Annotated in this window: 55 protein-coding genes and 1 riboswitch (1 of these 56 cut by a window edge); of the genes, 30 read left to right on the top strand and 25 right to left on the bottom strand. The window is 73.5% G+C overall.

Annotated elements, in window-relative coordinates:
• Positions 1-319, bottom strand: the 5' portion of a protein-coding gene (locus tag ACF1ED_RS32390) for a zinc-binding dehydrogenase (RefSeq protein ID WP_391766592.1). 680 nt of this gene lie to the left of the window's left edge; 319 of the gene's 999 nt are visible here — the first part of the coding sequence; it begins with the start codon at positions 317-319; the stop codon falls past the left edge of the window.
• A 116-nt stretch (positions 320-435) separates the two neighbouring features.
• On the opposite strand from ACF1ED_RS32390, the gene ACF1ED_RS32385 reads away from it, so the two are divergent.
• Entirely contained in the window at positions 436-1,092 is a 657-nt protein-coding gene (locus tag ACF1ED_RS32385) for a pentapeptide repeat-containing protein (protein WP_391766591.1), read from the top strand.
• 13 nt (positions 1,093-1,105) lie between these two features.
• Here the strand turns inward: ACF1ED_RS32385 and ACF1ED_RS32380 are convergent, their stop codons facing one another.
• From ACF1ED_RS32380 to ACF1ED_RS32365, 4 genes are read right to left on the bottom strand one after another with little or no spacing between them, the layout of a single operon-like run.
• On the bottom strand, positions 1,106-1,606 hold the full coding sequence (locus ACF1ED_RS32380) for a hypothetical protein (protein WP_391766589.1): 501 nt from the start codon (positions 1,604-1,606) through the stop codon (positions 1,106-1,108).
• A 31-nt stretch (positions 1,607-1,637) separates the two neighbouring features.
• Positions 1,638-2,852, bottom strand: coding sequence for an FAD-dependent monooxygenase (locus tag ACF1ED_RS32375; RefSeq protein WP_391766766.1), 1,215 nt, complete (start codon positions 2,850-2,852; stop codon positions 1,638-1,640).
• A 58-nt stretch (positions 2,853-2,910) separates the two neighbouring features.
• Positions 2,911-3,531, bottom strand: coding sequence for a response regulator (locus ACF1ED_RS32370; protein ID WP_391766587.1), 621 nt, complete (start codon positions 3,529-3,531; stop codon positions 2,911-2,913).
• Positions 3,528-4,667, bottom strand: a complete 1,140-nt coding sequence (locus ACF1ED_RS32365; RefSeq protein ID WP_391766764.1) for a sensor histidine kinase — start codon at positions 4,665-4,667, stop codon at positions 3,528-3,530. Before ACF1ED_RS32365 ends, ACF1ED_RS32370 begins: the two co-directional genes overlap by 4 nt.
• A gap of 492 nt (positions 4,668-5,159) precedes the next feature.
• Here ACF1ED_RS32365 and ACF1ED_RS32360 point away from each other — a divergent pair, with 492 nt between their 5' ends.
• Together ACF1ED_RS32360 and ACF1ED_RS32355 are read left to right on the top strand one after the other, a co-directional pair.
• Positions 5,160-5,705 carry a heme-binding protein gene (locus ACF1ED_RS32360; protein WP_391766585.1) on the top strand — a complete coding sequence of 182 codons (546 nt, stop codon included), beginning with the start codon at positions 5,160-5,162 and terminating at the stop codon, positions 5,703-5,705.
• Between the two features lie 187 nt (positions 5,706-5,892).
• Positions 5,893-7,308 (top strand): M1 family metallopeptidase, encoded by a 1,416-nt coding sequence (locus ACF1ED_RS32355; RefSeq protein ID WP_391766583.1) that lies wholly within the window; start codon positions 5,893-5,895, stop codon positions 7,306-7,308.
• Between the two features lie 10 nt (positions 7,309-7,318).
• On the opposite strand, the gene ACF1ED_RS32350 is transcribed toward ACF1ED_RS32355, so the two are convergent.
• Positions 7,319-7,840: a GNAT family N-acetyltransferase gene (locus ACF1ED_RS32350; RefSeq protein WP_391766581.1), complete on the bottom strand. Its 522-nt coding sequence runs from the start codon at positions 7,838-7,840 to the stop codon at positions 7,319-7,321.
• 76 nt (positions 7,841-7,916) lie between these two features.
• Positions 7,917-8,492 carry a TerD family protein gene (locus ACF1ED_RS32345; protein ID WP_043226150.1) on the bottom strand — a complete coding sequence of 192 codons (576 nt, stop codon included), beginning with the start codon at positions 8,490-8,492 and terminating at the stop codon, positions 7,917-7,919.
• A 124-nt stretch (positions 8,493-8,616) separates the two neighbouring features.
• On the opposite strand from ACF1ED_RS32345, the gene arfB reads away from it, so the two are divergent.
• Entirely contained in the window at positions 8,617-9,045 is a 429-nt protein-coding gene (arfB, locus tag ACF1ED_RS32340; RefSeq protein WP_391766579.1) for an alternative ribosome rescue aminoacyl-tRNA hydrolase ArfB, read from the top strand.
• Positions 9,046-9,058: 13 nt separating this feature from the next.
• Here the strand turns inward: arfB and ACF1ED_RS32335 are convergent, their stop codons facing one another.
• A complete protein-coding gene (locus tag ACF1ED_RS32335; RefSeq protein ID WP_391766577.1) occupies positions 9,059-9,622 on the bottom strand; it encodes a flavin reductase family protein in 564 nt (187 codons plus the stop codon).
• Between the two features lie 362 nt (positions 9,623-9,984).
• Here ACF1ED_RS32335 and cdgB point away from each other — a divergent pair, with 362 nt between their 5' ends.
• Both cdgB and ACF1ED_RS32325 read left to right on the top strand, forming a co-directional pair.
• Positions 9,985-11,667, top strand: coding sequence for a diguanylate cyclase CdgB (gene cdgB, locus ACF1ED_RS32330; RefSeq protein WP_391766575.1), 1,683 nt, complete (start codon positions 9,985-9,987; stop codon positions 11,665-11,667).
• Between the two features lie 83 nt (positions 11,668-11,750).
• On the top strand, positions 11,751-12,719 hold the full coding sequence (locus ACF1ED_RS32325) for a CBM35 domain-containing protein (RefSeq protein ID WP_391766573.1): 969 nt from the start codon (positions 11,751-11,753) through the stop codon (positions 12,717-12,719).
• 18 nt (positions 12,720-12,737) lie between these two features.
• On the opposite strand, the gene ACF1ED_RS32320 is transcribed toward ACF1ED_RS32325, so the two are convergent.
• The 3 genes from ACF1ED_RS32320 to ACF1ED_RS32310 form a co-directional block, all read right to left on the bottom strand.
• The gene (locus ACF1ED_RS32320) at positions 12,738-13,661 is read right to left on the bottom strand and encodes a 1-phosphofructokinase family hexose kinase (protein WP_391766571.1); all 924 of its coding nucleotides are present in this window, start codon (positions 13,659-13,661) and stop codon (positions 12,738-12,740) included.
• 107 nt (positions 13,662-13,768) lie between these two features.
• Complete coding sequence (nagA, locus tag ACF1ED_RS32315; RefSeq protein WP_391766569.1) at positions 13,769-14,938, bottom strand: N-acetylglucosamine-6-phosphate deacetylase; 1,170 nt, start codon at positions 14,936-14,938, stop codon at positions 13,769-13,771.
• Complete coding sequence (locus ACF1ED_RS32310) at positions 14,938-15,888, bottom strand: ROK family protein (RefSeq protein WP_391766567.1); 951 nt, start codon at positions 15,886-15,888, stop codon at positions 14,938-14,940. Before ACF1ED_RS32310 ends, nagA begins: the two co-directional genes overlap by 1 nt.
• Positions 15,889-16,117: 229 nt before the next feature.
• Here ACF1ED_RS32310 and ACF1ED_RS32305 point away from each other — a divergent pair, with 229 nt between their 5' ends.
• From ACF1ED_RS32305 to otsB, 3 genes are all read left to right on the top strand, one after another.
• On the top strand, positions 16,118-17,401 hold the full coding sequence (locus tag ACF1ED_RS32305; protein ID WP_391766565.1) for an extracellular solute-binding protein: 1,284 nt from the start codon (positions 16,118-16,120) through the stop codon (positions 17,399-17,401).
• A 24-nt stretch (positions 17,402-17,425) separates the two neighbouring features.
• Complete coding sequence (locus ACF1ED_RS32300) at positions 17,426-17,755, top strand: DUF3263 domain-containing protein (RefSeq protein WP_391766563.1); 330 nt, start codon at positions 17,426-17,428, stop codon at positions 17,753-17,755.
• Positions 17,756-17,858: 103 nt separating this feature from the next.
• The gene (otsB, locus tag ACF1ED_RS32295) at positions 17,859-18,701 is read left to right on the top strand and encodes a trehalose-phosphatase (protein WP_391766561.1); all 843 of its coding nucleotides are present in this window, start codon (positions 17,859-17,861) and stop codon (positions 18,699-18,701) included.
• Between the two features lie 64 nt (positions 18,702-18,765).
• Here otsB and ACF1ED_RS32290 read toward each other — a convergent pair whose 3' ends face one another.
• The gene (locus ACF1ED_RS32290; protein WP_391766559.1) at positions 18,766-21,075 is read right to left on the bottom strand and encodes an immune inhibitor A domain-containing protein; all 2,310 of its coding nucleotides are present in this window, start codon (positions 21,073-21,075) and stop codon (positions 18,766-18,768) included.
• 705 nt (positions 21,076-21,780) lie between these two features.
• On the opposite strand from ACF1ED_RS32290, the gene ACF1ED_RS32285 reads away from it, so the two are divergent.
• Complete coding sequence (locus ACF1ED_RS32285; RefSeq protein WP_391766557.1) at positions 21,781-22,275, top strand: MarR family transcriptional regulator; 495 nt, start codon at positions 21,781-21,783, stop codon at positions 22,273-22,275.
• Positions 22,276-22,302: 27 nt separating this feature from the next.
• Here the strand turns inward: ACF1ED_RS32285 and ACF1ED_RS32280 are convergent, their stop codons facing one another.
• On the bottom strand, positions 22,303-23,187 hold the full coding sequence (locus ACF1ED_RS32280; RefSeq protein ID WP_391766555.1) for an NAD(P)-dependent oxidoreductase: 885 nt from the start codon (positions 23,185-23,187) through the stop codon (positions 22,303-22,305).
• A 94-nt stretch (positions 23,188-23,281) separates the two neighbouring features.
• Between ACF1ED_RS32280 and ACF1ED_RS32275 the strand changes: the two genes are divergently transcribed.
• On the top strand, positions 23,282-23,635 hold the full coding sequence (locus ACF1ED_RS32275; RefSeq protein WP_391766553.1) for a winged helix-turn-helix transcriptional regulator: 354 nt from the start codon (positions 23,282-23,284) through the stop codon (positions 23,633-23,635).
• Here the strand turns inward: ACF1ED_RS32275 and ACF1ED_RS32270 are convergent.
• The 3 genes from ACF1ED_RS32270 to ACF1ED_RS32260 form a co-directional block, all read right to left on the bottom strand.
• Complete coding sequence (locus tag ACF1ED_RS32270; protein WP_391766551.1) at positions 23,632-25,077, bottom strand: trehalose-6-phosphate synthase; 1,446 nt, start codon at positions 25,075-25,077, stop codon at positions 23,632-23,634. The genes ACF1ED_RS32275 and ACF1ED_RS32270 overlap by 4 nt on opposite strands.
• Positions 25,078-25,172: 95 nt before the next feature.
• Positions 25,173-27,029, bottom strand: coding sequence for a hypothetical protein (locus ACF1ED_RS32265; RefSeq protein WP_391766549.1), 1,857 nt, complete (start codon positions 27,027-27,029; stop codon positions 25,173-25,175).
• Between the two features lie 87 nt (positions 27,030-27,116).
• Positions 27,117-28,058 (bottom strand): glucosyl-3-phosphoglycerate synthase, encoded by a 942-nt coding sequence (locus ACF1ED_RS32260; protein ID WP_391766762.1) that lies wholly within the window; start codon positions 28,056-28,058, stop codon positions 27,117-27,119.
• 121 nt (positions 28,059-28,179) lie between these two features.
• A riboswitch (SAM riboswitch) is annotated at positions 28,180-28,323 on the top strand.
• Between the two features lie 17 nt (positions 28,324-28,340).
• Between ACF1ED_RS32260 and thrC the strand changes: the two genes are divergently transcribed.
• The 4 genes from thrC to groL all read left to right on the top strand — a co-directional run bounded on the left by thrC (position 28,341) and on the right by groL (position 32,687).
• Entirely contained in the window at positions 28,341-29,651 is a 1,311-nt protein-coding gene (gene thrC / locus ACF1ED_RS32255) for a threonine synthase (RefSeq protein WP_391766547.1), read from the top strand.
• 18 nt (positions 29,652-29,669) lie between these two features.
• Complete coding sequence (locus tag ACF1ED_RS32250; protein WP_362523058.1) at positions 29,670-29,948, top strand: MoaD/ThiS family protein; 279 nt, start codon at positions 29,670-29,672, stop codon at positions 29,946-29,948.
• A gap of 414 nt (positions 29,949-30,362) precedes the next feature.
• On the top strand, positions 30,363-30,566 hold the full coding sequence (locus ACF1ED_RS32245) for a cold-shock protein (RefSeq protein WP_362182128.1): 204 nt from the start codon (positions 30,363-30,365) through the stop codon (positions 30,564-30,566).
• 498 nt (positions 30,567-31,064) lie between these two features.
• Positions 31,065-32,687 carry a chaperonin GroEL gene (gene groL / locus ACF1ED_RS32240; protein ID WP_043226129.1) on the top strand — a complete coding sequence of 541 codons (1,623 nt, stop codon included), beginning with the start codon at positions 31,065-31,067 and terminating at the stop codon, positions 32,685-32,687.
• 105 nt (positions 32,688-32,792) lie between these two features.
• Here groL and ACF1ED_RS32235 read toward each other — a convergent pair whose 3' ends face one another.
• Positions 32,793-33,125, bottom strand: coding sequence for a deoxyxylulose-5-phosphate synthase (locus ACF1ED_RS32235; protein ID WP_391766544.1), 333 nt, complete (start codon positions 33,123-33,125; stop codon positions 32,793-32,795).
• Positions 33,126-33,726: 601 nt separating this feature from the next.
• Complete coding sequence (locus ACF1ED_RS32230) at positions 33,727-34,473, bottom strand: class I SAM-dependent methyltransferase (protein ID WP_391766542.1); 747 nt, start codon at positions 34,471-34,473, stop codon at positions 33,727-33,729.
• A 329-nt stretch (positions 34,474-34,802) separates the two neighbouring features.
• On the opposite strand from ACF1ED_RS32230, the gene ACF1ED_RS32225 reads away from it, so the two are divergent.
• Positions 34,803-35,792: an NAD-dependent epimerase/dehydratase family protein gene (locus ACF1ED_RS32225; protein WP_391766540.1), complete on the top strand. Its 990-nt coding sequence runs from the start codon at positions 34,803-34,805 to the stop codon at positions 35,790-35,792.
• Positions 35,793-35,795: 3 nt separating this feature from the next.
• On the opposite strand, the gene ACF1ED_RS32220 is transcribed toward ACF1ED_RS32225, so the two are convergent.
• From ACF1ED_RS32220 to ACF1ED_RS32200, 5 genes are all read right to left on the bottom strand, one after another.
• A complete protein-coding gene (locus ACF1ED_RS32220; RefSeq protein ID WP_391766538.1) occupies positions 35,796-36,521 on the bottom strand; it encodes a transporter substrate-binding domain-containing protein in 726 nt (241 codons plus the stop codon).
• Positions 36,522-36,542: 21 nt separating this feature from the next.
• Positions 36,543-36,935 carry a hypothetical protein gene (locus ACF1ED_RS32215; RefSeq protein ID WP_391766536.1) on the bottom strand — a complete coding sequence of 131 codons (393 nt, stop codon included), beginning with the start codon at positions 36,933-36,935 and terminating at the stop codon, positions 36,543-36,545.
• A 295-nt stretch (positions 36,936-37,230) separates the two neighbouring features.
• A complete protein-coding gene (locus ACF1ED_RS32210; protein WP_391766535.1) occupies positions 37,231-38,835 on the bottom strand; it encodes a PTS transporter subunit EIIC in 1,605 nt (534 codons plus the stop codon).
• A gap of 46 nt (positions 38,836-38,881) precedes the next feature.
• Positions 38,882-39,808 (bottom strand): N-acetylmuramic acid 6-phosphate etherase, encoded by a 927-nt coding sequence (gene murQ / locus ACF1ED_RS32205; protein WP_391766533.1) that lies wholly within the window; start codon positions 39,806-39,808, stop codon positions 38,882-38,884.
• A gap of 74 nt (positions 39,809-39,882) precedes the next feature.
• The gene (locus ACF1ED_RS32200; protein ID WP_391766531.1) at positions 39,883-40,812 is read right to left on the bottom strand and encodes a MurR/RpiR family transcriptional regulator; all 930 of its coding nucleotides are present in this window, start codon (positions 40,810-40,812) and stop codon (positions 39,883-39,885) included.
• Between the two features lie 132 nt (positions 40,813-40,944).
• On the opposite strand from ACF1ED_RS32200, the gene ACF1ED_RS32195 reads away from it, so the two are divergent.
• Positions 40,945-41,301, top strand: a complete 357-nt coding sequence (locus ACF1ED_RS32195; RefSeq protein WP_391766529.1) for a hypothetical protein — start codon at positions 40,945-40,947, stop codon at positions 41,299-41,301.
• Positions 41,302-41,452: 151 nt separating this feature from the next.
• A complete protein-coding gene (locus ACF1ED_RS32190; RefSeq protein WP_391766527.1) occupies positions 41,453-41,725 on the top strand; it encodes a DUF4031 domain-containing protein in 273 nt (90 codons plus the stop codon).
• A gap of 148 nt (positions 41,726-41,873) precedes the next feature.
• Here the strand turns inward: ACF1ED_RS32190 and ACF1ED_RS32185 are convergent, their stop codons facing one another.
• Both ACF1ED_RS32185 and ACF1ED_RS32180 read right to left on the bottom strand, forming a co-directional pair.
• Positions 41,874-43,088 carry a Cmx/CmrA family chloramphenicol efflux MFS transporter gene (locus ACF1ED_RS32185; RefSeq protein ID WP_391766760.1) on the bottom strand — a complete coding sequence of 405 codons (1,215 nt, stop codon included), beginning with the start codon at positions 43,086-43,088 and terminating at the stop codon, positions 41,874-41,876.
• A 323-nt stretch (positions 43,089-43,411) separates the two neighbouring features.
• On the bottom strand, positions 43,412-44,092 hold the full coding sequence (locus ACF1ED_RS32180; protein WP_391766525.1) for a hypothetical protein: 681 nt from the start codon (positions 44,090-44,092) through the stop codon (positions 43,412-43,414).
• A 164-nt stretch (positions 44,093-44,256) separates the two neighbouring features.
• On the opposite strand from ACF1ED_RS32180, the gene ACF1ED_RS32175 reads away from it, so the two are divergent.
• From ACF1ED_RS32175 to ACF1ED_RS32120, 12 genes are all read left to right on the top strand, one after another.
• Complete coding sequence (locus ACF1ED_RS32175) at positions 44,257-45,693, top strand: MFS transporter (RefSeq protein WP_391766523.1); 1,437 nt, start codon at positions 44,257-44,259, stop codon at positions 45,691-45,693.
• 220 nt (positions 45,694-45,913) lie between these two features.
• Positions 45,914-47,083, top strand: coding sequence for a trans-sulfuration enzyme family protein (locus ACF1ED_RS32170; RefSeq protein ID WP_391766521.1), 1,170 nt, complete (start codon positions 45,914-45,916; stop codon positions 47,081-47,083).
• 100 nt (positions 47,084-47,183) lie between these two features.
• Positions 47,184-47,726 carry a MaoC family dehydratase gene (locus tag ACF1ED_RS32165; RefSeq protein ID WP_391766519.1) on the top strand — a complete coding sequence of 181 codons (543 nt, stop codon included), beginning with the start codon at positions 47,184-47,186 and terminating at the stop codon, positions 47,724-47,726.
• Positions 47,727-47,803: 77 nt separating this feature from the next.
• Complete coding sequence (locus ACF1ED_RS32160) at positions 47,804-48,646, top strand: class I SAM-dependent methyltransferase (RefSeq protein WP_391766517.1); 843 nt, start codon at positions 47,804-47,806, stop codon at positions 48,644-48,646.
• Positions 48,643-49,686, top strand: coding sequence for a class I SAM-dependent methyltransferase (locus ACF1ED_RS32155; protein WP_391766515.1), 1,044 nt, complete (start codon positions 48,643-48,645; stop codon positions 49,684-49,686). The genes ACF1ED_RS32160 and ACF1ED_RS32155 overlap by 4 nt, the downstream gene beginning before the upstream one ends.
• Positions 49,687-49,709: 23 nt before the next feature.
• A complete protein-coding gene (locus ACF1ED_RS32150) occupies positions 49,710-50,603 on the top strand; it encodes a diiron oxygenase (RefSeq protein WP_391766513.1) in 894 nt (297 codons plus the stop codon).
• Positions 50,604-50,655: 52 nt separating this feature from the next.
• Entirely contained in the window at positions 50,656-51,510 is an 855-nt protein-coding gene (locus ACF1ED_RS32145) for a hypothetical protein (RefSeq protein WP_391766511.1), read from the top strand.
• Between the two features lies 1 nt (position 51,511).
• Complete coding sequence (acpS, locus tag ACF1ED_RS32140) at positions 51,512-51,955, top strand: holo-ACP synthase (protein WP_051842807.1); 444 nt, start codon at positions 51,512-51,514, stop codon at positions 51,953-51,955.
• An 11-nt stretch (positions 51,956-51,966) separates the two neighbouring features.
• The gene (locus ACF1ED_RS32135) at positions 51,967-52,224 is read left to right on the top strand and encodes a phosphopantetheine-binding protein (RefSeq protein ID WP_391766509.1); all 258 of its coding nucleotides are present in this window, start codon (positions 51,967-51,969) and stop codon (positions 52,222-52,224) included.
• A complete protein-coding gene (gene metK / locus ACF1ED_RS32130; RefSeq protein WP_391766507.1) occupies positions 52,221-53,429 on the top strand; it encodes a methionine adenosyltransferase in 1,209 nt (402 codons plus the stop codon). Before ACF1ED_RS32135 ends, metK begins: the two co-directional genes overlap by 4 nt.
• Positions 53,430-53,434: 5 nt before the next feature.
• Positions 53,435-54,418, top strand: coding sequence for a carbohydrate kinase family protein (locus tag ACF1ED_RS32125; protein WP_391766505.1), 984 nt, complete (start codon positions 53,435-53,437; stop codon positions 54,416-54,418).
• Between the two features lie 101 nt (positions 54,419-54,519).
• Positions 54,520-55,537: homocysteine S-methyltransferase family protein (locus ACF1ED_RS32120; RefSeq protein ID WP_391766758.1), on the top strand; the 1,018-nt coding region annotated here is incomplete at its 3' end.

Here is a 55,537-nt window from a genome sequence, read left to right as displayed (position 1 = left end):
CGTCGGTGACGGCGAGGGAGGCGTAGCCGCCGGGGTTCATGCCGAGGTGGGCGACGACCCGCCGGCCGAGCCAGGAGGGGTCGGTGCCCTCGCCGAGGGCGTCGACGGTGCCGGCGACCTCGCGGCCGGGGATCGTGGGGAGCGCGGCGGGGGCGGGGAAGGGGCCGGGCAGGCCCTCCCGGAGGGCGGTGTCGAGGAGGTGGACGCCGGCCGCGGCGACCGCGATCCGGACCTGGCCGGGGCCGGGCACGGGGTCGGGAACCTCCTCGTGGGTGAGGTTCTCGGCGGGCCCGAAGGCGTGGAGGCGGACGGCGTGCATGGCGGTTCCCCTGTCGTCGTGTGGTCGGCCGGGCGCGGGCGCTGGTCCCAGGCTCGTACCTCGACCTTGCTTGAGGTCAAGGGCGGGGTGTCAGTGGCGTGGGTCACGATGGGGGCATGAAGCGAAAGACCAAGGCGCCCCGCCGGGTGGAACTGCGGCTGCCGCCCCTGGAGCCGTACGAGGGCGGGCTCGCGCCCGACGGGGACTACGACGGCCTGGAGCTGGCCGGACTCGACCTGACGGGCGCCTCGGGGGAGGGCGCCCGCTTCCTGGACTGCGCCGTGCGGGAGTGCGCGCTGGACGAGGCGCGGCTGACCGGCGCCCGGTTCCTGGACTCGCGGCTGGAGGCGGTGCGCGGCGTGGGCACCGACCTGTCCCAGGCTCGGCTGCGGGACGCGGAGGTCGTGGAGGCGCGCCTCGGGGGGACGCGGCTGCACGGCTCGGTGTGGGAGCGGGTGCTGGTCCGGGGCGGCAAGTGGGACTACCCGAACCTGCGGTCGGCGACCCTGCGGGACGTGACCTTCGAGGGGTGCGTCCTGGTGGAGCCGGACTTCGGCGGGGCGAGGCTGGAGCGGGTCGCGTTCGTGGACTGCCAGCTGATCGGGGTGGACTTCTCCGGGGCGAAGCTGGCCGACGCGGACCTGCGGGGGGTGCGCCGGCTGGAGATCGCGCGCGGTGTGGAGTCCCTGGCGGGCGCGGTGATCTCCTCGGCGCAGCTGCTCGACCTGGCGCCGGTCCTCGCGGCGCGGCTCGGGGTGCGGGTGGAGGACTGAGCGCCCCCCGGGACTACTTGACGCGGGGGAAGCGGGCCTGGAGGTCCCAGACGGCCGGGTTGTCGGCCAGGCCCTCGTGCATGTCGGTGAGGTCGGCGATCAGGTCGTGGAGGAAGTCGCGGGCCTCGCGGCGCAGTTCGGCGTGCGAGAAGGTGAGCGGGGCCTCGTCGCCGGGCATCCAGTCGGACTCGACGTCGACCCAGCCGAAGCGGCGCTCGAAGAGCATCCGGTCCGAGGACTCGGTGAAGTCCAGCTCGGCGTACTGGGGGCGGGAGGCGCGGCTGCCCCGGGGGTCCCGGTCGAGCTGCTCGACGATGTCGCAGAGCGCCCAGGCGAAGTCGAGGACGGGCACCCACCCCCAGGCCGTGGACACCTCGCGGTCCTGCTCGGTGTCCGCGAGGTAGACGTCGCCGCAGAAGAGGTCGTGGCGCAGCGAGTGGACGTCCGCCCGCCGGTAGTCGGTCTGCGGGGGGTCGGGGAAGCGCCGGGAGAGGGAGTAGCCGATGTCGAGCACCCACCGATGGTGTCACGCCCCCGGCCCGGCGTCAGACGCGGTGGGTGGCCCGGGCCAGCCTCGGGCCGAGCCAGCGCTTGAGGCGGCGCAGCGGCTCCAGGCTGCCGGCTGCGCGGTCGAGGCGGTAGTAGAGCTGCGGGGGCACGTACGGCAGCAGCGGGGAGTGGCGCTGGCCGAGGAGCGCGAACATCCGGTCCGGCTCCAGGCCCATGTAGCGGGGCAGGTTCTCGTACCACTGGGCGCTCAGGCGGGCCGCGCTCTGCGCGGAGACGAGCGCGGCGCGGCGGCGCCGGCCGTAGGCGGCGAGGGCGGCGTCGAGGGCGGCGGGGTCGCCGGGGCCGTCGCGCAGGGCCTCGGCCAGCGCGAGGGCGTCCTCCAGGGCCAGGGTGGTGCCCGCGCCGATCGAGTAGTGCGTGGTGTGGGCGGCGTCGCCGAGGAGGACGGTCCGGCCGCGGTGCCAGACCTTGGTGGTGAGGGTGCGGAAGCGCAGCCACTGGGCGGGCTCGGCGCCCCGGTCGCGGCCGATCAGCCCGTGGCCGTCGAGGAGGTCGTGGAAGAGCTTCTCCAGGAGCGCCAGGCAGTCGCCCTCGGGCATGGTGTCCAGGCCGAGGCCGGTCCAGGTGCCGGGCGCGCACTCGACCACGCAGGTGGAGCGCTCGCCGCTGAAACCGTAGGCGTAGCACCAGATCCAGCCGTGGTCGGTCTCCTTGAAGGCGAAGCTGAAGGAGTCGAAGACCTTGGTGGTGCCCAGCCAGATGTAGGGGTTGCGGCCGGTGGCGAAGGCGGTGCCGTAGTGCTCGGCGTGCGCCTCGCGCAGGACGCTGTGGACGCCGTCGGCGGCCACGACCAGGTCCGCGTCGGCCAGTTCGGGGGCGTCCGGGCCGTCGATCGGGTGCTCGTACGCGACCTCGACGCCGAGTTCGGCGGCCCGGTCGGCGAGCAGGCCGAGCATCCGGCGGCGGCCGATGCCGAAGCCGGCGTCGCCGCGGTGCACGGTCCGCTCGTCGCGGACGATCGCCAGGCCGTCGGTCCAGGTCACCGAGGCGTCGGCGACGGCGGCGGCGGACCCGGGGTCGCCGGCCCGCAGCTTGTCGAGGAGCCCGGCCCAGTAGGTGACGCCCCAGCCGTAGGTGGAGCCGGCCGCGTTCCGCTCGTACACGGCGATCTCGTGGGAGGGGTCCTGCCGCTTGAGCAGGATCGAGAGGTAGAGGCCGGCGGGCCCGCCACCGACGACGGCGATCTTCACGTGCGCTCCCACGGAGACATGACGCTGTGCGCTGGAACAGTGGCGCACAGTAGCAGCCTCAGGGGAGCAGACGCCGCTCCTTCGCGACCGCCACGGCGCCGGCCCGCGTGTCGACGCCGAGCTTGGCGTAGATCCGGCCGAGGTGGGTCTTGACGGTGGCCTCGCTGATGAAGAGCGCCCGGGCGATCTCCTTGTTGCCCAGGCCGTGCGCCAGCTGGCCGAGGATGTCCCGCTCCCGGTCGGTGAGGGACGGGCCCGCGGCGCCGCGCATCCGGTCCATGACCCGGCTGGCGACCGGCGGGGAGAGCGCCGTGCGGCCCTGGGCGGCCGAGTGGATCGCGGCGAACAGCTCCTCCGGCCGCTCGGCCTTCAGGAGGTAGCCGGTCGCGCCCGCCTCGATGGCGCGGGTGATGTCGGCGTCGGTGTCGTAGGTGGTGAGGACGAGGACGTGGACGCCGGTCGGCGCGATCCGGCGGGTCGCCTCCACGCCGTCGATGCCGGCGCCGAGCTGGAGGTCCATCAGGACCACGTCCGGCTTCAGCTTCGCGGCCATCGCGACGGCCTCCTCGCCGCTGCCGGCCTCCCCGACGACCTCGATGTCGGGGGTGCTGCCCAGCAGGGCGAGCAGTCCGGCGCGGACCACGGCGTGGTCGTCGCAGAGCAGGATGCGTACGGTCACGGGCCGGCCTCCGTCGGGGGTGCGAGCGGTGTGAGCGGGATGGCGGCGGAGAGCACGGTGCCCTCGCCGGGGGACGACTCCACGGTAAGCGTGCCGCCCAGCTGCCGGGCCCGCACCCGCATCGCGGGCAGGCCGTGGCCCCGTACGCCCTCGTCGGCGCGGGACGCGGACGGGTCGAAACCGCTGCCGTCGTCGGCGACGTCCAGGACCACCTGGTCGTCGAGGTAGGTGAGGGTGATCGCGGCGGAGGTGGCGGCGGCGTGCTCCCGGATGTTGGCGAGCGCGCCCTGCGCGATCCGCAGCAGCGCCGACTGCGCCCGGTCCGGCAGCGGCACCGGCGTGCCGTCCACCCGGAAGGCCGCCGACTCGCGCCCGGCGAGCCCGCGCAGCGCCTGCTCCAGGCCGCCGCCCCCGGCGAGGTCCGCGGGGGCCAGGTCGTGCACGAAGCGGCGGGCCTCGGCGAGGTTCCGCTCGGCGATCGACTCGGCGGTCCGCACGTGCCGGCGGGCCGCCCCCGGGTCGCTCTCCCAGGTCAGGTCGGCGGCCTGGAGCAGCATCTGCTGGCTGGACAGGCCCTGCGCGAGGGTGTCGTGGATCTCCATGGAGAGCCGCTGCCGCTCGGCGAGGGTGCCCTCGCGCCGCTCGATCGCGGCCAGTTCGCGGCGGGTGCGGATCAGGTCGTCGATGAGGGCGCGCTGCCGGGCGGCCTGCCGGTCGGCGTGGACGAAGACGCCGGTGGCGATGGCGGCGACGGCCGGCGGGGCCACGATCAGGTTGGGGTCCCAGCCGCCGTGCGAGAGCTGCACCTGCGCGAAGACGACGAATGCGGTGAGGAGGGCGACGAGGACGATCGCGGCCTTCGGCGGCAGGGTCCGCAGCCCGGTGTAGAAGAGCGGGACCGCGCACCAGGCGAAGCTGGGGGCGAGGACGACGAGCAGCACCCAGACGGCGACGACCGTGCACAGCCAGGCGATCCGGCGCGGGGTGGCGCGGGTGCCGAGGACCGGCCCGAGCAGGTAGAGGGCGGCGAGCGCACCGGAGAGCGCGATGATCCAGGGGCTGCGGTCCTCCCACTCGTGGCGCAGCAGGAACCGCGCCAGGGAGGCGCCGAGCAGCAGGAAGAACGCCACGTGCATGACGCGCGCGAGCCAGCCGGCGTCCGGGTCGTGCCCCGGCGGGGCGCCGGGGAGCCGCCCCCGCGGCGCGGAAGCGCGCGGGTCGTGCGGGGCCTGGGGGTCGTGTGGGGCCTGGGGGTCGTGCGGGGCGTGCGGGGCCTGGGGGATGTGCCGCGCGTGCCGGCCGGTCCGGTCCACCGTCTCGCCTCCTTCGCGGGCTGTGCGCCCGGTGCCGCGCGGCCGCTCGCCCGCGCCGACCTGGGTGTGCGCACCCGGGCCGCGCGGCCGCTCGCCCACGCTGACCTGGGTGTACGTATCCATGCTGACCCGCGGGGGCCACGCGGGCATCAGCCGATCGGCTGACCCCGGCATCGTCCGGTGCGCGCCCCGAGGGCAGCCGGAACGCCGACCGTACGGGGCAGGGGGCGGACCCAGGATGGAGGCGGAGCGAAGGAACGGCCCTCCTCCACCCGGACCGGTCAGGTCCGCCCACGACCTCCTCGGGAGCCCACCATGAAGAAGAAGCAGCTCGTCCTCGGCACCACCGTCGCCGCCGTCCTCGCCGCCGGCACCTTCGGCGCCGTCTCGGCGAACGCCTCCGCCCCGGCCGCCGCTCCCGCCGCCGTCGCCAAGGCCGACGCGGGCGACGACAACCTGCGCCAGACCACCCACCTCACCATCGAGGCCGCCACCGACGCCGCCGAGGCCGTCCTCGACGCCGCCGAGAAGGAGAACCAGCGCGTCTCCGTCGCGGTCGTCGACCGCAACGGCAACACGATCGTCACCCTCCGCGGCGACGGCGCGGGCCCGCAGTCCTACGAGTCCGCCGTGAAGAAGGCGTACACCGCCGTCTCCTGGAACGCCCCGACCTCCGAGCTGGTCAAGCGCCTGGAGCAGGCCCCGAACCTGAAGGACATCCCGGGCACCCTCTTCCTCGGCGGCGGCGCCCCGGTCACCGCCGCCGGCGGCCCGATCGCCGGCATCGGCGTCGCGGGCGCCCCCTCCGGCGACCTCGACGAGAAGTTCGCCCGCGCCGGCGTCGCCGAGCTGGCGAAGTAAGCACCCCCGCGGCACCCGCTCCGCGGCGACGCCCCCGCTCCGGAGTGACGCCCGCTCCGCGGCGACGCCCCCGCCGCGCGGAGCCGGTCACCCGCGGCGGACACCCCGAGAGCCGGTGAGGGCGCCCGACTCCCCCCGACGGGCGCCCTCGCCGTCACCTTCTGTCCGACTTGTCTAGGATCCTCACGTGACCCCCAGCAGCCGGACCGGACGGTCCCCGAGAGCCGCCGCCTCCCTGGCGGCGGCCCTCGCCGTGCTCGGCCTCCTCGCCGGGTGCACCCCCGCGACCGGCGGGGTGAGGGGCACCCCCGGAGCGTCCGGGCTGCGCGACCCGTACTTCCCCAAGCTCGGCAACGGCGGCTACGACGTCGGCCGCTACGCCCTCGACCTCGCCTACGACCCCGGCACCGGCCGCCTCGACGGCACCGCGCGGATCACCGCCCGCGCCACCCAGGACCTCTCCGCCCTCAATCTCGACCTCTCCGGCCTCACCGTCGGGAAGGCGGCCGTCGACGGCGAGCCCGCGGCCGTCAGCCGCGCCGGGAACGAGCTGACGATCCGCCCGCACGACGAGCTGCCGCGGGGCCGCGAGTTCACCGTCACGGTCGGCTACACCGGGGTGCCCGAGCCGCTCACCGACCCCGACGGGTCGACCGAGGGCTGGCTGAGGAGCGCCGACGGGGCCGTCGCGGTCGGCGAACCGGCCGGCTCCATGACCTGGTTCCCCGGCAACCACCACCCCTCCGACAAGGCGGAGTACGAGATCGCGCTGACCGTCCCGAGCGGACTGACGGCCCTCTCCAACGGCGTCCGCGTCTCCTCCGGCGCCGTGTCCGACGGCCGCACCCGCACGGTCTGGCGCCAGTCCGAGCCGATGGCGAGCTACCTCGCCACCGTGATGATCGGCCGGTACGCGACCACCACCGGCACCGCGCTCGGCACGGTCCCGGTCCTCACCGCCGTCGAGCCCTCGCTGGTCTCCGCCACGGCCGCGCTCCGCGCCGAACTCCCCGGCATCCTCGCCCGCCAGCAGGAACGCTTCGGCCCCTACCCCTTCGGCGCCGCCGGGGCCGTCGTCACCACCGACGGGCTCCTCGGCTACGCCCTGGAGACCCAGACCCGGCCCGTCTTCCCGGCAGCCTCCTTCGACCGCCCGACGCTCGTCCACGAACTGGCCCACCAGTGGTTCGGGAACTCCGTCACCCCCGAGACCTGGCGGGACATCTGGCTCAACGAGGGCTTCGCCACCTACGCCGAATGGCTGTACGCGGAGGAGCACGGCTCCGTCCCGGCCCGCGAGAGCTTCCGGGCGGCCTTCGCCGAGGACGCCAACTGGGCCTTCCCGCCCGCCGATCCGCCCACCGCGGAGAACCTCTTCGACCCGCCCGTCTACCAGCGCGGCGCCATGGTCCTCCACAAGCTCCGCGAGACCGTCGGCGACGGGGTCTTCGACGGGCTGCTGCGCGGCTGGGCCGCCGAGCACGAGCACGCCAACGCCTCCACGGAGGACTTCACGGCCTACGCGGAGAGCGTCGCGGGCCGTGACCTGGACGCGGTGTGGAAGGTCTGGCTGTACGGCGACGGCCGGCCCGCGAAGCCCTGACCGGCGAGGTCTAGAGGGCCTTCCTGAGGACCACGCACGGGCGGCCGTGCGCCAGGTCGGGGCGGCGGGCGGTCTCCTCGTACCCGAGGGCGGTCCAGAAGGCGAGGGCCGCCGGGTTGTTCTCCAGGACGGCGAGCTTGAGGCCGGTACGGCCCGAGGCGCGGAAGCCGTCCTCGACGCGGCCGGCGAGGCGGCGGCCGAAGCCCGCGCGGTGCTCGTCGGCGTGGACCATCAGCAGGCCCAGCCACGGGTCGGGGTCGGCCGGGTCGGGGTGGCGGCCCAGGGTGACGGCGACGGCCACCAGCCGGCCCTCGGAGCGGGCCAGCAGCACCTCGGCGGACGGTTCGGCGAGATCGGCGGCGAGGGCGGCGGCCACCTGCTCGGGCCGCACGTCGTCCGGGTCCGGGAAGTCGCCGCTGAGCTGGTGGAACGCGCGGTTCGACGCGTACAGCGCGGTGAGCTCGGTGAGCAGCGGCCCGGGCAGCGCGGCGCCGTCCTCCTGGGCCCTGGGTGCGAGGGTCTCGACGATCACGCGGCCAGGGTAGCGACACGGCGGAGCCCCGGCGGGCGGACGCCCGGCCGGGGCTCGACTGCCGGTGCGGGGACCGTCAGAGGTTCACGCCGAAGTCGCGGGCGATGCCCTCCAGGCCGGAGGCGTAGCCCTGGCCGACCGCGCGGAACTTCCACTCGGCGCCGTTGCGGTACAGCTCGCCGAAGACCATGGCGGTCTCGACGGCGGCGTCCTCGGAGAGGTCGTAGCGGGCGATCTCGGCGCCGCCGGCCTGGTTCACGATGCGGATGTACGCGTTGCGGACCTGGCCGAAGTTCTGCGAGCGGGAGACCGCGTCGTAGATGGAGACCGGGAAGACGATCTTGTCGACGGTGGCCGGGAGGCCCGCGAGGTTGACGTTGATCTGCTCGTCGTCGCCGCCGCCCTCACCGGTGCGGTTGTCACCCGTGTGGACGATGGTCTGGTCCGGGGTCGACTTGTTGTTGAAGAAGACGAAGTGGGCGTCCGAGGCGACCTTGCCGGCGGCGTCGACGCCGATCGCGGAGGCGTCCAGGTCGAAGTCGGTGCCGGTCGTCGTGCGGACGTCCCAGCCGAGGCCCACGGTGACGGCGGTCAGGCCCGGCGCCTCCTTGGTCAGGGAGACGTTGCCGCCCTTGGAGAGGCTCACTGCCATGGGAAGTCCCTTTCATCGTGGTTCACACGCTGTCTTCGCCCGGAGAAACGCGGAACGGCGCCCCACGGTTCCCGAACGCGAAAACAGGATGACGGTCCGTGCCCGTCCCGGGGAACATGGAGGCATGTCAGGTCCGTATCAGATCCGCGGCTCCGTCTCGCTCCCCGAGGCCGAGCTCCAGTGGCGATTCTCGCGCTCCTCGGGTCCCGGCGGCCAGCATGTGAACACCTCCGACTCCCGTGTCGAGCTGCTCTTCGACCTCGCGGCGACCGGGGCCCTGCCCGAGGTGTGGAAGTCCCGCGCCCTGGAACGGCTCGCCTCCCGGCTGGTGGACGGCGTGCTGACCGTACGGGCCTCGGAGCACCGCTCCCAGTGGCGCAACCGCGAGACGGCCGCCGTCCGCCTCGCCGCGCTCCTCGCCGAGGCGACGGCCCCGCCGCCGAAGCCCCGCAAGGCCACCCGCATCCCGCGCGGCATCAACGAACGCCGCCTCCGCGAGAAGAAGCAGCGGGCCGAGACCAAGCGCGGCCGCCAGGGCCGCGACTGGGGCTGAGCCGCCCCGCCGGTCAGCCCAGGCGGCGGTACTTGCCGCGGAAGTACGTGAGGGGGTCCCCGTCCGGGGCGGGGAGGCCGACCTTCAGGACGCGGCCGACGACCAGGGTGTGGTCGCCCGCGACCACCCGGCTCTCCGTGCGGCACTCCAGGGTGGCGAGCGCCCCGTCGAGCAGCGGGGCCCCGCTCTCCTCGCCGCGGGTGGACGGCAGGTCGGCGAAGAGGAGGCGGTCGGAGACGCGGCCCTTCATGGCGAAGCGGCCGGCGACGTGCCGCTGGTTCTCGGCCAGCACCGACACCGCCCAGACCGGCACCTCCTCCAGGAGGTCGTCCATGCGCGAGCCGTTGCGCAGGCTCACCAGCACCAGCGGCGGGTCCAGCGAGACGGAGAGGAAAGCGGTGGCCGTCATGCCGACGTCCTCGCCGCGCGGGCCGTCGTCGGGGTCGTGCGCGGTCACCAGGACCACACCGGCCGCGAGGCGGGACATGGCCGCCCGGAACTCGTCGTCGCTCACCCCCTCAGCATGAGGGATGGCGAGGTCCGTGACGGGCGGCGAGGTCGGGGTCTTCTGGAGCACACCGGCACGCTAGCCCCGGCCTCCGGCGGGCCGCATCGGACCGGGGGACCAGACCGGCGCCCGGCGCGGGTCCTAGGACCGCCGCCCCGGAGGCGCGCGCCGGCCGGACCGCCGCCCCCGATCCGTACCTCTGCCGCCCCCCCCGCGTACCCCCGGCCGGTAGGGGGCACGGCCGTCCCCTCCGGTCACCGTCGACCCACCGGATCCCGCCATGAAATGCTGTGACTTGAGTCACAGAGAGCACTATTTGCTGACCCTGTGTACCGGGTGCGCAGCTCGCTGTGATTCAGTGGCGGGGACAGTGCGGTACGAAGCCGATGAGAATCCTGGAGTTGCTGTCGAGGTCTCGGGGAGAGCGAGCGATGGAGACCGAGTCGGAGCCTTACGTCCGTCTCTCGACCCTGCGGCAGCTGCATCAGGTCGTGGCGGACCTCAACACCGCCCGCAGCCTCGCGGACACCCTGCAGACCGTCGCCGACGGCGTCGTCGCCGGCCTCAACTACCAGCTGGCCTGCGTGAACCTGGTCCGGCCCGACGGTGACCTGGTCGTCGCCGCCTTCGCCGGAGACCCCGCCGCCGAAGCCCTCATCACCGGCCGCGTCGGCTCCCGCGACGCCTGGGAGCGCCGCCTCACCATGGCCCTCCACTGGGGCGACCTGCGGTTCATACCGCACACCGAGGGCTGGGTCCTGATGGACGACGACGTCCCCCAGTGGCACACCGACGGCCCCGCCCCCCGCTTCGAGGACGAGTGGCACCCCCACGACCGCCTCTACGCCCCCATGTACGCCTCCGGCACCGGCCGGGAGCTCCTCGGCGTCATATCCGTCGACCGCCCGCGCAACGGCCGGCACCCGGGACCCTGGGGGCAGGAAGCCCTCCAGATGTACGCCTCCCAGTCCGCCATCGCGATCAGCAACGCCCGGCTCCGCTCCAACATGCAGCGCGCCCTCATCCGCCTGGAGCGCGAGCAGCAGGCCCTCCGCGCCAGCGAGGAATCCTTCCGCCAGGCCTTCGAGTACGCCCCCTCCGGCATGGCCATCGCCGAACTCGGCGGCGACCAGCACGGCCGGCTCCTGCGCACCAACGACGCCCTCTGCCGGCTCCTCGGCCGCCCCGCCTCCGTGATGCGCCGCTACTCCTTCGCCGACCTCGTCCACCCCGAGGACATCGGCACCCTGCTCCGCACCTCCGCCGAGGGCGGCCGGGCCGAGCTGCGGCTCGGCCGGCGCGACGGCACCTACGTCTGGGTCTCGCTGCGGAACTCGGTGGTCGCCGACACCGCCGACGGCCCCCGCTTCCTCCTCACCCACGTCGAGGACATCGAGGAGCGCAAGCGGCACGAGCTCCAGCTCGCCCACCGCGCCTCCCACGACGCCCTCACCGGCCTGCCCAACAGCGCCGAGCTGCGCTCCCGGCTCTCCGCCCGGCTCTGCGAGCGCCCCGCGCACACCGGCGCCTACCAGGGCCCCGGCCCCGACGCCGGCTTCGCCTACGACCCCGACCCGCTGCCCGCGGCCCACGACGGGGGCTACGAGTACGGCCACGAGCACGAGCACGGCTTCGGCTTCGAACCGGCCGGCGGCGGGACGTACGACCACCACGTGCACACGGTCGCGCCGACCGGCGGCGACACCGACGACGGCACCAAGGGGCTCGCCGTCCTCTTCTGCGACCTCGACGGCTTCAAGTCGATCAACGACCGCTTCGGGCACCACACCGGCGACGCCGTCCTCATCGAGGTCGCCCGCCGGCTCACCACCGGCGTCCGCGACGGCGACACGGTCGCCCGTCTGGGCGGTGACGAGTTCGTCGTCCTCGCCGACGGCCTGGGCGCCGCCGACGCCGCCGACCTCGCGGTCCGGCTGCGGAACGCGATCATCCCGCCCATCCGGGTGGACGGCCGGGCGGTCCGCGTCGGGGCCAGTTTCGGCATCGGCTGGGCCGAATGCGGGATGACCGTCGAAGAGGTCCTGAACTCCGCCGACCAGCGGATGTACGTGGAGAAACGGTCCCGTGCCAAGGTGCAGCGCCGGGCCGGATGATCGTTCCCGGCACGGCGGCTTCATTCGTTCGGGGTAGGCTCGCCGGGTCGGCGACGGCTGGCGAGCATGGAGAGGTGACCCGGATGGCTGCCGGTAACGACGGCGCGAACAAGCCCGAGGACGACGATCCGTTCGGCTATCTGTACGCGGACGGACAGGCGGCGGCTGGCCGCGCATCCCAGGGCGGGGGCTACGGCTACCCGGGCCCCGGGCCCGCGCAGCCGGGTGTGCCGCGCACCTCGTACAACCAGGTCAGGACGGTCGGCGAGCGCCAGTACGGCCAGCCGCCGGCCCAGCCCTACGTGCCGCCGCAGCAGCAGGCGCCGTACGGCCAGCCCCACCCGCAGTACGCGGCGCCGGAGACGTACGGCGGCCAGCAGCCGACCCGGGCGACCCCCGCGCCGCGGCAGCGCGGCGGCGGGCGCGGGCCCAACGCCAAGGGCCTGCTGATCGGCGCGGTCGCGGTCGTCGCGGTCGTCGTCGCGGGCATCGCGGCGGCGATCATCGGCAACCAGAACGGCGAGAAGGAGCAGACGGCGGGCGGCACCCCGACCGTCTCGGCCCCGGCCACGCCCAGCCAGGAGCCGTCCTCCTCCACCGAGCCGACCACCGAGCCCACCAAGGCGGAGCTGCCCAAGCAGGACGCGGCGACGCTCACGCTCGGCGGCAGCGCCACCCTCGCCAAGGACGTCAAGGGCGCCGAGGGCGCGGACGGCGCCTACGTGGCGGGCTTCAACGCCCAGGGCTCCTCGGTCACCTGGAAGGCGACCATGCCCGCGGGCGGTACGTACGCCCTCCAGGTCCGGTACGCGATCCCGGCGGTCGACGCCTTCGCCACGCTGACCATCAACGGCAAGCCGAACACGCTGCCGATCGGGCTGAAGAACTTCATCAAGTCCTCGGACCCGAACCTGGAGAAGAACTGGCAGACCACCTGGGCCCAGGTGGAGCTCCAGAAGGGCGAGAACGAGATCAAGATCTCGTGCGAGGCCGGAAACCAGTGCGACGTGCTGCTGGACTGGCTGGAGGTCACCCCGCCGAAGGGCGGGTAGCGCGGATCCGTCCGCCCGTCAGGCCGTCTCCTCCGTGACCGTCACCTTCGGGAGGAGGTCCGAGAGGACCCCGGGGTCGTACTCGCCGGCCACCGGGGAGGCGACCGTGGCGGCCGAGAGCGCCACGGCGTGGGCCAGGCGGTCCGGCCAGGGAGTGGACCCGACCAGGCCCGCCAGGAGCGCGGCGACCACGGAGTCGCCGGCTCCGGTCGGGTTGCCGTGGACCGGGGCCGGGGGCGCCGCCCGCCAGAGGCCGTCCGGGGTGGCGGCCAGCAGGCCGTCCGGGCCCAGGGACGTGACGACCGTGTGGGCGCCCCTGCGGCGGGCGTCCTGGGTGGCGCGGCGCGGGTCGCGGGAGCCGGTGAGGCCGGCCAGCTCGTCGGCGTTGGGCTTCACCAGGTCGGGGCGGGCGGCGATGCCCCGGCGGAGCGGTTCGCCGCCGGTGTCGAGGAGGACCGGGACGCCCGCCGCCCGGGCCGTACGGATCAGGTCCGCGTAGGCGCCGACGTGGACGCCCGGCGGGAGGCTGCCGCAGAGGGCGACGGCCTCGGCGCCGGTCAGCAGCTCCGCGTACCGGGCGCGGAAGGCCGTCCACTCGTCCGGGGCGACGAGGGCCCCGGTCTCGTTGAGCTGGGTGGTGTCGCCCGCGCCGGTGTCGACGACGGCGAGCGTGCGGCGGGTGGCCGCCTCGGTGCGGACGAGCGCGTCGGTCAGCCGGGGGAGCGGGGCGAGGAGCTCGCGGAGCCGGTCCCCGGTGGGGCCGCCGGCGAAGCCGGTGACGACCGTCTCGTGGCCGAGGGCGGCGAGCACCCGGGCGACGTTGACGCCCTTGCCGCCGGGGCGCTCGGCGCTGCGCGCGACCCGGTGGCTGGTGTGCGGGATCAGCGCGGGGACCTCGTAGGTGAGGTCCAGCGCCGTGTTGAGGGTGACCGTGAGAATCACCTGTCCACCCCCCTGCCTCCGGTAAGACCTGTGGGACAGGCGCGATCATGCCAAAGGAACGGCGATCGGCCCAGACCCCGGGCGGTTCGCCGTCCCTTTCGCCCCGATCAGGCGTTCTGCGGCACCCGGACGGGGACGCCCTGCGGGGCGACGATCCACTCGCCCTTGCGCATGACGCCCTTGACGTCGAAGGCGGCGTCGAGGACGACCATGTCGGCGTCCTTGCCGGGCTCCAGGGAGCCGACCCGGTCGTAGACGCCGAGGAGGCGGGCCGGGTTGGCGGAGATCGCCTGGACGACGGACTCGACGGGGAGGCCGTCGACCGTGGCGGCGCGCTTGAAGGCGCGGTCCAGGGTGAGGGTGGAGCCGGCGATGGAGCCGCCCTCGACGAGGCGGGCCACGCTGTCCTTCACCTCGACCTCCAGCGGGCCGAGCATGTAGCGGCCGTCGCCGAAGCCGGCGGCGTCCATGGCGTCGGTGATGAAGGCGACCCGCTCGGGGCCCGCGTGGTGGAAGGCCAGCTCCAGGGCGGCCGGGTGGAGGTGGGTGCCGTCGTTGATCAGCTCGACGGTGATCCGCTCGTCCTCCAGGAGGGCGGCGATCGGGCCCGGCGCGCGGTGGCCGAGGCCGGGCATCGCGTTGTAGAGGTGGGTGGCGACGGTGGCGCCCGCGTCGATGGCCTCGACGGTCTGCTCGTAGCTGGCGTCGGTGTGGCCGATGGCGGCGATGACGCCGTGTTCGGCGAGGAGGCGCACGGAGTCGATGCCGCCGGGCAGCTCGGTGGCGAGGGTGACCATCCGGGCCTGGCCGCGGGCGGCGTCGATCAGCTTGAGGACGTCGGCCGGGTGCGGGTCGCGCAGCAGGGTCTCGTCGTGGGCGCCCTTGCGGCAGGGGGAGATGAACGGGCCCTCGAAGTGGAGGCCGGCGATCTCGCCCTGCTCGGCGAGCTCGGAGAGCAGGCCGGCCCGAGCGGTGAGGAAGTCCATGTCGCCGGTGACGAAGGAGGCGACGACGGTGGTGGTGCCGTGCAGCCGGTGGGTGTGGACGCCCTTGAGGACGTCCTCGACGGTGCCGGAGGTGAAGGAGGCGCCGCCGCCGCCGTGGTTGTGCATGTCGACGAAGCCGGGCACCAGCCAGTGGCCGGTGAGGTCGAGCACCGGGGCGTCCTCGGGGGTGCTGCCCGCGATGCGGGCGCCGTCGACGATCACGCGTCCGTTCTCGACGATCCCGGTGGGCAGCACGACGCGTGCGCCGGCGAGAACCTTGTGATCGGACATCAGGCGGAAACCTCCGGGTCGGTGGGGCGCTGGTCGGCGAGCAGGTCCCAGGCGAGGAGGCCCGCGCCCAGGCATCCGGCGGTGTCCCCGAGGGCCGCCGGCACGATGACGGGCAGCTTCTGGAAGGTCACGCGTGCCTCCACCGCGGCCCGAAGGGGTGTGAACAAGGTTTCCCCCGCCTCGGCCAGTCCGCCACCGATGATGAGCGTGCGGGGGTCCAGCAGGGTGAGGGCGGTGACCAGTCCGTCGGCGAGCGCGTCCACCGCCTCCTGCCAGATCCGTACGGCGGTGGGGTCGCCGGACTCGACCGCCTTGGCGCAGTCGGCGGCGTCCGCTTCGGGGTCGCCGGAGGCCTCGGCCCAGGCGAGGGAGACGGCGGAGGCGGAGGCGTACCGCTCCAGGCAGCCGCGCTGGCCGCAGCCGCAGTCGGTGCCGCCGGGGCGGACGACGATGTGGCCGATCTCGCCGGCGTAGCCGTGGGCGCCGGCCTCGATGCGGTCTCCGATGCCGATGGCGCCGGCGATGCCGGTGCCGAGGGGCACGAAGAGGAAGCGGTCGGCGCCGTTGCCGGCGCCGATGCGGCCCTCGGCGAGGCCGCCGGTGCGCACGTCGTGGCCGAGGGCGACGGGGAGGCCGCCGAGGCGCTCGCTGAGGAGGGCGCGGAGCGGGAGGTCGCGCCAGCCGAGGTTGGCGGCGTAGACGGCGATGCCGCGGTCGGCGTCGACGATGCCGGGGACGGCGACTCCGGCGGCCGCGGCGGGCTCTCCGTACCGCTCCTCGCCGAGGGCGCGCAGGTCCTCGGCGAAGGCGAGGATCGTCTCGACGACGGCTTCCGCGCCGCGGTCGCGCCCGGTGGCGCGGCGGGCCTCGTGGAGCAGGGTGCCGTCCGCCCCGACGAGGGCGGCCTTCATGCCGGTGCCGCCCACATCCAGGGCGATGACGTGTCTCACGGGGGACATCCTCGCGCGAGACCGGCCTAAAGGTCTAGTCCACTGCCGAGGATTGTTGCGCTCGGATACAAATTCGGGCCGGTGGTGTGGGGGGTTTGTGGCGAAGGTCGCCCGGGAGTTGCGGAAGTGATACCCGACTGGTGTAGACCTCTAGTTCGACACTGGGGGAGACTTTCGACCCCCGACCCTGTGAATGTGCAGCTCACTGCTGCTCAATGACGAGCAAAAGGTGGATGAAGCCGTGGAGCGGCGACGATTCCTTGGACTGACCGCGGCCGCCGCCGCCCTGGGCCTGACCGCCACGGTCGCCGGCTGCGGCACCCTCGGGGGTGACGGCGGCGACGTGACCCTGCGCCTGGTCGCCGCCGACTACGACCTCACGGGCGGCAACACCACCAAGAAGTACTGGGACGACCTCGTCGCCGCCTTCCAGGCCGGACACCCGGGCATCAAGGTCCAGGTCCAGGTCGAGTCCTGGGACGACGTCGACCGCAAGGTCGCCGAGATGGTGAAGGCCGGCCAGGCCCCCGACGTCGCCCAGATCGGCGCCTACGCCGACTACGCGGCCGCCGGACAGCTCTACTCGGCCGACGACCTCCTCAGCATCCCCGTGCAGGCCAACTTCCTCCCGGCGCTCGCCGAGGCCGGTGAGAACGACCGCACCCAGTACGGTCTGCCCTTCGTCGCCTCCACCCGCCCGCTCTTCTACAACGCCGAGCTGTTCGACGAGGCCGGGATCAAGCCCCCCACCACCTGGGACGAGCTGGCCGAGGCCGCGAAGAAGCTCAAGGAGGAGGGCGTCCGCACCCCCTTCGCGCTCCCCCTCGGCCCGGAGGAGGCGCAGGCCGAGTCGCTGATGTGGCTGCTCGCCGGCGGCGGCGGCTGGACCGACGACTCCGACCGGTACGCCATCGCCTCCGAGGCCAACACCGAGACCTTCACCTGGCTCAAGGACGAGCTGGTCGGCCAGGGCCTCACCGGCCCCGTCGCCCCCGGCAAGCTCAACCGCAAGGCCGCCTTCGCCGCCTTCGCGCGCGGCGAGGTCGGCATGCTCAACGGCCACCCGTCCCTCGTCCAGGAGGCCGCCAAGCAGGGCGTCAAGGTCGGCCAGGCCCCGCTGCCCGGCGTCGACGGCCCGGCCAGGGCCTCCATGGGCGTCGCCGACTGGATCATGGGCTTCAAGCAGAACGGGCACCGCGAGGAGATAGGCACCTTCCTCGACTTCGTCTTCAGCGACGACAACGTGCTGAAGTTCGCCGGCGACAACGACCTGCTGCCCGTCACCGTCAGCGCCTCCGCCCGCATGGAGACCGCGACCGAGCACGCCGGTCTGCGCGAGTTCCTGAAGGCACTGCCCACCGCCCAGCTGCCGCCGGTCGGCAAGACCTCCTGGGCCAAGGTCAGCGAGACCATCAAGCAGGACATCGGCAAGGCCGTCACCCCCTCCGGCCGCCCGGCCGACGTGCTCGGCGCCATCGCCCGCACGGCGACGGCGGCGGAGGCGGCGGAGTAGACCGCCGGGTAATAGGTTGGTCGTATGACCGAAGAGACGCCGGAGGGGCCGGAGGGGCCCGGGACGCCGAAGGAGCCGGAGGAGCCGGAGGAGCCCGGGACCCCGGGGGACGGCAGCGACGGAGACGGCGGTGGGCTCGGTGAGCGGGAGCGGGCCGTGCTCGCGGTCGAGCGCCGCTCCTGGCCCGGCCCCGGCGCCAAGGAGCGGGCCGTCCGCGAGGGCCTCGGCCTCTCGCCGACCCGCTACTACCAGCTCCTCAACGCCCTCCTCGACGACCCCCGCGCCCTCGCCCACGACCCCGTCACGGTCAACCGCCTGCGACGGGTGCGGGAGGAGCGGGAGCGCCGGAGGTGACCCCTCCGCCAGGCGGCGCCGGAGGCGGACCCTCCGCGGGGCGGCTTCGGGGGTGAGCCCGGCCACGCTGACGCGGCGCGCCCGCGTCGGTAGGGTCGGTCCCATGGTCAGCAGCCTTCCGCACCCGGCCACACCCGCCGGCCGCGACGGCCTGGACGCGCTCCTCGCGCGTCCTTCCGAGGCCGTCGTCGCCCTCGACTTCGACGGGACGCTCGCCGAGATCGTCCCGGACCCCGAGCGGGCCCGCGCCCATCCCGGCGCCGTTCCCGCGCTCGCCGCCCTCGCCCCGCACCTGGCCGCCGTCGTCGTCGTGACCGGCCGGCCCGCCGGGGTCGCCGTCCGCCACGGCGGCCTCGCCGGGGTGCCCGGCCTGGAGCACCTCACCGTCCTCGGCCACTACGGCGCCGAGCGCTGGGACGCCGTCACCGGCACCGTCACGGCCGCCGCCCCGCACCCGGGCGTCGCCTCGGTCCGCGCCGAGCTCCCCGGCTTCCTCGACCGGCACGGCGCCTGGTCCGGCGTCTGGATCGAGGAGAAGGGCCGCGCGGTCGCCGTCCACACCCGCCGCGCCCGCGACCCGCAGGGCGCCTTCGAGGCGCTGAAGGACCCGCTCGGCGACCTGGCCGCCGCCCACGGCCTGGTCCTGGAGCCGGGCCGGCTGGTCCTGGAGCTGCGGCCGCCGGGCATGGACAAGGGCGTGGCGCTGGCGGAGTTCGTACGGGAGAAGGGCGCGGGCTCCGTCCTCTACGCGGGCGACGACCTCGGCGACCTGCCGGCCTTCGCCGCCGTCGAGAAGCTGCGCGGCGACGGCCTCCCGGGCCTCCTGGTCTGCTCCGGCTCCGCCGAGGTCCCGGAGCTCGCCGACCGCGCCGACCTCGCGGTGGCGGGCCCGTCCGGGGTGGTCGCGCTGCTCGCGGAACTGGCGAGGGCGGTACGGGAGGGCTGAGCCCGTCCCGTACCGCCCTCTCAGGGGTGGATCAGTGGTGGATCAGGGGTGGAGCGGCTGACGATCAGCGCGCGGCCGGGTTGGCCACGCTGATCGTCAGGTCGTCGCCGGCGTCGCCGGTGACGGTGACCTTCACGCCGTGCCCGGCGACCTTGACGCTGGCCTGCGGCGCCGAGGCGTCGTAGTAGGCGTTCGGGTCCGTGTCGTCGAAGACCGGGATGCCCGGCACCGACGGGGCGCAGGCGGCGAGGGTCTCGACGGTCTGCTGCTTGCCCTTGCCGGCCAGGACCTCGGTGTGGAGGCAGGTGGCGTCCGTGGCCTCCAGGCCGAAGGTGGCGTCGAAGGGCTGGCGGCGGTTGCTGGGCGCGGCGCCGTTCGGGTACGTGAACGGCGTCGGGCGGGCGTCGACGGCCATGGCCGAGCCGCCGCCGGGGTGGTTGCTGACGTTGTTGTCGTCGAAGGACCGGTCGACGTACCAGACGAGCATGCCGTTCTGGTACGTGAAGTACTCGACCCAGTCGGGGGCGGTCAGCGGCTTGCTGAACTGGTACGGGCCCTCGGCGAGGAGCGCGTCGGCGCCGACGTACTCGCGGTTCTCCACCAGGTAGTAGCGCGGGTAGGTGGCGGACTCGGTGCCGGTGGAGACCTTCCAGCGGCCCTGCGCGGTCCAGCCGCCGGCGCCCTGCTCGACGTCGTCCGTCACCAGGGTCGTGCCGCCGCTGGACAGCGAGATGTCGTCCAGGAGGGCGCCGGCGAGGTGCACGCCGCCGTCCGTCTGGTAGCGGAAGCGGAAGAGGGACGGCTGTCCCGCGGCGTCGTACGAGAACCGCAGGGTCGTCCACTTGCCCGCAGAGGAGCCGTCGACGGCCTCGCCGGCGCGGGCCCAGGTGGCGCCGCCGTCGAGGGAGTACTCGGCGAAGAGGTAGTCGAAGTCCGCCTCGATCTCGTACCAGGCGCTCGCCTTCACGGTGACGCGCGGGGCGGCCGGGACGGAGCGGGTGAGCGACTGGTTGAGGCCGTCGGCCGAGCCGGTCCACCAGGCGTTCGCGCCGGAGGTCGGGGTGGCGTAGGTGGTGCTGGCGGCCTTGTCGGGGAGCGCGACGCGGACGGCCTGCGCCTTGCCGGCCTGCTGGAGGGCGGCGGGGCTCAGGGTGTAGCTGCCGGTGGCGCCGAGCGGGGCGTCGACGTAGTCCAGCCAGCCGAGGAAGAGCTTCTCCTCGGCGCCCATCAGGCCCGGGTGGGTGCCGATGCCCGCGTTCGCGGCGGCGCCGTGGCCGAGCCAGGAGCCGGAGCTCATCAGCGTCCAGAAGGCGGTGGAGTTCTCGCCGCCGTCGGTGTCGTAGTAGTCCGGCAGGCCGAGGTCGTGGCCGAACTCGTGGCAGAAGACGCCGAGTCCGCCGTTCTCGCCCTCGGTGGTGTAGTCGCCGAGCCAGTACTTCGACTGGCCGATGCGGGCGCCGCCGGCCTTGTTCTGCGTACCGGCGACGTCGGGCCCGGTCAGCCCGTAGTCGTCGCCGTTGACGTACCAGCGGTGCGACCAGATGGCGTCCTCGCCCTGGGCGCCGCCGCCGGCGTCCTCGCCCATGCCGGCGTGGACGGCCTGGAAGTGGTCGATGTAGCCGTCGGCCTCGTCGAAGTTCCCGTCGTGGTCCCAGTCGTTGCGGTCCCAGACGTCGAACTGCGCCAGGTACGCGTCGATCTCGGCGGGCGTCTTGCCGGCCGCGAGCTGCGCGTCCCACCAGGCGTCGCCGGTGTCCTGGATGAAGGCCCACGAACCGCCGTTGTCCTCCACGGCGTTGTCGCCGTAGGTGGAGGCGTTGCCGGGGACCCTGACCCAGTCCTCGACGACGTTGGAGACGGAGTAGGCGCCGTTCGACAGCTTCTCGTAGTACGTCTTCATCGACTCGCCCGGGCCGTTGAAGAGGTTCTCGTAGTAGGCCTTGTCGAAGTCGGCGGTCCAGGCGTTGGAGTTGTCCGTGGCCCGGTCCGGCTGGGCTATCTGGTTGTGCAGCGGCCCGGGCACGGTGCCGAGCTTGCCGGAGCCCTGGTCGCCGAACTCGGAGAGGATCGTGAGGATCTTCTCCTGCCGCACGGCGGTGGTCGTCTCGGTCTCGGCGAACTTGCCGGGCGCGACCTCGACGACGCCCCGGGCGTTCGCCTTCGCCTTGCCCTTGGCGACCAGGTCGATCGCCTTCTCGCGCAGCTCGGTGCGCTGCTTGGTGAGCGGCCCGGGCCGGTTGTCCGGCCGGTGCGTGCCGCTGGTGCCGGACGGAGCGGAGTCCCCGGCCTCCTGTGCGACGGCGGGGGTGAGCCCCGCCGCGAGGAGTGCGGTGAGCGCCGACCCGAGGGTCATGCCCACGACAATCTTCTTCACGTAGTGCGATCCCTTCGCTCACATGCGGGGGGTGTGCCGCATGGTTCGCGTGGTTCCGTTGGGGGTGTACGGACCGCCTGGGGGAACGATCGCCGCGAGTGTGCCACGGGAAGACCCCTCAGGAGGAGGGGTCGTCACCGATTAACGGAACCGAATCACCGCCGTCACGGATCCGGGGCCGTCTTGGTGCCGCCGCCCGGGCCGCCCGCCGGTGGGACCCGCACCGGCCGAGGCGGGGCGCGGAGCGCGGACCCGCGGGAGCGGTGCGGGGTGGAGCGGAGCCCGTACGCACCGGGCGGGCGACCCCGCGTGCGCGCCGGCGCCGGCGCCGTACGCGACCGACCGCCGCGACCGCCCCCGACCCGTTTCGACCCCGGCCCCGGACAAGCGGCCACGACGGCGGGAGAGCCGACCGGTCGTCCGCCACGTGGCCCCCAACGGCCCCCACCGGCCCCGGCCACGCCTCCCTCGAAGACACGGCCCCCGGCCCGCGACGGCGGAGGGATCCGCGCGGCGGGGGTGGGCGGGGGGCGCGCCTGCGTGGGGGGCGGCCTTACCTGCTTAAGACGGAGCGGGCCCGGTGGCTCGCTGACCTGCGGTTTCACGAGGAATGTTACCTAAGATTGGGTGTGGCAACCCAAAATTGGGTAGAATCGAGGGCGGTATTCAATTCTGAATGGCTCCTTTCAACCATGGGGGTAGTCTGTGCGTACAGGCCGAAGGGTCACCCTGATCAAGACCGTCAACCGGTCGACCGGTGAGGTGAACGACCTCACCGTCCACTCGTCGGTGTCGGCCACGGTGGCCCTCTGGTTCAGAGGAGGAGGGTTCACCACCATGGGATACGCGGCACACCTGGCGCTCGCAGACGCCGATCTCAGCGCGGCTTCGTACAAGCTGTTCCACAAGATGTGCGCCATCCAGAACCGCAAGGACCACGGCCTGGTGCGGGTGGAGAACCAGACGAAGTTCGCCGAGCAGGTGGGCATGTCCCAGTCGTCCGTCTCGCGAGCCCTCAAGCAGCTCGCCGAAGCCGGTTTCATCTACCCCGACGGCCGCGACTGGCGCCTCCGCCCCGACTTCGTCTTCAACGGCAACGGCGCCGCCCAGGGCCGGGCCATCCAGAACATCCCCGCCGACAGCCGCGACCCGTACACCGGGCTGACCGTCATCGACGGGGGCGGCGACGGCGAGGACTGAGGTCCTGCCGCGCCACGAGGGGACCGGTCAGCGGAGGAGGAGGTCCACCACGCCCGTCAGGTCCTCCTTCGGGTCGCCTTCCGTCAGGCGGCGGCGCATCAGGGCGAAGTAGGGGGCGAGGAGTTCGGGGCTCACGCCCTGGTCGGCGGCGGTGGCGAGGAAGGTGGGGGTGCCGGCCGTCTGCATGCCGAGGTTGGAGACGACGTTCGTGGTGTAGTCGCCGGTCTTCAGCTGGTCGGCGGTCTGGGCGACGTGCGGGGCGGTCATGGCCGTGAGCCACTCCGTGAGCAGCGGGGCGAAGGCGACCGGGTCGATGTCCTCCTCGCGGATCAGGGCGAAGGCGTGGGCCGCGCCGGCGAACAGGCCGTACATGGCGCTGAGCAGGGCCACGTCGTGGAGGGCGGCGTGGCCGGGGTCGGTGCCGACGAAGCGGGTGCCGACCGGGACGGCGAGGGTCCGGGCGTGGGTCTTGAAGACGTCCTCGGCGCCGCTGTAGAAGACGTAGCCGCCCGCCTCCGGGATGCCGATCATCGGGGGGACGGCCATGATGCCGCCGTCCAGGTAGCGGGCGCCGCGGGCCCCGGCCCAGGCGGCCCGGGTCCTGGCCTGGGCCGGGGTCGTCGTGGTCAGGTTGACGAGGTCCTTGCCGGTGAGGTCGGTGGCGCCGAGGGCGTCCTCCACCGAGGCGTCGTCCAGGAGGCAGACGATCACCAGGGGGCTCGCGGCGACCGCTTCGGCGGGGGTCGCGGCGGCCTTCGCGCCTTCCGCCGTCAGGGCCTCGGCCCGGGCGGGGGTGCGGTTCCAGACGGTGAGCGGGTGGCCGGCGGCGAGCCAGGTGCGGGCGAGGGCGGTGCCCATCGCGCCGAGGCCGAGGAGGGTGACGGGGGGCTTGGGGAGGGGGTTCGCTGTCATGCGTTCAAGGCTGTGGCAGGGCTCTGAGCTGCTCAAGTACCCACTTCGGAGTGGGTGGTTACCCTGAGGTGAGCGAGCAGGTCAGGAGGGTGGCATGGCGACGGTCAACCGGCCCGGGGACGACGACGGCGGGCACGTCTGCGGCATCGACACCGCGATGGAGGTGATCGGCGGCAAGTGGAAGGTGCTCATCCTGTGGGCGCTCCACGAGGGGCCGGAGCGGCGCTTCGGGGAGCTGCGGCGGATGGTGCCGGGCATCACGGAGAAGGTCCTCGCCTCGCACCTGCGGGAGATGGAGGCGGACGGGATCGTCCGCCGCGTCTCGTACGAGGAGGTGCCGCCGCGGGTCGAGTACGGGCTCACCAAGGACGGCATCCGGCTCAACGACGCCCTGGAGCCGCTCGCGGCCTGGGGGCGGGAGCGGCGGGAGCCGTCGGACGGGGTCTAGGACGGGTTGCGGAGGGCGTCGAGCTGGTCGAGGAACCAGCGCTGCGGGGGGAGGGCGGTGGCGGCTTCGGCCAGGCGCCCGGTGCGCTCGGCGCGCTCGGCGTGCGGCATGGTGAGGGCCGCGTGGAGGGCTTCGGCGGTGGCCGAGACGTCGAAGGGGTCGACGGTGAGGGCGTCCTTGCCCAGCTCGCGGTGGGCGCCCGCCCCGGTGGACAGGACCAGCGCGCAGCCCTCGTCGGAGACGACGGGTATCTCCTTCGCCACCAGGTTCATGCCGTCGCGGACCGGGTTGACCAGGGCCACGTCGGCGAGGCGGTAGGCGGCGAGGGAGCGGGTGAAGTCGTCCTCGACGGAGACCAGGACGGGCTGCCAGTCCGCGGTGCCGAACTCCGCGTTGATCTCCTCGGCCAGGTCCACCACCGAGGCCGTGTAGGCGCGGTACGACTCCAGGTCCTGGCGCGACGGGTAGGCGGAGGCGAGGTGGACGACCCGGTCGTGCCATTCGGGGTGGGTGGTGAGGAGCTCCCGGTAGGCCAGGAGGCCGCGGAGGATGTTCTTCGAGAGCTCGGTGCGGTCGACGCGGACGATGGTCTTCCGGCCGCCGACCTCCTCGCGGAGCCGGGCGAGCCGCTCGTCGACCTGGGGGCGGTGGGCGAGGGCCCGCAGGTCGTCGGCGTCGACGCCGAGCGCGTACACCTGGACCCGGGTGCGGCCCTTCCCGGTGTCGTGGCGGCGCCACTCCACCCCGTACCAGGGGTCGCCGCTCGGCCAGACGCCCTCGGACGTGCCGGTGGAGTCGTCCCGCCGGGAGCAGCAGCCGATGAAGTGGCCGGCCCATCCCCAGGTGTGGAAACCCAGCTCGTCCGCGCCGAGCATGCCCCACAGCAGCTCCTCGACGATGTCGTCCGGCACCATCCGCAGGTACTCCGACGACGCCCACGGCGTGTGCGTGAAGTGACCGATCCGGAGGTCGGGGCGCAGCTCGCGGAGCATGCCGGGGACGAGGGCCAGGTGGTAGTCCTGCACCAGGACCGCAGCGCCCTCGGACGCCTCGGCGGCCAGGGTCTCGGCGAAGGCGCGGTTGTAGGCGCGGTAGGAGGCCCAGCGGCGGCGGAAGGCGGCGTCGAAGACGGGCTCGCGCGGGATGTCGTACAGGTGGTGGTGGAGGAACCACAGCACCGAGTTCGCGATGCCGTTGTACGCGTCGGCGTACACCTCCGGGTCGATGTCGAGCATCCGCACGCCGGGCTCGGCGACCCCGCGCCGGACGGCCTCCCGGTCGCCGTCGCCGAGCGCCGCGCACACCCAGAGGCTGTCCTGCGAGTCCACGGCGCTCAGGCCGGAGACGAGACCGCCGCCGCCCCTGCGGGAGGAGAGCGTGCCGTCGTCACCGAGCGTGTACGAGACGGGTCCCCGGTTCGATGCCACGAGTACGGAAGCCATGTGGCGAACCTAGCCCGTCCCGTAAACGCTCAAACGTACGTATACGGTCAGCGGTCGGCCGGATACGGACGGCGGGCGCCTCCGCGGCCGGTGGCCTAGCGGATCCGCCGGCCGCGCATCGCCGCCTTCGCGACCAGGCCCGTCGCCGCGAGGACGACCGCCAGCGCGCCGAGCAGCCACAGCCGCTCCCCGTCGGAGCCGGTCTCGGCCATCGAGCCGTCCGCGCCGCCGCCGCCCGTGCTGCTGCCGCCGCCGCCCGGGGCGCCGGGGCCGGGGGCCGGTGCCGCGGCGGTGGTCACGGAGGGCGAGGGGGCCGGGTCGGTGGGGTCGGTGGACGGGTCCGTGGCCGGATCCTTCGTCGGGTCCGTGGTCGGGTCCGTCGGGGTGGGGTCCGCCGGCGTGGGCGTCGGCGGGGTCGGGCTCGGGGGCGGGGTCTCCAGGACCTGGGTCACGGCGCACGCCGGGTCCTCGCTGCCCTCGCCGCAGTTGGAGCGCGGGGAGCTCACCTCCACGGCGCCGCGGAGCTTCCCGTCGCCGGTCGCCGGGTCCTTCACCTTCACCGAGTAGGTGACGGTGGCCGTCTTCCCGGCCGGGACGTCACCGCTCCAGCTGATCCCCGGCCCCTCGTACGCGACCTTCCCGAGGTCCGCCTTCGCGTCGCCCGCGTGGACGGCGTCGTCGAGGGTCCCGGTGAGGTCGTCGGCGAAGGAGGCGTTCGGGTGGTCGAGACCGCTGACGTTCTTCGCGGTGATCGTGTACGTGAGGGTGCCGCCCGGCTCCACGGTGCGCGGGCTCGCCGTCCTGGTGACCTCCAGGTCCGGCACCGGCACCGAGAGGGCGAGGCCGGAGGGCACGTAGGTGTCGCCGTCGGTGGAGAAGGCCAGCTCGGCGGAGGTCGCGCCCACCGGGACCGCGCCCTCGGGGACGTCGAACTCCTTCGCGTCGATGGACAGGTTGTCGACGAGGCCGGGGGAGACCGCGCCGGCGCCCTCGCCGGTGAAGAAGTTGCCGGTGTCGCCGGTGCGGGTCCCGGTGACGTTCCTCCCGCCGACCCGGAACTCGTCGCCGGGCGTGTTCCGGTCGCCCTCGTACGCCGTCACGCTCGCCCGCACCTTCCCCGGCGAGCGGCGGAAGCCCTCCACGGTGACCGTCGTCGCCGGGGAGGCCGGGCGCTGGATCACGTGCCCGCCGTGGACGTGGACGGAGCGCCGCTCCGGCGCCTTCACCGGGTCGGGGCCCGGGAAGCGGTACACCACGGTCAGGGACCAGCCGGCCACGCAGCCCTTGCCGGCCGGCGCCCACACGCCGCTCACCCCGATCGCCACCGGCGCGTCCGTCCCGGAGACGCCCGCGAAGGCGGCGGTCACGTCGGACTCGCCCGTGTAGTAGTGCGGGCCGATGGTGTCGGCCGGGTCGACGACCATGCTGTCGATCGAGACCGGCGACGCCGGCCTCCCGCCGGCCGAGAGCAGCGGGGCCGTGGTCGCCGGGTCGCCGGGGGAGGGCTCCACGTCCGCGCCGGAGGCGTCGCAGCGGTTCAGCGCCGCCCCGCTCGGGCCCCGGTAGGTGCCGTCGTGGCCGCCCCAGTACAGCCGGGCGTAGGCCACTTCGGCGCCTTCCGGGAGGCGGAGCCGGGCGGTGCTGGAGCCGTACGCGCCACCGGTGCCGGCGGTGTCGAGGCGCCGCATGACGAAGGTGTTGTTGTCGTCCGGGCCCTCGCCCTCCGTGGCGGCCGCGCAGCGGGCCGCCAGGTCGGCGGGGGCCGTCGGGCAGCCCATGACGGTGTTGCCGGCGGTGGTGAAGTCGCCGTACAGGGACTCCTGGTACCGCTGGCCGAAGGGTTCGACGACATCGGCGGCGGCCGGTCCGGCCGCCGCCGTCAGCGAGAGCGTGCCCGCGGCGAGCAGGCCCGCCCCGAGGAGGCGGGCGGAATGAGATCGTACGAAGCGCATAAAATGGCAATGTAGGCAAAGCGCATCATCTACGGACGTTACGCCACGCGGCGGTGTGCGTACTCCCCGCCGTCGCTCCCCCCCGCCCTAGGCCACGCGGCGGTGCGCGTACTCCGCGATCTCGGCCATCGGCGGGCGCTCCTCCGTGTCCACCGCGTACGTCCGCGGCTCGAAGCCGTCCTCGCCGCGCTCGAACTGGGTCAGCCGGGGGCGCACGAGGTGGCCCCGGGAGAGCCGCAGCTGCGCCGTCCGGTAGATCGCCGCCGCCATCCGGCCCAGCGCCTGCCCGTCCTGGTGCCGGTGCTTGCGCACGCCCACGTCGACCTGCGCGAGCGCGTCCAGGCCCACCGTGTGCAGCGCGTCGACGAGGAGGCCCAGCTCCACTCCGTAGCCGACCGGGAAGGGGAGCCGTTCGAGCAGCGAGCGGCGGACCGCGTACTCCCCGCCCAGCGGCTGCACGAAGCCGGCCAGGCGCGGCCAGTGCAGGTTGAGCAGCGGGCGGGCCACCAGTTCCGTCACGCGACCGCCCTGACCCGGGGTGTCCCCGAAGGAGCGGTCGTACATCGCCTTGACGAACTCCACGTCCGGGTCGGTGAGCAGCGGGCCCACGATGCCGGTGACGAAGTCCGCCGAGAAGTCCTTGAGGTCCGCGTCCACGAAGCAGACCACGTCCCCGGTCGTCACCATGAGCGACCGCCACAGGACCTCGCCCTTGCCGGGCACCGCCGGGATCCGGGGGAGGACGTCGTCGCGGGCGACCACGCGCGCGCCCGCCGCCGCGGCGACCTCGGCCGTGCGGTCCGTGGAGCCCGAGTCGATCACCACCAGCTCGTCCACCAGCGGCACCTCCTCGGTCATCAGCTCGCGCCGGATCACGCCGACGATGTCCCCGACGGTCGCCTCCTCGTTCAGGGCGGGCAGCACCACGCTGACCGTCGTCCCCCGCTTGGCGGCGAGCACCCGTTCCAGGGGCCGGTCGGACACGGACCAGGACCGCCGGTCCAGCCAGCGCTCCACTTCTTCCAGCAACGTGATCTCCATCTCGCGGATCGGACGACCGTCTCCACCTTCGAAGCCTTCGGTTACAGTCTTGAACAACGCGGATGCCCGATGCATGTCGGGGTGCCACCCGCGTCTCACAATCGAATACCGCTCATCCAGAGGGGCAGAGGGATACGGCCCGTTGAAGCCCCGGCAACCCTCCAGTCGGTTCTCGTACTCCAGCGAGGCCACCGGCTAGGGAAGGTGCCAAATCCGTCTCATGGCGAACAATTCGCCATGGGAAAGATGAGGAGAAAGGGCCTCGCCTCCATGGCTGTAAACACCGTCGCACCCGCAACCGCCGCTGCCGACACCACTGCCTCCACCATTGACCTCGGCCCCGCGTCCGGCCTTTCCTGTCGCGAATGCGGCCAGGTCTTCGCCCTCGGCCCGATCTTCGCCTGCGAGCTCTGCTTCGGCCCCCTCGAAGTCGCCTACGAGCTGCCGCTCGGCGACCCGGAGGCGCTGCGCAAGCGGATCGAGGCCGGCCCCGCGAACATCTGGCGGTACGCGCCCCTGCTGCCCGTCCCCGCCGACGTCGCCGAGAAGCCGAACCTGAACCCCGGCTGGACCCCGCTCGTCAAGGCCGACAACCTCGCCCGCGAGATCGGCGTCGCCCCCGGCAGGCTCTTCGTCAAGGACGACTCCGGCAACCCGACCCACTCCTTCAAGGACCGGGTCGTCGCCCAGGCCATCGAGGCCGCCCGCGCCTTCGGCTTCACCACCCTCTCCTGCTCCTCCACCGGCAACCTGGCCGGCGCCGTCGGCGCCGCCGCCGCCCGCGCCGGCTTCCGCTCCTGCGTCTTCATCCCGCACGACCTGGAGCAGGGCAAGGTCGTCATGGCCGGTGTCTACGGCGGTGACCTCGTCGCCATCGAGGGCAACTACGACGACGTCAACCGCTTCTGCTCGGAGCTCATCGGCGACCCGCTCGGCGAGGGCTGGGGCTTCGTGAACGTCAACCTCCGCCCGTACTACGGCGAGGGCTCCAAGACGCTCGCGTACGAGATCTGCGAGCAGCTCGGCTGGGTCATCCCCGACCAGCTCGTCATCCCGATCGCCTCCGGCTCCCAGCTGACCAAGATCGACAAGGGTCTGCAGGAGCTCATCAAGCTGGGCCTGGTCGAGGACAAGCCGTACAAGATCTTCGGCGCCCAGGCCGAGGGCTGCTCCCCGGTCTCCGCCGCCTTCAAGGCCGGCCACGACGTGGTCCGCCCGCAGAAGCCGAACACCATCGCCAAGTCCCTCGCGATCGGCAACCCGGCCGACGGCCCCTACGTCCTCGACATCGCCCGCCGCACCGGCGGCGCGGTGGAGGACGTGAACGACGAGCAGGTCGTCGACGCGATCAAGCTGCTGGCCCGCACCGAGGGCATCTTCGCCGAGACCGCGGGCGGCGTGACCGTCGGCGTGACCCGCAAGCTCGTCGAGGCCGGTCTCATCGACCCGGAGCTCACCACCGTCGTCCTCAACACCGGCGACGGGCTCAAGACCCTGGACGCCGTGGCCGACAGTTCTCAGGCGACCGCAACCATCCGCCCGAGCCTGGACGCGTTCCGTGACGCGGGCCTGGCCCACTGAAAGGTCCGTGAAGCCGCCATGGCCGTGAACGTCCGCATCCCCACCATCCTCCGCACCTACACCGGCGGCCGGGCCGAGGTCCCCGCCGAGGGCGGCACCCTCGCCGAGGTCATCGCCGACCTGGAGAAGAACCACACCGGCATCGCCGCCCGCGTCCTGGACGACCAGGGCAAGCTGCGCCGCTTCGTGAACGTCTACGTGAACGACGACGACGTCCGCTTCGAGCAGGGCCTGGAGACCGCGACGCCGGACGGCGCGGGCGTCTCCATCATCCCGGCGGTCGCCGGCGGCTGCTGACCCTTACCAGTTGGTAGCTTTCGCTACAGAATTGCCCCTTCCGCGAGAGAAAGCGGAGGGGGCAATTCTGCATGGTTGAGCGCGGTAGAGTTGGGGAAGCGCCCTCCGTCGATCATGCCGGACGCATATGAGCGCGGGTCCGGACCTGACGAGAATGCGACAACCGGCGGCCGGAAAGCGCGCACACTCTGCCCCTTATGCGCCTTTCGCCCGGCCCGAGTTGCCCCGCAATTCAGGGATTTCTTCCCGATTCCCCTTTCCGTGCCGCGCAGAATTCCCGATGGATTGCCCTGTTGCAGAGGGCAGTTGGACAGATACATTCAGCGGCGGTCGACGCGTTCCGGCGCAGGTTCTGACCCGGGTTCGTGAAGTGCGGATCCGCTCAAGGGCCAGTACGTAATAGGGGAGTTAGGCATGGCTCAGGGCACCGTCAAGTGGTTCAACGCGGAGAAGGGCTACGGCTTCATCGCGGTCGACGGTGGTGCGGATGTTTTCGTCCACTACAGCGCCATCCAGATGGATGGGTACCGCGCCCTCGAAGAGGGCCAGCGAGTCGAGTTCGAGATCTCGCAGGGTCAGAAGGGCCCGCAGGCGGACATGGTCAAGGTGACCGCCTGAGCGCGACGCGATCGGCCACCGACGCCAACGCCGTCGAGGGGCCCGCATCCTCAGGGATGCGGGCCCCTCGACGCGTTCCGGGACGGAAGGGCCGCGGCGCGGGCGGCGCGGGGCGGGGCGGAGGCGTGTGTCCGGGGCGCGTCGGCGGTGCGGCGTGGAGGCGCGTGCCCGGGGGGCGTGCCGGCGGGGCGGCGTGGAGGCGCGTGACTGGGGTGCGCGCCCGGGGGTGCCCGGCCGTGGGCCGTGAAGGTGGCCCGGGGGCGTGCCGGCGGGGTGGCGTGGAGGTGCCCGATCCACGAGAGTCGCTTGCACTCGCATGGGTCGAGTGCTAATCATTGGCGTTAGCACTCGGAAGGTGAGAGTGCTACGAGGATCGGGCAGACGAGGCCGCCGACCCGGGTGGGGCAAGGAACCACACGGAGCGCGGAGGCCGTCCGTCGCGGGCGTCGGCGCGGTCCTGGAGCGTTATCCACCCCATGTCCGGGAGGACCACTTCACATGGCCAAGATCATCGCGTTCGACGAGGAGGCCCGGCGCGGTCTCGAGCGCGGCATGAACCAGCTCGCTGACGCCGTCAAGGTCACCCTCGGCCCCAAGGGCCGCAACGTCGTCCTCGAGAAGAAGTGGGGCGCCCCCACGATCACCAACGATGGTGTCTCCATCGCCAAGGAGATCGAGCTCGAGGACCCGTACGAGAAGATCGGCGCCGAGCTGGTCAAGGAAGTCGCCAAGAAGACGGACGACGTCGCCGGCGACGGTACGACCACCGCCACCGTCCTCGCCCAGGCGCTCGTCCGCGAGGGCCTCCGCAACGTCGCCGCCGGTGCCAACCCGATGGCCCTCAAGCGCGGCATCGAGAAGGCCGTCGAGGCCGTCTCCGGCGCCCTGCTCGACCAGGCGAAGGAGGTCGAGACGAAGGAGCAGATCGCCTCCACCGCCTCCATCTCCGCCGCCGACACCCAGATCGGCGAGCTCATCGCCGAGGCGATGGACAAGGTCGGCAAGGAAGGCGTCATCACGGTCGAGGAGTCCCAGACCTTCGGCCTGGAGCTCGAGCTCACCGAGGGCATGCGCTTCGACAAGGGCTACATCTCGGCGTACTTCGCCACCGACATGGAGCGCATGGAGGCCTCGCTCGAGGACCCCTACCTCCTCATCGTCAACTCCAAGATCTCCTCCGTGAAGGACCTGCTCCCGCTCCTGGAGAAGGTCATGCAGTCGGGCAAGCCCCTGCTGATCATCGCCGAGGACGTCGAGGGCGAGGCCCTGTCGACCCTGGTCGTCAACAAGATCCGCGGCACCTTCCGCTCCGTCGCGGTCAAGGCCCCGGGCTTCGGCGACCGCCGCAAGGCCATGCTCCAGGACATCGCCATCCTCACCGGCGGCACGGTCATCTCCGAGGAGGTCGGCCTCAAGCTGGAGTCGGCCGGTCTCGACCTGCTGGGCCGCGCCCGCAAGGTCGTCATCACCAAGGACGAGACCACCATCGTCGACGGTGCCGGTGACAGCGAGCAGGTCGCGGGCCGCGTGAACCAGATCCGCGCCGAGATCGAGAACAGCGACTCCGACTACGACCGCGAGAAGCTCCAGGAGCGCCTCGCGAAGCTCGCCGGCGGCGTGGCGGTCATCAAGGCCGGTGCCGCGACCGAGGTCGAGCTCAAGGAGCGCAAGCACCGCATCGAGGACGCCGTGCGCAACGCCAAGGCGGCCGTCGAGGAGGGCATCGTCGCCGGTGGCGGCGTGGCCCTGCTCCAGGCCTCCAGCGTCTTCGAGAAGCTGGAGCTGGACGGCGACGAGGCCACCGGTGCCGCGATCGTCAAGCTCGCCCTGGAGGCCCCGATCAAGCAGATCGCGGTCAACGCGGGCCTTGAGGGCGGCGTCGTCGTGGAGAAGGTGCGCAACCTGACCCCCGGCCACGGCCTCAACGCCGCGACCGGCGAGTACGTCGACCTGGTCGCCGAGGGCATCATCGACCCGGCCAAGGTGACGCGCTCCGCGCTGCAGAACGCCGCGTCGATCGCCGCGCTGTTCCTCACCACCGAGGCCGTCATCGCCGACAAGCCGGAGAAGGCCGCGGCCCCGGCCGGCGGCGGCATGCCGGGCGGTGACATGGACTTCTGATCCTCCGGGATCGGCGGTTCACAGCTCCCCGCGAGCTGAACGCGAACGCCGAGGGCGGCACTCCCCAACAGGGGGGTGCCGCCCTCGGCGCGTTCCGCGCCCGTCTCAGACCACCGGCCGGACGAGCGCCTCGGCGAGCGGCTCGCCCGTCCGGCGGGCGTGTGCGACGCGGGCCTTCACCTCGGCGAGGGTGCGGGGGCGGTAGCCGGGGCCGCAGCCCTGGCAGCAGCTGGTGTGGAACCGTACGCCCGCGTGCAGCAGTACGGACAGCACCCGCCAGCCCTCCGTGTCCCGCCGCCGGGGCGGCTGGAAGGCCGTCCCGACGCCGGTCATCGGCTGCGCGCACCGGGGGCAGAGGTGCTCGGGCCCGTGCTCGGCGCCCTGCTTGTAGGAGGCGCGGCAGGGGAGGCACACGTACGAGGTGCGGTGGATTCCCATGGGGGGAGGGTAGGGGCGGAGGCGGGCCGGGGCGCGGGGATTTCCGGGGTGACGGCGGACGGGGCCCTCCACTTCTCGAAGGGTTTCGGCCAGTTTTACGATCACGCCAGCCGGCAGGTGGGGGCATCGGGCCGGCGCCCGCGTGTGCCGTCGCGGCCTCCCCGTCCCGCTTCGCACTCGTCGGCGAGTGGCTCGTCGTCCAGGCTGCGCTCCCGGTGGCCGCCGACGGCAGCGAGTACGCCTCCCCGCGCACCGTGCCGATCGCGGGCGGTGAGCCCCGTGACCTCGGCGTCACCCTCCGCGCGGGCGACCGGATCCCGCCGGGTCCGGACGGCGCCGCGTATGTGAAGGGCCGCGCCGGCACTGGAAGCTGTACAAGCGGGTCGTCGGGGCCGGTGACCTGAACGGTGACGGGCGCGGGGATCTCCTCGCGCGGACCACGGACGGGAAGCTGTACCGGTACGCGGGCGATGGGGCCGGTGCGTACGGCGGCCGGGTGCTGATCGGGGCCGGTGGCTGGAACGGGTTCAAGGGCCTGTTCTAGCGGTGTCGTGCGGGAGGGGGAGGTCCGGGAGGTCCCGGGCCTCCCCCTCCCGTGTCTCTACGGGCGGCGGCGGAAGAGGGCCGTCCAGAGGAAGCCCTCGCCGAAGTGCGGGGAGGCGGGGGGCCGGTGGCGCATGCGGCGGACCTCGACCGGTTCGTACTCCGCGAAGATCGCGCGGAGGGACGTGTCCGTGTAGGCGAGGCCACCCTCCAGGGCGCCCTCGCGGTAGAAGTCGGCGTCGGGGCGCTCCGAGCCCATGCCGCCCTCGCCGGCCGCGAAGGCCGTCAGGGCGAACGCGCCGCCGGGGGCCAGGACGCGGTCCAGGAGGGCGAGGTAGGTGACGCGGCGGTGCGGGGGGAGGTGGTGGAAGCAGCCGGAGTCGTACACGAGGTCGTAGGGGCCGTCGACCGTGCCGGGTGCGAAGGCGTCGCCGCGGTGGAGGCGGAGCCCGGACGTGCCCGCCTCCCGGGCCCGTTCCTCCGCCCAGCGGATCGCGGTCGCGGAGAGGTCGACGGCGTCCACCTCGTAGCCGCGCGCGGCGAGGTGGAGGGAGTTGCGGCCGGGGCCGCAGCCGAGGTCGAGCGCCCGGCCGCCGGCCGTGAGCAGGCCCCGGTCCAGGTACGACACCAGGTTCTCGTCCGGCTTCGGGACGAAGAACGGCACCGGCCGGTCCCGGTCCGCGTAGAAGCCGTCCCACCAGTCCGCCCCGCCCTGCGTCCACCGGTCGGCGGCGGGCGCGAACAGCCCGTCCAGCAGCGCGAGTACGTCCTCGACCGTGCGGATGCCGCGGTCCGTTCCTGCCATGTGGAGCTCCCCTCGACGTGACCTCCAGGGTATCGAGGGGAGTGGTAAATGCCCAGGTCAGGTGGGGTGTTGGGGGTGCGGGGGAGGGCTTGTGCGGGGGTGTGGAGGGGGTGGGGGAGGCGGGGTGCCCCCGGGGGTGGCGGGGCGGGGCGGACGGGGCTTCACGGGGGCTTCGGGGGCCGGGAAGGAGGCTTTCCGGGGCGGGCGGGGGTGGGTTTCCGGTGGGTTCCGGGAGTGGGTGGCCGGCCCTTCGTTCGCCGTCGGCGCACTCGGTGCGCCGACGGCGAACTTCTTTCGTGGGGCGGGCGGTTCGGTGGTCGACTGGGGCCATGGAGATTCTGGTACTCGGTGGGACCGCATGGGTGGGCCGCGAAGTGTCGCGGCGGGCGCTGGAGCGGGGGCACGCGGTGACGTGTCTCGCGCGGGGGGAGAGCGGGGGCGTGGCGGAGGGGGCCGAGCTGGTCGTCGCGGACCGGCGGGAGCCGGGGGCGTACGACGCGCTGGCCGGGCGGGACTGGGACGCGGTGGTCGAGGTGTCCTGGCAGCCGGGCTTCGTGAAGGGGGCGCTGGCGGCGCTCGGCGGGCGGGCCCGGCACTGGACGTACGTGTCGTCCGGGAACGTCTACGCCTCGCAGGCCGAGCCCGGGGCGGACGAGTCGGCCGAGCTGATGGAGCCGACCGAACTCGACGAGGTCGGGCGGGAGTCGTACGGGGCGGCCAAGTCCGCGTGCGAGCGCGCGTCCGTCGCCGCCGTCGGGGACCGGCTGCTCGTCGCGCGGGCCGGGCTCATCGGCGGGCCCGGGGACGTCAGCTGCCGGACCGGGTACTGGGCGGCGCGGGCCGCGCGGGAGCCGGAGGCGCCGATGCTCGTGCCGGACGAGCCCGCGCTGCCGACCCGGGTCATCGACGTCCGGGACCTCGTCGACTGGATCCTCGACTCGGCGGAGAAGGGGGCGACGGGCACGTACGACACCGTGGGGCCGAACGTGCCCCTCGGCGAGTGGATCGAGCTGTCCCGCGCCGCCGCCGGGCACACCGGGGCGGTGGTGCCGGCCGGGTCGGCGTGGCTGCTGGAGCAGGGCGTCGAGGAGTTCATGGGGGCGGAGTCGCTGCCGCTGTGGATCGTGGCGGAGGACTGGAGCGGCTTCCAGGCGCGTTCGGGTGCCGCCGCGGCCGCCGCCGGGCTGCGCCAGCGGCCGCGCGCCGAGGTGATCGCCGACACCCTGGCCTGGGAGCGGGAGCAGGGGCTGGGACGTGAGCGGCGGGCGGGTTTGAGCCCGGAGCGTGAGGCGGAGCTGCTCCGGCTGCTGGGCGCGTAGTCCTCAGGGTGCCACCAGGGCCGGGTCCTGGTGGGAGCGGTGCAGGGCGTCGGTGACGAAGCCGTTCCTCTTCAGTTCCTCCACGAGGCTGACGAGGTAGGCGATCGTCTCCGGCGCCTTCGTCGTCGTGGTGCCGACGGCCTGGCGGATCTCCATGAAGCGGCCGTCGATCAGGCGGACTTCGGGGTGGGAGGCGACATAGGCGGCCACCGGCTGGCGGATGCCCGCGCCGGCCTCCAGGTCCAGGGTGCGGAAGACCTCGACGCCCTCCGCGCCGCGCACGACGGTGGCGCGGGTGAGGGTGCGGGTGAGGTGGAGGTCGTACGCCGAGCCCTGCTTGACGCCGACGCGCACGCCGGGCGCGTCCACGTCCTCGACGGTGACGAGCGGCGAGTCGCGGGGGACCACGTACACGCCCTCGATGACGACGTACGGGGACGTGAACGCGACCTCCTTCTCGCGTGCCGGGTCGACGGCGAGGAAGCACAGGTCGGCGCGGCCGTCGGTCATCGCCTCGAACGACTTGCGCGCCGCGTCGAAGCAGAGCGTCTCGACGGGGAGGCCGAGCCGCCGGCCGATCTCCCGGGACAGGTCGACCGTGATGCCGGCGGGCTCCTCCGGCGTGCCCTGGGCGAGCACCGGGTTCCCGAGGTTGATGGAGGCCCGCAGGACCCCGGTGGGGGCGAGGTCGGCGGCGATCGCGGCGATGTCGTGGTGCGTGGTCGTCATGCTTGCGGAGTCTAGGCACCGTCAGGCGAGCCAGAGGACGCTGCGGCGGTGGCGGGCGGGCGGGATGTCGACGGCGTCGGCGGCTCCGGGGTCGAGCGGGCCGGAGCGGGGGCCGGGGGCGTCGGCGAGGCGGCGGGCGGCGGTGAGCCGGGCCCGGAGGGCCTGGCGGGCGCGGCGTTCGGCGAGGTTCGCCGAATAGGTCAGGTCGCCGTGCTCGTGGCGGGGCAGCGCGTACACGGCGACGGCGCGGCGGACGCGCTGCGGCCGGGGGCGGCGGCCGGCCCCGGCGGCTTCGGCGAGGGCGCGGGAGCCGTAGCGGAGGTCGTACAGGACGGTGGCACGCCAAGGTCCCCCTCCGGGCGTGTCCCACGCGTAGTGGCGGTCGCCGGAGAGGTGGTGCGCGGTGCGGGTCACGGAGGGCTCCGTCCGTCGGTCACCGCCGGGGAGGTCCCGGCGGGGCTAACGGAAGCCGCGCGGCCCGCGGGTGGCGCGCTCGCGCGCCGGTTCGGGGGGCATGCGGGGGAGCCTACGCGGGGGTGTCGCCGGGCGCGGCCGAATTCCGCGGGACGCCGGAGGCCCCGGCCGCGCGGCGGGTGCGCGGGGCCGGGGCCTTGGCCTTCGGGGGCGTACGGGAGGAGCGGGGCGGGAGGAGCCGTACTGGGAGGGGCGGGGCGGGAGGAGCCGTACGGGAGGGGTCGTGCCGCTCGGGTCAGACCTTCACCGGCTCCGGCTCCGGCTTCTGTTCCGGATCCTGCTTCGGGGTGGTGCCGTTCTCCGGGGCGGCGGCGGTCGGGGCGGGGGACGGCGCGGGGGCGGCCTGCGCCTCCGGGTCCACGTCGAACTCCTCGATCAGTTCGCGGCTGAAGCCCCAGAAGTAGGTGGCGACGAAGCCGACGAGGTAGCCGACGATCAGGCCGCCCGCGTAGATCGCGATCGTCGAGCCGAGGCCCTTGTTGCCGTCGAGGAGCGGGAAGAGCGCCCAGCCGGACGGGCCGATCGCGGTCGAGCCGACCTTGTCGCCGAGCATCGAGAAGAAGCCGATGAAGGCACCGCCGGCCGCGCCGCCGACGCAGGCCGTGACGAAGGGGCGGCCCAGCGGGAGCGAGACGCCGTAGATCAGCGGCTCGCCGACGCCGAGGAAGCCGGCCGGGAGGGCGGACTTGATGGTGCGGCGGATCGAGCCGTTGCGGGGGAGCTTGAGGTAGACGGCCATGGCCGCGCCGACCTGGCCCGCGCCCGCCATCGCGAGGATGGGGAGGAGGACGGTGTAGCCCTGCTGCTCGATGAGCGTGGTGTGGATCGGGATGAGGGCCTGGTGCAGGCCGAGCATCACCAGCGGCAGGAAGAGGCCGCCGAGGACGAGGCCGGCGCCGGCGCCCGCGTTCTCCAGGAGCCAGTTGGCGAAGTCGCCGATGCCCTGCGAGACCTCGCCGGCGACGAACATCAGGCCGAAGACGGTGACGAGGCCGGAGATCAGCACGGTGAGGGTGGGGGTGACGAGGACGTCGAGGGACTCGGGCACCCACCGGCGGCACCACTTCTCCACGTACACGGCGAGGACCGCCGCGCCGAGCGCGCCGAGGACGCCGCCCTGGCCGGGGGAGAGGGTCTGGCCGAAGACCTCGATCTTGGCCACGCCCGCGTAGACGATGATGGCGGCGACCGCGCCGCCGAGGATCGCCGTGCCGCCGAACTCCTTGGCCGTGTTGTAGCCGACGAAGACCGCGATGAGGGCCATGAAGCCGCTCGCGATGGCGGCGAGCGCCGGGGTGACGCCGGGCAGCCAGCCGAGGTTGACGAGCAGGCCGTTGAGGCCGGCGATGATGCCGCAGCCGATGAGGGCGGGGATCAGCGGGACGAAGATGTTCGCGATCCTGCGGAGGAAGAGCTTGAACGGGGTGGAGTTCCTGGCCTTCCGGGCCGCCTTGATGGCGGCGCCCTTGTCGGCGAGCTCCTCGGCGGTCGGGGTGCGGTGCGGCTGTCCCGCGGCGCCCGTGGCGTCTGGGGAGCCCGAGGCGCCCGAGGCGTCTGCGGCGTCCGTGGTGTCCGCGGCCCCTTCGGCCACCAGGGCCTCGAACTCGGGGGTCACGCGGGCGACCGTGCCGGGGCCCAGGACGATCTGGTACGTGTCGTCCTCCACCACGCCCATCACGGACGGCAGGGCCCTCAGGGCCCCGTCCTGGACGAGCGAGCGGTCCCGCAGGCCCAGCCGGAGGCGGGTCATGCAGTGGGCCACGGAGCTGATGTTCCCGGCGCCGCCGACGAGGGGGAGGATCGCGGCGGCGATGGCGCGGTTCTTGTCGTCTGTGCTCATGGTGCGGTGGTGCCTTCGGTACGGGGGTGGGGGAGGCGCGGGCGGCTCAGGCGGTCGCGTGCAGCGCCGCGCGCAGGTGGCCGTGGGAGTCCCGCAGCCGCTGGGCGGCGGTGGCGGCGTCGACGTCGGCGAGGATGATCAGGATGGCGTTCTTCACCTCCCCCTCGGCGGCGGTGAGGGCGGCCTCGATCTGCTCGTCGGGGGCGCCGGTCGCGAGGGCGACGATGCGGCGCGAGCGGGCCCGGAGCTTCTCGTTGGAGGCGCGGACGTCGACCATGAGGTTCCCGTAGGTCTTGCCGAGCCGGATCATGGTGATCGTCGAGATCATGTTGAGGACGAGCTTCTGGGCCGTACCGGCCTTCAACCGGGTGGAACCGGTGAGGAGTTCGGGGCCGGGGACGACCTCGATGCCGTGCTCGGCGGCGGCCGCGAGCGCGCTGTCCGCGTTGCAGGACAGCCCGATGGTGAGCGCGCCGAGGGCGCGGGCGTGCTCGACGGCGCCGATGGCGTACGGGGTGCGGCCGGAGGCGGAGATGCCGACGACGGTGTCGTCGGGGCCGGTGCCGAGCGCGTCGAGGTCGGCGGCGGCCAGTTCCTTGGAGTCCTCGGCGCCCTCGACGGCCCGGACCATGGCGGAGGGGCCGCCCGCGATCAGGCCGACGACCTGGGAGGGGTCGGTGTTGAAGGTCGGCGGGCACTCGCTGGCGTCGAGGACGCCGAGCCGCCCGGCGGTGCCGGCGCCCAGGTAGAGCAGCCGGCCGCCACGGGCCATCCGCTCGGCGGTCGCGTCGATGGCGGCGGCGATGGCGGGCAGCTCGCGGGCGACGGCGGCGGGGACGGACTGGTCCTCGCCGTTCATGGTGCGGGCGATCTCCAGGGTGGACAGCCGGTCGATCTCGGCCAGTTCGGGGCGGAAGGCCTCGGTGGTGAGGGTGGCCAGCTGGGCGCGGAGCTCGGAGTACGTGGTGGACACGGCGCGACTGCTTTCTTTCCTGGTCGGTGGTTTCGGTGGTCGGCGGGGGGTGAGGTGAGCGGGCGGTCCGGGGGTCAGCGGGCGGTGCGGGGGGCGTGGCGGTGGGCGAGTGCCTCGTACGAGGCCGCGAGGGCGGGGGCGGCGGTCTCGTACGTGCGCTGGGTGACGCAGGTGAACAGGCAGTCCACGACCAGGAGCTGGCTGGTGCGGGACGACATGGCGGCCGGTCTCAGCTCGCTCTCGCGGGCGGTGGAGGTGGTCAGCAGGTGGTCGGCGTACTGGCTGACCGGGCCGTCCGGGCGGCCGGTGATCGCGACCGTGGTGGCGCCGTGCTCGAAGGCGACCCGAAGCGGTTCTATGACGTCGCCGGTGGAGCCGGAGTGGGTGATCGCGAGGGCGACGTCGCCGGAGCGGAGCTGCACGGCGTTGGTGACGGCGAGGTGCGGGTCGCTGTGGGCGTGGGCGACCAGCCCGATCCGCAGGAGCTTCTGCGCGAGGTCCTGGGCGACGAGGCCGGAGGCGCCGACGCCGTACACGTCGATCCGGCGGGCGGTGGCGCAGGCGGCGGCGACCGCGCCGAGCTGCACGGTGTCGAGGCCGGCGGCGGTGTCGGCGAGGGTCTGCCGCTCGTCGTGCGCGAGCTTGGCGACGACGTCGGCGACCGGGTCGTCCACGGCGATGTCGGCGGTGACCGAAGGGGCCCGCCCCGACTGCTGCTGGGCGGCGAGCCCGGCGAGCGCGAGGCGCAGGTCGCGGTAGCCCGGGTAGCCGAGGATCCGCGCGGTGCGCACGACGGTGGCCTCGCTGGTGCCGGTCAGCTCGGCGAGCCCGGTGACCGTGAGGGCGGCGCACCCGGCGGGGTCCCCGGCGACGGCCTCGGCGACCCGCTGCATGGAGCGGGTCATGGAAGGGGAGAGCGTCCGCACCTTGGCGGCGAGGGCGGCGGGTGCGGGGGGAGCGGTGGCCGTCTCGCCGCTGAAAGTTTCCTTCACGTCATTGGTCACGATTGAAAGATACTTTCAGGAGTAGGGGGCGGACAAGACCCCGTACGTCCCGGATGGCGGGAGGACCTTCGTCCCCCTCCGGGAGGGGGACGGGCCTTCGTCGTTCCCGCCCCGGCGGGGGACAATGACCCCATGGACGACATCGACCCCGTGGAGCAGGCGCTGCACGCCGCTCGCGCACTGGTGCTGGCCGACCTCGCGGCCCGTGACGTGGCCGCCGCCCAGGTCGTGTCGATGGTGGAGGACGCGGTGACGCACCGCCGCTGGTGGGTCGAGCAGTGGCCCGAGGGCGTCGAGTACGTCGCCGGCCTCGTCGCCCAGGACGTCCAGGACGCCCTCCTGGAGGCGTACGGCCGCTGGCCCCTCTGCCCCGTCTGCTCCTCCGGCGACCCCCACGCCCTCGACGTCGAGCCCGAACTGGGCGCCGACCCCCACTGGGTCTGCGGCAAGCAGGGCGTGGTGGTGGCGCGGGTCGGGAGCCTGACGTGAGGAGGGCCGAGACGGGGAGAATCGGGGCGGGGAGCGCCGGGGCGGGGAGCGCCGGGGCGGGGGGCGCCCGGGCGTCCGCGCGTACGGGCTCCGCTCCGGCCCCCGCGCGTACGGGCTCCGCTCCGGCGCGCGCCGTGACGGGCCCCGTACGGTGACCCTCTACATCGACCCCCCGACCTGGCCCGGCCACGGCCGCATGTGGTCCCACCTGGTCAGCGACGCCTCCTTCGACGAGCTCCACGCCTTCGCCGCCGCCCTCGGCGCCCCCGCCCGCGGCTTCGACCGCGACCACTACGACATCCCCTCCGACTGGTACGAGAAGACGGTCGCCGCCGGCGCCGTCGAGGTCGGCTCCAAGGAACTCCTCCGCCGCCTCACGGCCGCCGGCCTCCGCCGCCCGAAGGGGCGGGCGGCGGGGAGGTAGGGGGCTCTCCCCCGGGCCCTCGGCCCTTTCCCCCGGGCCCCGGCCCTTTCCCCCGCGCCCCTGGCCCTTTCCTCCCGGGCCCCGGGGGGAAAGGGGCGCGTGCCTGTCGGCCGCGCCTTCGTGGGCCGGGGGGCGTGCGGGCCGGGTGTCAGTCCTGGTGGTCGTACGTCTTCTGGCGGGCCGGGGCGGCCTGGGCGCCGATGACCACGCGGGACTTGCTCGCGCGGGTGAGGCGGAGGGAGACGGCGACGGCGGCGAGGGCCAGGAGGGTCATGGCGGCACCGGCCCAGGCGGGGGAGGCGTAGCCGAGGTTCGCGTCGATGACGGTGCCGCCCAGCCAGGGGCCGCCGGTGTTGCCGAGGTTGAAGGCGGCGGTGGTGGTGGCGCCGGCGAGGGTGGGGGCGGCGCCGGCGACGTTGAACATGCGGGCGTTGAGGGCGGGGGCCGTGTAGAAGGCGGAGACGCCGAGGAGGAAGGCCAGCAGGACCGTCGCCACCGGGGAGGAGGCGAGGAGGGCCAGGGCCGCGAGGAAGACCGTCGAGGCGGTGATGCCGCTGAGGAGGACGCCGAAGAGGTGGGCGTCGGCCACCCGGCCGCCGATGGCCGTGCCGATCAGGGCGCCGATGCCGAAGAGGGCCAGGACGGCCGAGACCCAGGACTTGTCCAGGCCCGAGACGTCGGTGAGGAGCGGCGCCAGGTAGGAGAAGGCGCAGAAGACGCCGCCGGCGGCGAGGGCGGTGATCACGACGGAGAGGAGGACCTGGCGGTCGCGGTAGATCGTGAGCTCGTGGCGGAGGCGGGGCTTCGTCTCGGGGAGGGGGATGCGGGGGATCCGGGTCACCACGCCCACCAGGGCGATCGCGGACGCGGCGGCCACCGCCCAGAAGGCGGAGCGCCAGCCGAGGTGCTCGCCGAGGAAGGAGCCGGCGGGGACGCCGAGGACGTTGGCTATGGAGAGGCCGCCGATCATGACGGCCATGGCGCGGGCGCGGGAACCGACCGGGACCATCGCGATGGCGACCGCCGCGCCGACGGCCCAGAAGCCGGCGCAGGCGAGGGCGCTGATCACGCGGGACGCGAAGAGGATCGCGTAGTTCGGGGCGAGGGCGCCGGCGATCTGGCCGAGGCCGAAGACGGTGATCAGGGCGACCAGGGTGGTCTTACGGGGGAGGCGGAGGGTGGCCACCGCGAGGAGCGGGGCGCCGATCACCATGCCGATGGCGAAGGCGGAGATGAGGAGGCCGGCCTGCGGGATGGAGACGTCCATGTCCTCCGCGATGGGCTGCAGGAGGCCGGAGAGCATGAACTCGCTCGTGCCGAGTGCGAAGACGGAGAGGCCGAGGATGTAGACGGCCAGGGGCATCCGGGGGGATGCGGGGGTGGGGGAGGTGGGGGTGGGAGCGGGGGAGTCGGTGTCGGTGGGGGGCTCGGCTGAGGGAGAGGGCATGACATGTGTCAACGGGTGATTCGTCCCTGTCATTCCGGCGGGACGGTTCTTCTCGCCATGTGAGAAAGGGCTTCCCTCCAGGCGGGAGGGGGCTTCCCTCCGTGTGAGGAGGGGCTTCCCGTCGCCGGGAGCCCCTGTGCCCACCGTGCCCCCCGTGCCCCCCCGCACCCCTGTGCCCCCCGCTCCTCCCGCCCGGCGCCGGGCATCCCGGGCCGGCCCGCGCGGCGGGAGGGGCGCGCTCAGGCTTCGGCCGTCAGCTCCGCGAGTTCCCGCTCCAGGTTCTCCCGTGCCTTCTCCTCCCAGACCGCCGCCCCGTACGGGGTGCGGAAGAGGCGGGGGAGGTCGAGGAGGTGGCGGAGGACGGCGGCGCGGCCCTCCCGGAAGGCATCGTCGGGGACGAAGGCGTACTCCTCGCGGACGGCCGCCGCATACCCCCTGTAGGTATCGGGGTCGGTGGCGAGGATCGCGAGGTCGGCGTCGCAGAGGGTCTCGCCGTTGAGGTCGCCGGGAGCCGGGTCGTGGGTGACGGTGAGGCGGACCAGGCGGGCCACCTCGGCCACCTCCCGCTCCGTCAGTCCGGCCTCGCGCAGGGCGCGTTCGGCGAGGTGGGCCGAGCGTTCCTCGTTCTCGGAGCGGTCGGGGCGGTAGACGGCGTCGTGGAACCAGGCGGCGAGGCGGACGAGTTCGAGCTCCCCGCCCTCGCCGCCCTGGTCGGTGAGCTCGTCGATGCGGTCGAGGACCGCCCGCAGGTGGGCGGTGGTGTGGTAGCGGCGCTGCGGTTCGGCCCAGCGGGCGAGCAGGTCGTGGCCGTACGCGGTGGGGTCGGGGCCCTCGCGGCCGGCGCGGGCGGCGAGCAGGGTGGCGTTCCAGCGCCGGAGGAGTCCGCCGGTCCCGTTCGTGCTGTCCTCGGTTGCGGTCATGGGCGCATTGTGCCCGCCGGGGCGGCCGGATCCCGGCCGGAAGCGCGCCCTCATCTCACTCTTACATACCCCCCATGGGTATGCTACGGTGCTCCGCGAAGGTACCCCCCAGGGGTATGTGAACGGCCCGGGTCACCGGTCGGCCGCGAGTGAAGGGCAGTGCGATGTCAAACGTCAACCCCCGGCGCTGGTGGGCACTCCTCGTGCTCGCCACCGCCCAGTTCATGGTCATCATGGACACCTCGATCATCGGGGTGGCGCTCCCCGAGATGCAGAAGGACCTGGGCTTCTCCCAGGGCGAGCTCCAGTGGGTCTTCAACGCCTACGTGATCGTCTTCGGCGGCCTGCTGCTCCTCGGCGGACGCCTCTCCGACCTCGTCGGCGCCCGGAAGATCTTCGTCACCGGCTGGGCCGTCATGATCGCCGGCTCGGTGCTCGCCGCCGCCGCGCAGACCGCCTGGGTCGAGATCGCCGGCCGCGCCGTGCAGGGCGTCGGCGGCGCGCTCATCGCGCCCTCCGCGATGACCCTGCTGATGATGCTCTTCATGCACGACCCGAAGGAGCTCGGCAAGGCCATGGCGCTGTACGGCGCCGCGGCCCCGGCCGGCGGCACCGCGGGCGTCTTCCTCGGCGGCGTCTTCACCGAGTGGGCCGCCTGGCAGTGGGTCTTCATCATCTACATCCCGATCGGCCTGGCCACCCTCGCCGCCACCAGGCTCCTCCCCGAGGTCGGCTCCCGCCGCGGCTCCGTCGACGTCCTCGGCGCCGCCGCCGTCACCGCCGGTCTCGCGCTCGCCGTCTTCGCCGTGGTCCGCGCCCCCGAGGTCGGCTGGGGCTCCACCGGCACGATCCTCCAGCTGGCCGGCGCCGCCGTCCTCCTGGTCCTCTTCCTCGTGATCCAGAAGTCGGTCCGCGAGCCCCTCATGCCGCTCAGCGTCTGGCGGGTCCCGCGCCTCGGCTCGGCCAACCTGGCGATGACGCTGCTCGGCGCCGCGTGGATCCCGATGTGGTACTTCCTCAACCTGTACCTCCAGCAGGTCCTCGGCTACGGGGCCTTCGCCTCCGGCGCCGCGCTGCTCCCGATGACCGTGCTCCTCATGATCTTCATGACGGCCATCACCTCCCGCCTGATGATGAAGGTCGGCGCCAAGCCGCTGATCGGCGGCGGCCTGCTGGTCCTCGCCGCCGGCCTGGTCTGGCTCGCGGCCGTGGAGCCCACCGGCTCCTTCCTCGTCGACGTCCTGCCGGCCTCGCTGGTCGCCGCGCTCGGCATGTCCCTCGCCTACATCCCGGCGATGATCGCCGCGATGTCCGGCGCCCCGCAGGAGCAGGCCGGTCTCGCCTCCGGCATCGTCAACACCACCTACAACGTCGGCTCCGCGCTCGGCCTCGCCGCCCTCACCGCCGTCGCCATGTCGCAGGGCGCCGACCAGCTCGGCAACCTGCCCAGGCTCACCGAGGGCTTCTCCGCCGCCTTCATCGGCGCCGCGGTCATCGCCGCCGTCGGCGGTGTCGTCACCCTCCTGGTGATGAAGGGCGACAAGGCCGTGGCCGCCGAGGCCGCCGCCCCCGCCGCGCAGGGGGAGAAGGTCGCGGCCTGAGCCGCCCGGTCCGCCGGGTCCGCCCGGTCCGCCCGAGCCGCCCCGGCTGCCCGAGCCGCCCCGGCCACCCCGTCCCGAAGGGGCCGCCCGATGTCCGTCCCGGACGTCGGGCGGCCCCTTTCCCGTCCCCCTCCCGTTCCTCCTCCCGCCCCCGCCCCCGCCCCCTCCAGTCCCCCGTCCCCTCCCCTCCCCTCCCCTCCCCTCCTCGGAAAGGAAGTCCATGGAGCTCAACACCCGGGCCGTGCACGTCGTCAACGAGCCCTTCGGAGACGGCAGCTGGCCGCTGTCCGTGCCGCTCGTGCAGTCCTCCGCCTTCGCCTTCGACTCGGCCGCCGAGCTGGCCGACGCGATGGCCGGACCCGACGGCCGGTACGTCTACGGCCGCCGCGGCAACCCGACGGTCCGCGCCCTGGAGCAGACCCTCGCCGGCCTGGAGCGGGGCGAGGGCGCCCTCGCCTTCGCCTCCGGGATGGGCGCGATCAGCGGCGTCCTGCTCGCGCTGCTGCGGCCCGGCGACCGGGTGGTCGCCCAGCGCTGCCTGTACGGCGGGACGCACGCCGTCCTGGCGGACCTGGCGGAGCGGTACGGGATCGAGGTCGTCCGGATATCCGGCGACGACCCGGCCGAGCTGGAGGCCGCCGCCGCGCACCCCGCGACCCGGCTCCTCGTCCTGGAGACGATCGCCAACCCCACCGGGCAGGTCCCGGACCTGCCCGGGCTGCTCGCCGCCGCCCGCGCCCTCGGGGTGACGAGCCTGGTGGACAACTCGCTCGCCTCGCCCGTGCTGTGCCGCCCGCTGGAGCTCGGCGCCGACATCGTCGTGCACTCCACCACCAAGTACCTCTCCGGGCACTCCGACGTGCTGGGCGGCGCGGCCGTCTTCGCGGACGGGGCGCTGCGCCGCCGGATCTGGCCCCGCACGGTCGAACTCGGCGCCTGCGCGGACCCGTTCGCGGCCTGGCTCACCCTGCGGGGGCTGCCCACGCTGCCGCTGCGGATGCGCGAGCACTGCGCCAACGCCGCGGCCCTCGCCGAGCTGTTCGCCGCCCGCCCCGACGTGGTGGCCGTGCACCATCCGTGGCGCCCGGACCACCCCTCGTACGACACCGCCCGGAAGGTGCTGGCCGGCGGGGGCGGGCTGCTCTCCTTCGAGCTCGCCGGGGGGTGGGAGGCGGGCCGGGCCTTCATCGAGCGGGTGCGGCTCGCGAAGCTCGCGCTCTCGCTCGGCGGGGTGGAGACGCTCGTGGCCCATCCGGCGTCCACCTCCCACCGCGAGCTGGACGCGGACGCCCTCCGGGCCGCGGGGATCGCTCCCGGGCTCGTGCGGATGTCCGTCGGCATCGAGGACGTCGAGGACCTGTGGGCCGATGTCGAACAGGCCCTCGCCTGAAGGGAGTCGGAGCTTCTTTTGGGTTGACAAAATAAATGAGCGATTCGTAGATTGGGTGATGCCAGGAAACGTAGAACTCCTAGGTCAAGGGGGGCGTCCGATGCGCTACTTCGAGGACTTCCGGCCCGGCGACGTCCATGAACTGGGCACCGTCACCGTCACGGCGGAGGAGGTGCTGGACTTCGGCAGGCGCTTCGACCCGCAGCCCTTCCACACGGACCCGGAGCGGGCGAAGGACTCGCCGTTCGGCGGCCTGATCGCGAGCGGCTTCCACACCCAGGCGCTCTTCATGCGGCGGTACGTCGACGGCCTGCTCGCCTACAGCGACTGCCTGGGCTCGCCCGGCATCGACGAGGTCCGCTACCTGCGCCCGGTCCGCCCGGGCGACGTCCTGACCGCCCGCGTCGAGGTCCTCGGCGCCACCCCGTCGCCCTTCAACCCCGCCACCGGCACCGTCAAGCCGCGGTGCACGCTCGTGGCCGCCGACGGGACGGCCGTGTTCAGCATGATCCTGCACAGCATCTTCCGCCGGCGCCCCGACGGCACCGAGGCCGCGCATCCGTCGTCGATGCCCGCGGCCGAGGACCCCGTCGGCTGCACGGGCGCCCGGGCCAAGAGCTGTGTCCCGGCCATGACCGCCTGACGGGGCCGTATCCCCGCCCGGCCCTGAACACGGCCGTCCGCACCTCTCCTGACCACCGACCCGAAGGGGGACCTCCCGTGGAGGCCGTATCCCGCACCGCCCAGTGGACCGCCGCCGCGCGGGCCCTGGAGACCGAGCGCGAGGACCGGCTGTTCGCCGATCCCTACGCGCGCACCGTCGCCGACGAGACCGGCTTCGAGCTGCTCAAGCGCTACGACGGCGGCGGCATCGTGCCGTTCCTCGCCATCCGCACCACCTACCTCGACCGGGCGATCGTCCGGGCCGTCCGGGAGCGCGGCATCCGCCAGGTCGTCTTCCTCGCCGCCGGCATGGACACCCGCTTCTACCGGCTGCCCTGGCCCGACGGCGTCACCGTCTACGAGCTCGACCGCCCCGCGCTCCTGGAGGCCAAGGCCGGGATGCTCAGGGACGAGCCGCGGCCCGCAGGACGCACCCGCGTCGCCGTCCCCGTCGACCTCACCCAGGACTGGACGGGGCCGCTGAAGGAGGCCGGCTGGAAGAGCGACGAGCCGGTCCTCTGGGTCGTCGAGGGCCTGCTGTTCTTCCTCCCCGAGCAGGCCGTGCGGACCCTGATCTCGACCCTCGCCGCCCACGCCGCACCCGGCTCCGTGCTGCTCGGCGACGTCATCTCCCGGGCCGCCCTCGTCAACCCGCTCGCCCGCTCCTTCATGAAGGCGCTGGAGGAGGACGGCAACCCCTGGCTCTTCGGCACCGAGGAGCCCGAGGCGCTGCTCGCCGACTGCGGCTGGTCCGTCCGCGAGGTGAAGCAGCCCGGCGAGGCCGGCGCCGACTTCGACCGCTGGCCCTACCCGGTCCCCGCCCGCACCGTCCCGGGCGTCCCCCGCTCCTTCCTGTTCAGCTGCGAACTGCCCGGACACGACGAGGAGGCGGCCGCGTGAGCGCCCACGACTTCCACCAGAGGGTCATCACCGACGCCGGCGCGGCCGTCCGCGGCCTGACCGTCGCCCTCGGCGAGCGCCTCGGCCTCTACAAGGCCCTCGCCGCCGGAGGCCCGCTCACCGCCGCCGCGCTGGCGGAGCGGACCGGCACGGACGAGCGGTACGTCGAGGAGTGGCTGCACGCCCAGCTCTCCGCCGGGTACGTCGAGCGGCACCCGAGCTCGCTCGCGTACACGCTCCCCGCCGACCACGCGGAGGTGCTGGCCGACCCGAAGGCCGTCACCTACGCCGCCGGCTTCTTCACCGCCCTCAAGGCGCTGTACGCCACCGAGGACCTGCTGGTCGAGGCGTACCGCACCGGCGACGGCGTCGGCTGGGCCGAGCACGACGCGGCCCTCGACACCGGCATGGGCTCCTTCTTCCAGCCGACGTACGAGCACAAGCTCGTCCCCGACTGGCTGCCCGCGCTCCACGGGGTCACGGACAAGCTCGCCGCCGGCGGCACCGTCGCGGACGTCGGCTGCGGCGTCGGGCACACCACCCTGCTCATCGCGAAGGCCTTCCCGAACGCCACCGTCCACGGCTTCGACTACTCCGAGGAGGCCATCGCGATCGCCCGCGAGCTGGCCGAGGAGGCCGGCCTCTCCGGCCGGGTCGTCTTCGAGGTCGCCTCCGCCGACGACTACCCCGGCACCGGCTACGACCTGGTCTGCTTCTTCAACGCCCTGCACGACATGGGCGACCCGGTCGCCGCCGCCCAGCACGTCCACAAGTCCCTGGACGCGGAAGGCACCTGGATGCTCGTCGAGTCCAACGTCTCGCCGGGCGACGTCGACACCCGGACGCCCGCCGCCCGCATGTTCATGGCCCTGTCCGCCGTGATGTGCCTGCCGGTCGCGGTCGCCCAGCGCGGCCCGCACGCGCTGGGCAACCACTCCGGCGAGAGGGCCTTCCGGGCCATCGCCGAGGAGGCCGGCTTCACCCGCTGGCGGCGCGCCGCCGAGACCCCGGTCAACGCGGTCTACGAAGTCCGCCCGTAACCGAACTCCGAAGGAGCGAGACCATGGGCGTCGCCGCCCCCCTCCCCGTCACCGACCGCTTCATGGAGGTGTTGAGCCGCCTCAGCGAGCGCTCGGTCGAGGACTACTACAACCCGTACCAGACCTTCCAGTGGCCCGAGACCCTGGAGGAGAACCGTTTCTGGATGACGCCGGAGCTGCTCACCGTCCACGGCACCGAGCACTACGACGCACTCGGTGAGGAAACGCTTCAGCGCCTCTCCAAGTGGGAGTCGGTCAACTTCTACAGCCTCAACGTGCACGGCATCCGCGAACTCCTCATCGAGGTCGTCGGCCGCATCCACATGCCGGGCTTCGAGGTCCCCTCGGACTTCTTCCACCACTTCATCGGCGAGGAGAACGAACACATGTGGTTCTTCTCCGAGTTCTGCCGGCGCTACGGCCACAAGATCTACGGCTCCACCGCCATGCGCGCCGACGCCGCCTGGGAACCCGAGGTCGAGAACTTCCTCGTCTTCACCCGGATCCTCTTCTTCGAGGAGCTGGTCGACCACTACAACTCCCGGATGGCGAAGGACGACTCCCTCTGCCACACCATCCGCGAGGTCAACCGCATCCACCACCAGGACGAGTCCCGCCACATCGCCTTCGGCCGCGAGCTCGTCTCCCTGCTGTACCAGCGCATGTGCGAGGCCGTGCCCGCCGCGCGCGTCCGCGAGGTGGAGGCGTACCTCAAGCGGTACGTCGTCTACAGCGTCAACTCCCTCTACAACCCCCACGTGTACAAGGACGCCGGCATCCCCGACCCGCTCGGCCTGCGCAACGCGCTCATCGCCGACCCGGCCCGCCGCGCCCACGAGCGCAGGGCGATCCGCAAGCCGCTCGCCTTCTTCCTGAAGACCGGGATCTTCTCGGACGACACCCTGCCCGTCCTCTGAGAACGCCCGGGAGCACCCACCCGAGAGCCCTCACCCGAGAGGTGCACCGACCATGACCGTCACCACCCCCGAGACCGTCGGGGCGACCAGGGGCCTGCCCTCCCTGGGGCCGGAGGGGACCCGCCTGCTGCGGCTCCTCGACGACACCTTCGAGAGCTGGGGCGTCGCCGCGGGCGCCCGCCCGATGACCATGCCCCCGCTGCTGCCCGCCACCGACCTGGCGCGGCTCGACTACTACGACAACTTCCCCCACCAGGCCGTCCTCGCCGCCCCCCTCGACCTGGAGAAGCGGCTCACCACCCCCTTCGACGGCGAACGCGGCCACTGGCCGGCCGCCTCCCTCGAACCGGCCGGCCTCGGCCTGCCGTCCGCCTCCTGCTACGCCGTCTACCTGGACCACCAGGGCCGGCAGGTCGCCGACGACACCCTCGTCACCGTCTGCTCGTGGTGCTTCCGCAAGGAGACCCACTACGAGGGCATGCGCCGCCAGCTCGGCTTCCGCATGCGGGAGGTCGTCGCCATCGGCAGCCGCGAGCACGCCGAGGACCACCTCACCGCCTTCACCGCCCGCGTCGACGCCTTCGCCGGGGCCGTCGGCCTGAGCCTGCGCAAGGAGGCCGCCTGCGACCCCTTCTTCGACAAGGGCGGCTCGAAGGCGCTCCTCCAGCGGCTCACCCCGGTGAAGTACGAGTTCCTGTACGAGGACCTGGCGATCGCCTCGGTCAACACCCACCGCAACTTCTTCGGCGAGCGCTGCGACATCACGCTCGCCTCGACCGGAGGCCCGGCCTTCACCAGCTGCGTCGCCTTCGGCCTCGAACGCTGGCTGTCCGCGCTGACCCGCCGCCACGGCGGCTGGGAGGCGGCGACCCGGGCGGTCCTGGACGCGGCCGGGCCGGTGACCTGACGTGCCGGCCCGACCCGTCGCCCCGCCGGCGGGCGGCCTGGGCTGGGCGAACCTCGGCATGGACATCGTGTCCGTCAACCGTGTCCGCCGGCTCCTCGACCAGTACGGGGAGCGCTTCTTCGAGCGGATGCTCACCCCCGGCGAACTCGCCGACTGCCGCACCTCCACCGGGCTCGACGTGCTGAGCCTGTGCGGACGGATCGCGGCCAAGGAAGCGGCCTTCAAGACCTTACGGGTCAGGGGCAGGTTCCTGCCCTGGCCGGAGATCGTGGTGCGGCGCTCCGACGGAGGCTGGCCGCTCGTCGAACTCCACGGCGCCGCCGCCGAGATGGCCGCCGGATCCGGCATCGCCGAGATCACCGTGTCCATCAGCCACGACGTGGACTACGCGGTGGCGGTCGCCGCCCCGATCATCGCCCACACCCCACCCACGCACACGAGTTGAGGAGATCCCCCATGGCCGACGGCCTGCAGCAGGTGAAGAACTGGATCCTGGAGCGCCACCCCGAGCGCCAGGACATCGCCCCCGACCTCGACCTCATCGAGAACCGGCTCATCGACTCCCTCTCCTTCGTCGAGTTCGTCTTCCTGCTGGAGCAGGAGAGCGGCGTCTCCATCCAGATGGAGACCCTGGAGGTCGACGCCATCCGCACCCTCGGCGCGATCGAGACGCACTTCTTCACGAAGACCGGGGCGGAGGCGGTCCAGGCATGAGCGGGCGCCTCTTCACCTCGGAGTCCGTGACCGAGGGCCACCCCGACAAGATCGCCGACCGGATCAGCGACACCGTCCTGGACGCCCTCCTCGCCCAGGACCCGGAGGCCCGCGTGGCCGTCGAGACGCTGATCACCACCGGCCAGGTCCACATCGCCGGCGAGGTCACCACCACCGCCTACGCCCCGATCGCCCAGCTGGTCCGCGACGCCATCCTGGACATCGGCTACGACTCCTCCGCCAAGGGCTTCGACGGCGCCTCCTGCGGCGTCTCCGTCTCCATCGGCGCCCAGTCCCCGGACATCGCGCAGGGCGTCGACACCGCCTACGAGTCCCGGGTCGAGGGGGAGGACGCCGAGCTGTCCGCGCAGGGCGCCGGCGACCAGGGGCTGATGTTCGGCTACGCCTGCGACGACACCGCCGAGCTGATGCCGCTGCCGATCGCCCTCGCGCACCGGCTCTCCCGCCGCCTCACCGAGGTCCGCAAGGACGGCACCGTGCCGTACCTGCGGCCCGACGGGAAGACGCAGGTCACCATCGAGTACGACGGCGACCGCCCGGTCCGCCTCGACACCGTCGTCGTCTCCTCGCAGCACGCCGCCGACATCTCCGTCGAGGGCCTGCTCACCCCCGACGTCCGCGAGTACGTCGTCGAGCACGTCCTCAAGGAGCTGGCCGAGGAGGGCGTGAGCCTGGAGTCCGACGGCTACCGGCTGCTGGTGAACCCGACCGGCCGCTTCGAGGTCGGCGGCCCGATGGGCGACGCCGGCCTCACCGGCCGCAAGATCATCATCGACACGTACGGCGGCATGGCCCGCCACGGCGGCGGCGCCTTCTCCGGCAAGGACCCGTCCAAGGTCGACCGCTCGGCCGCCTACGCCATGCGCTGGGTCGCCAAGAACGTGGTCGCGGCCGGGCTCGCCCGCCGCTGCGAGGTCCAGGTCGCCTACGCCATCGGCAAGGCCGAGCCCGTCGGCCTCTTCGTCGAGACCTTCGGCACCGAGACCGTCGCCGTGGAGCGGATCCAGGACGCCGTGCGCCAGGTCTTCGACCTGCGGCCGGCCGCGGTCATCCGCGACCTGGACCTCAAGCGGCCCGTCTACGCGGCGACCTCGGCGTACGGCCACTTCGGCCGCGAGCTCCCGGACTTCACCTGGGAGCGCACCGACCGCGTCGACGCCCTCAAGACCGCGGCGGAGGTCTGACGGTCATGCGCGTCGCTGTCACGGGTTCCATCGCGACCGACCACCTGATGACCTTCCCCGGCCTGTTCGCCGAGCAGCTGCTCGCCGGCCGGCTGGACCGGGTCTCCCTGTCGTTCCTCGCCGACGACCTGGAGGTCAGGCGCGGCGGAGTGGCGGCGAACATCGCCTTCGGGCTCGGCACGCTCGGACTGCGCCCCGTCCTCGTGGGCGCGGTCGGCGCCGACTTCGAGCCGTACCGGATCCGGCTCAAGGAGCACGGCGTGGACACCGACTCGGTGCGCGTCAGCGGGTCCCTGCACACCGCCCGCTTCGTCTGCACCACCGACCGGGCGCAGAACCAGATCGCCACCTTCTACGCGGGGGCGATGGCCGAGGCGCGCGCGATCGACCTCCGCGAGGTCGTCCGCCGCACCGGCCGCCTGGACCTCGTCCTGGTCTCCCCGGACGACCCCGAGGCCATGCTCCGGCACACCCGCGCCTGCCGCGAGCTCGGCATCCCCTTCGCCGCCGACCCCTCGCAGCAGCTCGCGCGGCTCGACGGGGACGCGGTGCGGGAGCTGGTGGACGGCGCCCGGTTCCTCTTCACCAACGAGTACGAGACCGCGCTCCTCCTGGAGAAGACCGGCTGGACGGAGACGGAGGTGCTGCGCCGGGCCGCCACCTGGGTCACCACCCACGGCGAGGCGGGCGTCCGGATCCGGGGCGAGGGCCGCGCCCCCCTGGCGGTGCCCGCCGTCCCGGTGCCCGCCGTGACCGACCCGACCGGCGTCGGCGACGCCTTCCGGGCCGGTTTCCTCGCCGGCACCCTGTGGGGCGTCCCCGAGCGGTGCGCCGCCCAGCTGGGCTGCGCCGTGGCCTCGACCGTCCTCGGCTCCGTCGGCACCCAGGAGTACCGGCTCCACCGGGAGCCGCTGCTCGACCGGATCCGCACCGCCTACGGGCCCGGCTGCGCGGCCGCCCTCGTGGCGCACCTGAGGGGGCTGACGTGAGCCGTTCCCCGAGGCCGTCCCCGATTCCGTCCCCGAGCCCGTCCCCGAGGCCGTCGCTGCGGGAGGAGTTCGCCCGCCGCGTCGTCGTCGCCGACGGCGCCATGGGCACCATGCTCCAGGCCGCCGACCCGACGCTGGACGACTTCACCGGCCTCGAAGGCTGCAACGAGATCCTGAACCTCACCCGCCCCGACGTCGTCGCCTCCGTCCACGACGCCTACTTCTCGGTGGGCGTGGACTGCGTCGAGACCAACACCTTCGGGGCGAACCTCGCCGCGCTCGCCGAGTACGGCGTCGAGGACCGGGTGTACGAGCTGTCCGAGGCCGGCGCCCGGATCGCCCGCGAGGTCGCCGACGGGTTCACCGCCGCCGACGGCCGGCCCCGCTGGGTCCTCGGCTCCATGGGACCCGGCACCAAGCTGCCGACCCTCGGGCACGTCGCGTACGGCCCCCTGCGCGACGCCTTCCAGCAGAACGCGGAGGGCCTGGTGCGGGGCGGCGCGGACGCCCTCCTCGTCGAGACCTCGCAGGACCTGCTCCAGACGAAGGCGGCCGTCGTCGGCGCCCGCCGCGCCCTGGACCGGGTCGGCGTGGACCTGCCGGTCATCGTGCAGGTGACGGTGGAGACGACGGGCACGATGCTGCTCGGCTCCGAGATCGGGGCGGCGCTCACCGCCCTGGAGCCGCTGGGCATCGACATGATCGGCCTCAACTGCGCCACGGGCCCGGTGGAGATGGCCGAGCACCTCCGCCACCTCGCCCGGCACTCCCGCGTCCCGCTGTCGGTGATGCCCAACGCTGGCCTGCCCGTCCTCACCTCCGACGGCGCCCACTACCCCCTGGGCCCGGAGGAACTGGCCGCCGCCCAGGAGGAGTTCGTCCGGACCTTCGGTCCCGCACTGGTCGGCGGCTGCTGCGGCACGACCCCGGAGCACCTGCGGGCCGTCGTGGACCGGGTCCGGGGCGCCGCCGTCCTGGACCGCCGCCCCGCCCCCGAGCCGGGCGCGGCCTCGCTCTACACCCACGTGCCGTTCCGGCAGGACACCTCGTACCTGGCGATCGGCGAGCGGACGAACGCGAACGGGTCGAAGAAGTTCCGCGAGGCCATGCTGGAGGGCC

This window comes from Streptomyces sp. NPDC014656, from assembly GCF_043084305.1.
Lineage (GTDB): Bacteria > Actinomycetota > Actinomycetes > Streptomycetales > Streptomycetaceae > Streptomyces.
Note: the sequence above shows the minus strand (reverse complement) of the source record. Positions and strands in the feature narration are given on the sequence as shown.

Bases quoted from the DNA above. Each gene is read 5' to 3' on its own strand.
- ACF1ED_RS32385 (WP_391766591.1), top strand. From the start codon at position 436: ATGAAGCGAAAGACCAAGGCGCCCCGCCGGGTGGAACTGCGGCTGCCG.
- ACF1ED_RS32365 (WP_391766764.1), bottom strand. From the start codon at position 4,667: ATGCACGTGGCGTTCTTCCTGCTGCTCGGCGCCTCCCTGGCGCGGTTC.
- ACF1ED_RS32360 (WP_391766585.1), top strand. From the start codon at position 5,160: ATGAAGAAGAAGCAGCTCGTCCTCGGCACCACCGTCGCCGCCGTCCTC.
- ACF1ED_RS32345 (WP_043226150.1), bottom strand. From the start codon at position 8,492: ATGGCAGTGAGCCTCTCCAAGGGCGGCAACGTCTCCCTGACCAAGGAG.
- arfB (WP_391766579.1), top strand. From the start codon at position 8,617: ATGTCAGGTCCGTATCAGATCCGCGGCTCCGTCTCGCTCCCCGAGGCC.
- cdgB (WP_391766575.1), top strand. From the start codon at position 9,985: ATGGAGACCGAGTCGGAGCCTTACGTCCGTCTCTCGACCCTGCGGCAG.
- ACF1ED_RS32325 (WP_391766573.1), top strand. From the start codon at position 11,751: ATGGCTGCCGGTAACGACGGCGCGAACAAGCCCGAGGACGACGATCCG.
- nagA (WP_391766569.1), bottom strand. From the start codon at position 14,938: ATGTCCGATCACAAGGTTCTCGCCGGCGCACGCGTCGTGCTGCCCACC.
- ACF1ED_RS32300 (WP_391766563.1), top strand. From the start codon at position 17,426: ATGACCGAAGAGACGCCGGAGGGGCCGGAGGGGCCCGGGACGCCGAAG.
- otsB (WP_391766561.1), top strand. From the start codon at position 17,859: ATGGTCAGCAGCCTTCCGCACCCGGCCACACCCGCCGGCCGCGACGGC.
- ACF1ED_RS32280 (WP_391766555.1), bottom strand. From the start codon at position 23,187: ATGACAGCGAACCCCCTCCCCAAGCCCCCCGTCACCCTCCTCGGCCTC.
- ACF1ED_RS32275 (WP_391766553.1), top strand. From the start codon at position 23,282: ATGGCGACGGTCAACCGGCCCGGGGACGACGACGGCGGGCACGTCTGC.
- ACF1ED_RS32270 (WP_391766551.1), bottom strand. From the start codon at position 25,077: ATGGCTTCCGTACTCGTGGCATCGAACCGGGGACCCGTCTCGTACACG.
- ACF1ED_RS32265 (WP_391766549.1), bottom strand. From the start codon at position 27,029: ATGCGCTTCGTACGATCTCATTCCGCCCGCCTCCTCGGGGCGGGCCTG.
- thrC (WP_391766547.1), top strand. From the start codon at position 28,341: ATGGCTGTAAACACCGTCGCACCCGCAACCGCCGCTGCCGACACCACT.
- ACF1ED_RS32250 (WP_362523058.1), top strand. From the start codon at position 29,670: ATGGCCGTGAACGTCCGCATCCCCACCATCCTCCGCACCTACACCGGC.
- ACF1ED_RS32245 (WP_362182128.1), top strand. From the start codon at position 30,363: ATGGCTCAGGGCACCGTCAAGTGGTTCAACGCGGAGAAGGGCTACGGC.
- groL (WP_043226129.1), top strand. From the start codon at position 31,065: ATGGCCAAGATCATCGCGTTCGACGAGGAGGCCCGGCGCGGTCTCGAG.
- ACF1ED_RS32235 (WP_391766544.1), bottom strand. From the start codon at position 33,125: ATGGGAATCCACCGCACCTCGTACGTGTGCCTCCCCTGCCGCGCCTCC.
- ACF1ED_RS32230 (WP_391766542.1), bottom strand. From the start codon at position 34,473: ATGGCAGGAACGGACCGCGGCATCCGCACGGTCGAGGACGTACTCGCG.
- ACF1ED_RS32225 (WP_391766540.1), top strand. From the start codon at position 34,803: ATGGAGATTCTGGTACTCGGTGGGACCGCATGGGTGGGCCGCGAAGTG.
- ACF1ED_RS32220 (WP_391766538.1), bottom strand. From the start codon at position 36,521: ATGACGACCACGCACCACGACATCGCCGCGATCGCCGCCGACCTCGCC.
- ACF1ED_RS32210 (WP_391766535.1), bottom strand. From the start codon at position 38,835: ATGAGCACAGACGACAAGAACCGCGCCATCGCCGCCGCGATCCTCCCC.
- ACF1ED_RS32195 (WP_391766529.1), top strand. From the start codon at position 40,945: ATGGACGACATCGACCCCGTGGAGCAGGCGCTGCACGCCGCTCGCGCA.
- ACF1ED_RS32185 (WP_391766760.1), bottom strand. From the start codon at position 43,088: ATGCCCCTGGCCGTCTACATCCTCGGCCTCTCCGTCTTCGCACTCGGC.
- ACF1ED_RS32180 (WP_391766525.1), bottom strand. From the start codon at position 44,092: ATGACCGCAACCGAGGACAGCACGAACGGGACCGGCGGACTCCTCCGG.
- ACF1ED_RS32175 (WP_391766523.1), top strand. From the start codon at position 44,257: ATGTCAAACGTCAACCCCCGGCGCTGGTGGGCACTCCTCGTGCTCGCC.
- ACF1ED_RS32170 (WP_391766521.1), top strand. From the start codon at position 45,914: ATGGAGCTCAACACCCGGGCCGTGCACGTCGTCAACGAGCCCTTCGGA.
- ACF1ED_RS32165 (WP_391766519.1), top strand. From the start codon at position 47,184: ATGCGCTACTTCGAGGACTTCCGGCCCGGCGACGTCCATGAACTGGGC.
- ACF1ED_RS32150 (WP_391766513.1), top strand. From the start codon at position 49,710: ATGGGCGTCGCCGCCCCCCTCCCCGTCACCGACCGCTTCATGGAGGTG.
- ACF1ED_RS32145 (WP_391766511.1), top strand. From the start codon at position 50,656: ATGACCGTCACCACCCCCGAGACCGTCGGGGCGACCAGGGGCCTGCCC.
- ACF1ED_RS32135 (WP_391766509.1), top strand. From the start codon at position 51,967: ATGGCCGACGGCCTGCAGCAGGTGAAGAACTGGATCCTGGAGCGCCAC.
- metK (WP_391766507.1), top strand. From the start codon at position 52,221: ATGAGCGGGCGCCTCTTCACCTCGGAGTCCGTGACCGAGGGCCACCCC.
- ACF1ED_RS32125 (WP_391766505.1), top strand. From the start codon at position 53,435: ATGCGCGTCGCTGTCACGGGTTCCATCGCGACCGACCACCTGATGACC.